The 55,531-nt window shown below is 58.9% G+C and carries 56 protein-coding genes (1 of these 56 cut by a window edge); 25 read left to right on the top strand and 31 right to left on the bottom strand.

The genetic code is table 11. The features are described from left to right. Positions 1 to 1,269 carry the 3' portion of a succinate dehydrogenase flavoprotein subunit gene (sdhA, locus tag ACR0I7_RS14545; RefSeq protein ID WP_480512240.1) on the top strand. Its footprint begins 537 nt before the window's first position, so the window shows 1,269 of its 1,806 coding nt (coding positions 538–1,806); the start codon falls outside the window, past its left edge; it ends in the stop codon at positions 1,267 to 1,269. 68 nt (positions 1,270 to 1,337) lie between these two features. Here sdhA and ACR0I7_RS14540 read toward each other — a convergent pair whose 3' ends face one another. Further along, complete coding sequence (locus ACR0I7_RS14540; RefSeq protein WP_480512238.1) at positions 1,338 to 2,216, bottom strand: hypothetical protein; 879 nt, start codon at positions 2,214 to 2,216, stop codon at positions 1,338 to 1,340. Positions 2,217 to 2,314: 98 nt separating this feature from the next. Between ACR0I7_RS14540 and ACR0I7_RS14535 the strand changes: the two genes are divergently transcribed. From ACR0I7_RS14535 to ACR0I7_RS14515, 5 genes are all read left to right on the top strand, one after another. Next, a complete protein-coding gene (locus ACR0I7_RS14535) occupies positions 2,315 to 3,010 on the top strand; it encodes a class I SAM-dependent methyltransferase (RefSeq protein WP_480512236.1) in 696 nt (231 codons plus the stop codon). 99 nt (positions 3,011 to 3,109) lie between these two features. After that, positions 3,110 to 3,889 (top strand): succinate dehydrogenase iron-sulfur subunit, encoded by a 780-nt coding sequence (locus ACR0I7_RS14530; protein ID WP_480512234.1) that lies wholly within the window; start codon positions 3,110 to 3,112, stop codon positions 3,887 to 3,889. A 128-nt stretch (positions 3,890 to 4,017) separates the two neighbouring features. Beyond that, the gene (locus tag ACR0I7_RS14525; protein WP_480512232.1) at positions 4,018 to 4,164 is read left to right on the top strand and encodes a hypothetical protein; all 147 of its coding nucleotides are present in this window, start codon (positions 4,018 to 4,020) and stop codon (positions 4,162 to 4,164) included. Between the two features lie 81 nt (positions 4,165 to 4,245). Beyond that, complete coding sequence (locus tag ACR0I7_RS14520; protein ID WP_480512230.1) at positions 4,246 to 4,440, top strand: hypothetical protein; 195 nt, start codon at positions 4,246 to 4,248, stop codon at positions 4,438 to 4,440. 76 nt (positions 4,441 to 4,516) lie between these two features. Then, a complete protein-coding gene (locus ACR0I7_RS14515; RefSeq protein ID WP_480512228.1) occupies positions 4,517 to 5,362 on the top strand; it encodes an urea carboxylase-associated family protein in 846 nt (281 codons plus the stop codon). A gap of 46 nt (positions 5,363 to 5,408) precedes the next feature. On the opposite strand, the gene deoD is transcribed toward ACR0I7_RS14515, so the two are convergent. The 3 genes from deoD to ACR0I7_RS14500 all read right to left on the bottom strand — a co-directional run bounded on the left by deoD (position 5,409) and on the right by ACR0I7_RS14500 (position 8,551). Then, entirely contained in the window at positions 5,409 to 6,122 is a 714-nt protein-coding gene (deoD, locus tag ACR0I7_RS14510; RefSeq protein WP_480512226.1) for a purine-nucleoside phosphorylase, read from the bottom strand. 18 nt (positions 6,123 to 6,140) lie between these two features. Next, entirely contained in the window at positions 6,141 to 6,458 is a 318-nt protein-coding gene (locus ACR0I7_RS14505; RefSeq protein ID WP_480512224.1) for an H-NS histone family protein, read from the bottom strand. Between the two features lie 125 nt (positions 6,459 to 6,583). Further along, positions 6,584 to 8,551: a methylmalonyl-CoA mutase family protein gene (locus ACR0I7_RS14500; RefSeq protein ID WP_480512423.1), complete on the bottom strand. Its 1,968-nt coding sequence runs from the start codon at positions 8,549 to 8,551 to the stop codon at positions 6,584 to 6,586. 146 nt (positions 8,552 to 8,697) lie between these two features. Between ACR0I7_RS14500 and ACR0I7_RS14495 the strand changes: the two genes are divergently transcribed. The 7 genes from ACR0I7_RS14495 to ACR0I7_RS14465 all read left to right on the top strand — a co-directional run bounded on the left by ACR0I7_RS14495 (position 8,698) and on the right by ACR0I7_RS14465 (position 15,597). Continuing rightward, entirely contained in the window at positions 8,698 to 10,080 is a 1,383-nt protein-coding gene (locus ACR0I7_RS14495) for a 1-acyl-sn-glycerol-3-phosphate acyltransferase (RefSeq protein WP_480512223.1), read from the top strand. A 110-nt stretch (positions 10,081 to 10,190) separates the two neighbouring features. Then, positions 10,191 to 11,477 carry a crotonyl-CoA carboxylase/reductase gene (gene ccrA / locus ACR0I7_RS14490; protein WP_480512221.1) on the top strand — a complete coding sequence of 429 codons (1,287 nt, stop codon included), beginning with the start codon at positions 10,191 to 10,193 and terminating at the stop codon, positions 11,475 to 11,477. Positions 11,478 to 11,679: 202 nt separating this feature from the next. Further along, positions 11,680 to 11,898, top strand: coding sequence for a hypothetical protein (locus tag ACR0I7_RS14485; RefSeq protein WP_480512435.1), 219 nt, complete (start codon positions 11,680 to 11,682; stop codon positions 11,896 to 11,898). After that, positions 11,837 to 12,556 carry a helix-turn-helix transcriptional regulator gene (locus tag ACR0I7_RS14480; RefSeq protein ID WP_480512219.1) on the top strand — a complete coding sequence of 240 codons (720 nt, stop codon included), beginning with the start codon at positions 11,837 to 11,839 and terminating at the stop codon, positions 12,554 to 12,556. The genes ACR0I7_RS14485 and ACR0I7_RS14480 overlap by 62 nt, the downstream gene beginning before the upstream one ends. Positions 12,557 to 12,639: 83 nt before the next feature. Further along, on the top strand, positions 12,640 to 13,278 hold the full coding sequence (locus tag ACR0I7_RS14475; protein ID WP_480512217.1) for an acyl-homoserine-lactone synthase: 639 nt from the start codon (positions 12,640 to 12,642) through the stop codon (positions 13,276 to 13,278). A gap of 61 nt (positions 13,279 to 13,339) precedes the next feature. Beyond that, positions 13,340 to 14,872, top strand: a complete 1,533-nt coding sequence (locus ACR0I7_RS14470) for an ATP-dependent DNA helicase (RefSeq protein WP_480512215.1) — start codon at positions 13,340 to 13,342, stop codon at positions 14,870 to 14,872. Then, positions 14,869 to 15,597, top strand: coding sequence for an SDR family oxidoreductase (locus ACR0I7_RS14465; RefSeq protein WP_480512213.1), 729 nt, complete (start codon positions 14,869 to 14,871; stop codon positions 15,595 to 15,597). Before ACR0I7_RS14470 ends, ACR0I7_RS14465 begins: the two co-directional genes overlap by 4 nt. Positions 15,598 to 15,600: 3 nt before the next feature. On the opposite strand, the gene ACR0I7_RS14460 is transcribed toward ACR0I7_RS14465, so the two are convergent. The 13 genes from ACR0I7_RS14460 to ACR0I7_RS14400 form a co-directional block, all read right to left on the bottom strand. Continuing rightward, positions 15,601 to 16,365, bottom strand: coding sequence for a TIGR02186 family protein (locus ACR0I7_RS14460; RefSeq protein ID WP_480512211.1), 765 nt, complete (start codon positions 16,363 to 16,365; stop codon positions 15,601 to 15,603). Position 16,366: 1 nt separating this feature from the next. Continuing rightward, entirely contained in the window at positions 16,367 to 17,287 is a 921-nt protein-coding gene (locus ACR0I7_RS14455; protein ID WP_480512209.1) for a sulfite exporter TauE/SafE family protein, read from the bottom strand. 359 nt (positions 17,288 to 17,646) lie between these two features. Then, positions 17,647 to 18,657 (bottom strand): ABC transporter permease, encoded by a 1,011-nt coding sequence (locus ACR0I7_RS14450; RefSeq protein ID WP_480512207.1) that lies wholly within the window; start codon positions 18,655 to 18,657, stop codon positions 17,647 to 17,649. Further along, a complete protein-coding gene (locus ACR0I7_RS14445) occupies positions 18,657 to 19,751 on the bottom strand; it encodes an ABC transporter permease (RefSeq protein ID WP_480512205.1) in 1,095 nt (364 codons plus the stop codon). The genes ACR0I7_RS14450 and ACR0I7_RS14445 overlap by 1 nt, the downstream gene beginning before the upstream one ends. 3 nt (positions 19,752 to 19,754) lie before the next feature. Further along, positions 19,755 to 21,284 (bottom strand): ABC transporter ATP-binding protein, encoded by a 1,530-nt coding sequence (locus ACR0I7_RS14440; protein WP_480512203.1) that lies wholly within the window; start codon positions 21,282 to 21,284, stop codon positions 19,755 to 19,757. 93 nt (positions 21,285 to 21,377) lie between these two features. Next, on the bottom strand, positions 21,378 to 22,376 hold the full coding sequence (locus ACR0I7_RS14435; RefSeq protein WP_480512201.1) for a BMP family lipoprotein: 999 nt from the start codon (positions 22,374 to 22,376) through the stop codon (positions 21,378 to 21,380). A 158-nt stretch (positions 22,377 to 22,534) separates the two neighbouring features. Next, positions 22,535 to 22,948, bottom strand: a complete 414-nt coding sequence (locus tag ACR0I7_RS14430; RefSeq protein WP_480512199.1) for a GNAT family N-acetyltransferase — start codon at positions 22,946 to 22,948, stop codon at positions 22,535 to 22,537. Continuing rightward, positions 22,945 to 23,622, bottom strand: coding sequence for a tRNA (adenosine(37)-N6)-threonylcarbamoyltransferase complex dimerization subunit type 1 TsaB (gene tsaB / locus ACR0I7_RS14425; protein ID WP_480512197.1), 678 nt, complete (start codon positions 23,620 to 23,622; stop codon positions 22,945 to 22,947). The genes ACR0I7_RS14430 and tsaB overlap by 4 nt, the downstream gene beginning before the upstream one ends. Next, positions 23,612 to 24,175, bottom strand: coding sequence for a NifU family protein (locus tag ACR0I7_RS14420; protein ID WP_480512195.1), 564 nt, complete (start codon positions 24,173 to 24,175; stop codon positions 23,612 to 23,614). Before ACR0I7_RS14420 ends, tsaB begins: the two co-directional genes overlap by 11 nt. A 69-nt stretch (positions 24,176 to 24,244) precedes the next feature. Then, positions 24,245 to 24,838, bottom strand: coding sequence for a DsbA family protein (locus ACR0I7_RS14415; RefSeq protein ID WP_480512193.1), 594 nt, complete (start codon positions 24,836 to 24,838; stop codon positions 24,245 to 24,247). 10 nt (positions 24,839 to 24,848) lie between these two features. Next, on the bottom strand, positions 24,849 to 25,304 hold the full coding sequence (locus ACR0I7_RS14410) for a universal stress protein (protein WP_480512191.1): 456 nt from the start codon (positions 25,302 to 25,304) through the stop codon (positions 24,849 to 24,851). 75 nt (positions 25,305 to 25,379) lie between these two features. Further along, the gene (locus tag ACR0I7_RS14405; RefSeq protein ID WP_480512189.1) at positions 25,380 to 26,243 is read right to left on the bottom strand and encodes a branched-chain amino acid aminotransferase; all 864 of its coding nucleotides are present in this window, start codon (positions 26,241 to 26,243) and stop codon (positions 25,380 to 25,382) included. A 58-nt stretch (positions 26,244 to 26,301) separates the two neighbouring features. Next, the gene (locus ACR0I7_RS14400) at positions 26,302 to 26,763 is read right to left on the bottom strand and encodes an Lrp/AsnC family transcriptional regulator (RefSeq protein ID WP_480512187.1); all 462 of its coding nucleotides are present in this window, start codon (positions 26,761 to 26,763) and stop codon (positions 26,302 to 26,304) included. Between the two features lie 129 nt (positions 26,764 to 26,892). Here ACR0I7_RS14400 and ACR0I7_RS14395 point away from each other — a divergent pair, with 129 nt between their 5' ends. Next, positions 26,893 to 27,942, top strand: a complete 1,050-nt coding sequence (locus ACR0I7_RS14395) for a Glu/Leu/Phe/Val family dehydrogenase (RefSeq protein ID WP_480512185.1) — start codon at positions 26,893 to 26,895, stop codon at positions 27,940 to 27,942. A 61-nt stretch (positions 27,943 to 28,003) separates the two neighbouring features. Here the strand turns inward: ACR0I7_RS14395 and trpS are convergent, their stop codons facing one another. Then, positions 28,004 to 29,032, bottom strand: coding sequence for a tryptophan--tRNA ligase (gene trpS, locus ACR0I7_RS14390; RefSeq protein WP_480512183.1), 1,029 nt, complete (start codon positions 29,030 to 29,032; stop codon positions 28,004 to 28,006). Positions 29,033 to 29,117: 85 nt separating this feature from the next. On the opposite strand from trpS, the gene ACR0I7_RS14385 reads away from it, so the two are divergent. Further along, the gene (locus ACR0I7_RS14385; RefSeq protein WP_480512181.1) at positions 29,118 to 29,804 is read left to right on the top strand and encodes a rhomboid family intramembrane serine protease; all 687 of its coding nucleotides are present in this window, start codon (positions 29,118 to 29,120) and stop codon (positions 29,802 to 29,804) included. Positions 29,805 to 29,808: 4 nt separating this feature from the next. On the opposite strand, the gene murJ is transcribed toward ACR0I7_RS14385, so the two are convergent. Genes murJ through ACR0I7_RS14370 form a run of 3 tightly spaced genes read right to left on the bottom strand, consistent with a single transcriptional unit; the run spans position 29,809 to position 35,286 of the window. Further along, entirely contained in the window at positions 29,809 to 31,350 is a 1,542-nt protein-coding gene (gene murJ, locus ACR0I7_RS14380) for a murein biosynthesis integral membrane protein MurJ (protein ID WP_480512179.1), read from the bottom strand. Next, on the bottom strand, positions 31,347 to 34,166 hold the full coding sequence (locus ACR0I7_RS14375) for a [protein-PII] uridylyltransferase (protein ID WP_480512177.1): 2,820 nt from the start codon (positions 34,164 to 34,166) through the stop codon (positions 31,347 to 31,349). Before ACR0I7_RS14375 ends, murJ begins: the two co-directional genes overlap by 4 nt. After that, positions 34,126 to 35,286, bottom strand: a complete 1,161-nt coding sequence (locus tag ACR0I7_RS14370) for a penicillin-binding protein activator (protein ID WP_480512175.1) — start codon at positions 35,284 to 35,286, stop codon at positions 34,126 to 34,128. The genes ACR0I7_RS14375 and ACR0I7_RS14370 overlap by 41 nt, the downstream gene beginning before the upstream one ends. An 88-nt stretch (positions 35,287 to 35,374) precedes the next feature. Between ACR0I7_RS14370 and rsmI the strand changes: the two genes are divergently transcribed. From rsmI to gshB, 3 genes are all read left to right on the top strand, one after another. After that, entirely contained in the window at positions 35,375 to 36,232 is an 858-nt protein-coding gene (gene rsmI, locus ACR0I7_RS14365; protein WP_480512173.1) for a 16S rRNA (cytidine(1402)-2'-O)-methyltransferase, read from the top strand. 1 nt (position 36,233) lies between these two features. Continuing rightward, positions 36,234 to 36,605, top strand: a complete 372-nt coding sequence (locus ACR0I7_RS14360) for a YraN family protein (RefSeq protein WP_480512171.1) — start codon at positions 36,234 to 36,236, stop codon at positions 36,603 to 36,605. A gap of 61 nt (positions 36,606 to 36,666) precedes the next feature. Next, positions 36,667 to 37,599: a glutathione synthase gene (gene gshB, locus ACR0I7_RS14355; RefSeq protein ID WP_480512169.1), complete on the top strand. Its 933-nt coding sequence runs from the start codon at positions 36,667 to 36,669 to the stop codon at positions 37,597 to 37,599. Here gshB and ACR0I7_RS14350 read toward each other — a convergent pair. Genes ACR0I7_RS14350 through cobU form a run of 4 tightly spaced genes read right to left on the bottom strand, consistent with a single transcriptional unit; the run spans position 37,596 to position 41,203 of the window. Beyond that, positions 37,596 to 39,110 carry a YifB family Mg chelatase-like AAA ATPase gene (locus tag ACR0I7_RS14350; RefSeq protein WP_480512167.1) on the bottom strand — a complete coding sequence of 505 codons (1,515 nt, stop codon included), beginning with the start codon at positions 39,108 to 39,110 and terminating at the stop codon, positions 37,596 to 37,598. The genes gshB and ACR0I7_RS14350 overlap by 4 nt on opposite strands. A gap of 47 nt (positions 39,111 to 39,157) precedes the next feature. Beyond that, on the bottom strand, positions 39,158 to 40,042 hold the full coding sequence (locus tag ACR0I7_RS14345; RefSeq protein ID WP_480512165.1) for a glutathione S-transferase: 885 nt from the start codon (positions 40,040 to 40,042) through the stop codon (positions 39,158 to 39,160). Positions 40,043 to 40,100: 58 nt separating this feature from the next. Continuing rightward, complete coding sequence (locus tag ACR0I7_RS14340; protein ID WP_480512164.1) at positions 40,101 to 40,679, bottom strand: histidine phosphatase family protein; 579 nt, start codon at positions 40,677 to 40,679, stop codon at positions 40,101 to 40,103. Then, positions 40,676 to 41,203: a bifunctional adenosylcobinamide kinase/adenosylcobinamide-phosphate guanylyltransferase gene (gene cobU, locus ACR0I7_RS14335; RefSeq protein ID WP_480512162.1), complete on the bottom strand. Its 528-nt coding sequence runs from the start codon at positions 41,201 to 41,203 to the stop codon at positions 40,676 to 40,678. The genes ACR0I7_RS14340 and cobU overlap by 4 nt, the downstream gene beginning before the upstream one ends. 96 nt (positions 41,204 to 41,299) lie before the next feature. On the opposite strand from cobU, the gene ACR0I7_RS14330 reads away from it, so the two are divergent. The 6 genes from ACR0I7_RS14330 to ACR0I7_RS14305 all read left to right on the top strand — a co-directional run bounded on the left by ACR0I7_RS14330 (position 41,300) and on the right by ACR0I7_RS14305 (position 47,909). Next, a complete protein-coding gene (locus tag ACR0I7_RS14330) occupies positions 41,300 to 42,178 on the top strand; it encodes an RNA polymerase factor sigma-32 (protein ID WP_480512160.1) in 879 nt (292 codons plus the stop codon). Beyond that, positions 42,175 to 42,993 carry a ChaN family lipoprotein gene (locus ACR0I7_RS14325; RefSeq protein ID WP_480512158.1) on the top strand — a complete coding sequence of 273 codons (819 nt, stop codon included), beginning with the start codon at positions 42,175 to 42,177 and terminating at the stop codon, positions 42,991 to 42,993. The genes ACR0I7_RS14330 and ACR0I7_RS14325 overlap by 4 nt, the downstream gene beginning before the upstream one ends. 77 nt (positions 42,994 to 43,070) lie before the next feature. Then, the gene (gene coaBC / locus ACR0I7_RS14320) at positions 43,071 to 44,267 is read left to right on the top strand and encodes a bifunctional phosphopantothenoylcysteine decarboxylase/phosphopantothenate--cysteine ligase CoaBC (RefSeq protein WP_480512421.1); all 1,197 of its coding nucleotides are present in this window, start codon (positions 43,071 to 43,073) and stop codon (positions 44,265 to 44,267) included. A 39-nt stretch (positions 44,268 to 44,306) separates the two neighbouring features. Next, positions 44,307 to 44,765, top strand: a complete 459-nt coding sequence (dut, locus tag ACR0I7_RS14315; RefSeq protein ID WP_480512156.1) for a dUTP diphosphatase — start codon at positions 44,307 to 44,309, stop codon at positions 44,763 to 44,765. Further along, positions 44,765 to 45,811, top strand: a complete 1,047-nt coding sequence (locus ACR0I7_RS14310; RefSeq protein WP_480512154.1) for a HesA/MoeB/ThiF family protein — start codon at positions 44,765 to 44,767, stop codon at positions 45,809 to 45,811. The genes dut and ACR0I7_RS14310 overlap by 1 nt, the downstream gene beginning before the upstream one ends. Positions 45,812 to 45,893: 82 nt before the next feature. Beyond that, complete coding sequence (locus ACR0I7_RS14305) at positions 45,894 to 47,909, top strand: M3 family metallopeptidase (protein WP_480512153.1); 2,016 nt, start codon at positions 45,894 to 45,896, stop codon at positions 47,907 to 47,909. Positions 47,910 to 47,922: 13 nt separating this feature from the next. Here the strand turns inward: ACR0I7_RS14305 and ACR0I7_RS14300 are convergent, their stop codons facing one another. The 6 genes from ACR0I7_RS14300 to ACR0I7_RS14275 are packed head-to-tail and all read right to left on the bottom strand — an operon-like array spanning position 47,923 to position 54,487. After that, positions 47,923 to 48,855, bottom strand: a complete 933-nt coding sequence (locus ACR0I7_RS14300; RefSeq protein ID WP_480512151.1) for a 2-hydroxyacid dehydrogenase — start codon at positions 48,853 to 48,855, stop codon at positions 47,923 to 47,925. 15 nt (positions 48,856 to 48,870) lie between these two features. Next, positions 48,871 to 50,010 (bottom strand): rod shape-determining protein RodA, encoded by a 1,140-nt coding sequence (gene rodA, locus ACR0I7_RS14295; protein WP_480512149.1) that lies wholly within the window; start codon positions 50,008 to 50,010, stop codon positions 48,871 to 48,873. Then, positions 50,007 to 51,956, bottom strand: a complete 1,950-nt coding sequence (gene mrdA, locus ACR0I7_RS14290) for a penicillin-binding protein 2 (RefSeq protein WP_480512147.1) — start codon at positions 51,954 to 51,956, stop codon at positions 50,007 to 50,009. The genes rodA and mrdA overlap by 4 nt, the downstream gene beginning before the upstream one ends. Continuing rightward, positions 51,953 to 52,489, bottom strand: a complete 537-nt coding sequence (locus ACR0I7_RS14285; RefSeq protein WP_480512145.1) for a rod shape-determining protein MreD — start codon at positions 52,487 to 52,489, stop codon at positions 51,953 to 51,955. The genes mrdA and ACR0I7_RS14285 overlap by 4 nt, the downstream gene beginning before the upstream one ends. After that, positions 52,482 to 53,384 carry a rod shape-determining protein MreC gene (mreC, locus tag ACR0I7_RS14280; RefSeq protein WP_480512143.1) on the bottom strand — a complete coding sequence of 301 codons (903 nt, stop codon included), beginning with the start codon at positions 53,382 to 53,384 and terminating at the stop codon, positions 52,482 to 52,484. The genes ACR0I7_RS14285 and mreC overlap by 8 nt, the downstream gene beginning before the upstream one ends. 56 nt (positions 53,385 to 53,440) lie before the next feature. Continuing rightward, positions 53,441 to 54,487, bottom strand: coding sequence for a rod shape-determining protein (locus ACR0I7_RS14275; RefSeq protein ID WP_039523195.1), 1,047 nt, complete (start codon positions 54,485 to 54,487; stop codon positions 53,441 to 53,443). 156 nt (positions 54,488 to 54,643) lie between these two features. Here ACR0I7_RS14275 and ACR0I7_RS14270 point away from each other — a divergent pair, with 156 nt between their 5' ends. Further along, entirely contained in the window at positions 54,644 to 55,429 is a 786-nt protein-coding gene (locus ACR0I7_RS14270) for a 23S rRNA (adenine(2030)-N(6))-methyltransferase RlmJ (protein ID WP_480512141.1), read from the top strand. The last annotated feature ends 102 nt before the right edge of the window (positions 55,430 to 55,531 follow it).

Below are 55,531 nucleotides of genomic sequence, written 5' to 3'. Positions count from 1 at the left end.
CAGTGCCAGGGTGTCGTCTGCTGGAAGCTCGACGACGGCACGATGCACGTGTTCAACGCCAAGATGGTGGTTCTGGCCACGGGTGGCTATGGCCGTGCCTATTTCTCTGCCACGTCTGCGCATACTTGTACCGGCGACGGCAGCGGCATGGTTGCCCGTGCCGGGCTGGCGCTGCAGGACATGGAGTTTGTTCAGTTCCATCCAACCGGCATCTATGGATCAGGCTGCCTGATTACCGAAGGGGCACGGGGCGAAGGGGGATACCTCACCAACTCTGAAGGCGAGCGGTTCATGGAACGCTATGCACCGCAGTACAAAGACCTTGCGCCGCGTGACTATGTCTCGCGTTCGATGACCATGGAAATCCGCGAGGGCCGCGGTGTCGGCAAGGATGGGGATCACATTCACCTGAACCTGAGCCACCTGCCTGCCGAAGCCTTGCATGAACGTCTGCCGGGCATCTCGGAATCGGCCAAGATTTTCGCAGGCGTGGATGTCACGAAAGAGCCGATCCCGGTTCTGCCGACCGTGCACTACAACATGGGCGGTATCCCCACGAACTATTGGGGTGAGGTTCTGAACCCGGTCGCCGATGATCCAAACGCGGTTGTGCCGGGCCTGATGGCTGTCGGTGAGGCCGGGTGTGCCTCGGTGCACGGGGCAAACCGGTTGGGCTCGAACTCGCTGATTGACCTTGTGGTGTTTGGGCGGGCGGCGGCGATCCGCGCGGGCAAGGTTGTGGATGCCGAGGCGCCGAACCCGACATTGAATCAGGCCTCGGTGGATCAGGCGTTTGATCGTTTTGACGCGGTGCGCAACGCAAGCGGCGCGATCCCGACAGCGGATCTGCGGCTTGAGATGCAGAAAACCATGCAGGCGGACGCGGCGGTATTCCGCACGGCCAAAACCATGGCGGATGGCGTTGAAAAGATGACTGCAATTGCGGCCAAGATGGATGATCTGCAAGTGTCTGATCGCAGCCTTGTCTGGAACAGCGACCTGATGGAAACGCTTGAACTGACCAACCTTATGCCCAACGCATTGGCCACCATCGTTGGTGCCGAGGCACGCAAAGAGTCCCGCGGCGCGCATGCGCACGAAGATTTCACTGAGCGCGACGATGAGAACTGGCGCGTCCATACCATCAGCCGGGTTGATGGCAACAAGGTCGAGCTGAGCTATCGACCGGTGGTTGTCGATCCTCTGACGGGCGAAGATGAAGGTGGGATTAGCCTCAAGAAAATCGCGCCCAAGGCACGAACGTTCTAAGCGGCCTTTAGCGGTCTGAATCCAAAACCCACGGGGTCAGTCAGGCTGCGTGGGTTTTTTATGCGTATTCAGAACAAGCCTGAAAACCGTTCCGGCAGCTTATACAACTCCTCCGATCCCGGCAGGTTATGTTTGATAAAGCTGCGGTCCCCTTCAATGATCGTCTTCTTGCTGCGCTCGATTTCCGAGACATAGCCGGACCGATCCTCGGGCAGAGTGTCCGCAAGAGGCATGTCGTGAAGCGTTTTGACCATGTCCTCGATCCCGGTGTCCGAGGCGCGCCAGGCCCTCGCTGGGGTTGCGTTCTTCCCGATCGGCGCCTTGGTGGTCTTGCGTCGCCTGACAGCCCGGTCGCGAAACAGGGGCATGTCAAAAAACCGCAGGTGAAAGGCGGTCAGATTTGGGTCGACCTGAAAACCGTCACAATAGGCAAAGTGCCCGCCGCGCCGCCAGCCGATGGGCTCTTTGACGATGCTGGGTTTACCGAAGCTGGCATTCACACGCACCAGATTGCGTTGTTCCAACACCCCTTTATCTGGGTCGAAAGCGTCCGGGTTAACGTCTTCGCGGTGGATGATCTCAAGCCCCATGGGGGCGGTGACCGCTGCGTCGCAGTCCAGCATATACTCGGCCAGATTTGTGCCAACCGCTGGGTCCAGCGTTACGATCTCATCCACATCCGTGTACATAACCGCGTCATACATGCTGGTCAGCGCGCTGACATAGTGGCTCAGCATCTGCCAGCGCACGGTTTCCATTTGTCGATGGGGTGCCGGTCTGCGCATCTCGACCACATTGCAGCCGCGCGCCATGCGGCGCAGCCTGCGATTCTGCCCATGGATGATCACGTACATTGATTTTTTGTCCAGATGGCGCGACCAGTACTCAACCCAGATTGGCAAGAACTCGTAGTCGTCGTAAACCATTGTTACGACTGCTAGTGACATCGAAATTGCTCCGGTTGGGATGGTTTCAGGTTGCCGATCAGGCGGTTAACGATACGATACAAACTTGTCACGAGCGATACAATCAGGAGCCGGCAAAATTGGATACCGCAAAACTGTATAAGGGGCTTCATAAGGGGCACATCCGTCAGAACGCCGGGCGGGAACATTCGGCCCAACGGATTTGCGCCCTGTGCGAAGAGTATCTGGCCCCGGCTTCGGTTGTGGATGTCGGTTGCGGGGTCGGGCATCTGCTGGCCGAATTCCACGACCTGGATCGCGAGATTTGTGGTGTCGAGGGCGATTGGCTTGAGGTGTCCAATCTCAAGTTTCCCGAGGCCCATCTGGTCCGCGCAGATCTGGAGCAAACGCTGGCCCTGGGCCGCAAGTTCGACCTGTGTGTCAGCACCGAGGTGGCAGAGCATCTGGAACCTGAGCGTGCCGAAGGGTTTGTGGCTGATCTGACCAGTCTATCTGATGCGGTTGTGTTTTCGGCTGCCATTGATGGTCAGGGCGGGACCGGTCACAAGAACGAGCAGTGGCAGGATTACTGGGTCCGCCTTTTTGAGGCGCAGGGGTATGAGTTCTATGATGCGCTACGCCCCAGATTGTGGGCCGACCCGCAGATCATGGATTGGTTCAAGCAGAATCTGATGCTGTTCATCAAACCCGGAACCCCCGTGAAGGCGGATCTTTCAGGCTATGCCAGCACTGCCGACGGTGCCCGGATGATCGTTCCGAAATATCACGACAAGATTGTCCGGCGTCTGAGGCGGGAAATACGCAGACAACGTTAAATTTCTAGTGAATACCGTCGTATACGAACGATTGTCGCATTGTATGTCGTTTGGTTTTGGGGCACATTGCCGCGAAAGAAGCCAAGGAAAATCTGTGATATGGTTCAGCTCACGCTTCCCAAGAATTCTCGCATAACGACCGGTAAAACCTGGCCGAAACCCGAAGGTGCGGGTAACGTCCGAAAGTTCCAGATTTATCGCTGGAATCCGGATGACGGACAAAACCCGCGCGTGGACACGTATTTCGTCGATATGGACGATTGCGGCCCGATGGTTCTGGATGCGCTTATCTATATCAAGAACAAGATCGACCCAACGCTGACTTTCCGCCGGTCGTGCCGCGAGGGTATTTGCGGATCCTGCGCGATGAATATCGACGGTATAAACACGCTGGCCTGTATCTACGGGATGGACGAGATCAAGGGGGATGTAAAAATCTACCCACTGCCGCATATGCCGGTGGTCAAGGATTTGATCCCGGACCTGAATCATTTCTACGCGCAGCATGCCTCGATCATGCCCTGGCTGGAAACCAAGACCAATCGTCCGGCCAAGGAATGGAAGCAGTCGATCGAAGATCGCAAAAAGCTGGATGGTCTGTATGAATGCGTGATGTGCGCCAGCTGCTCGACCTCTTGCCCGAGCTATTGGTGGAACGGTGACCGCTATCTTGGGCCTGCTGCACTGTTGCATGCCTATCGCTGGATCATCGACTCGCGGGATGAGGCGACGGGTGAGCGTCTGGACGAATTGGAAGATCCGTTCAAACTTTATCGCTGTCATACCATCATGAACTGCGCCAAGACCTGCCCCAAGGGCCTAAACCCGGCCAAGGCAATTGCAGAGATCAAGAAAATGATGGTCGAACGCACGGTCTAAAACCCGTCTTGGATCAGGCACTTGCGGCAAGTGCAACGCGACATTGCATATTTGTAAGATGCAACCACCCCTGACGCAGCATATGATCGCGTCAGGGAGGAGTGAAAGACCGATACAGGATCACTCCGATGAGCAAAGAAAACACCGATCAAAACAGTAAAGCAGCCCAAGCCTTGGCAGCGTTGGAGCAGGCGTGGGCCTATTACACGCCCGAACCTCTGATCCCGGTAGAAGAGCGTGAGCCCGAGCTTTTTGAATATGCCAGCGCGGCCTGACGAATAAGTATCTGGCTGATCTCAGGGTCTGCGGGCTGCTGTTCGTCTTGAAATCCGGTTTGTGATGCGCGAGACAGAGGAATGCCAATCCTTCTTCTGTTGCTGGCCGCTGGTGTTTTTGCCTATTTTTTCTGGCGCGCGCGGACCTCGTCTTTTACGCGCGATTGCCGGTGGCGTCAGCATAAGAAAGAGCACAAATGGACCTGCGTCTATTGCGGGGCAGTGTCGCGCTCGGATATCGCGCCGACGCAGTGCCTGAAAGGCAATAACGAATAAATCCGGACCGAGGGGATCAGAGGGGTTTTTCGTCGCAGCAATCTGAGACAAGTTGGGGAAAATCAGGAGCCCCGCCATGACCCTCCCTCCCTCAGATGCCTCTGCCCGCCGCGCTGTTGCGCCTGTGATCTGCTACCCGACTGCGGATCTGCCCAAACCCGATCTCACGGTCTACCGAAAGGCTCGCCAGGGGGCCGCGAAGACAGGTGAAGTTCCGATCCCGCCGCGCGAGGCGCGATGCTTTGAGGTGCCCGCGGGGCATTTCTTTCGGATCACGTCGTTCGAAGGTCCGCAGGTGGGCGATCTCAATCTCTGGAACAGTCAGGACTTGTCCGAAAGGTTCTACTCCGGCAAAACACGCGCCTTGCATGGCACCCACCTGACGACCGGTGAACAGATGTGGTCGAGCTTTCCCTATCTGCGTCCTATGGCGACCATCGTCGAGGATACGCTGGATTGGTATGGCATCGACGCATATGGCGGGGCGGTGCATGATGTGATCGGGACCCGCTGCGATCCTTACACAGGCAATTTGCTGTCCGGGTCGCAGTATCACCATTGCTGTCATTCGAACCTGACCCGGGCGCTGGCCGATCATCTGAGTATCCCTCTGACCGAGGCCGAGCCCGCGATTCACGACGTTCTGAACGTGTTCATGTGTACCGGTTTCACCCGCGACACTGGCCAGTACTTCATGAAAGCATCGCCGGTGCGTCCTGGCGACTACCTTGAATTCTTTGCGGAAATTGACCTGCTGGGCAATCTCAGCGCCTGTCCGGGCGGGGATTGTTCGGCTGAGCATTCATCGGATGCCGCGCCCTGTTTCCCGTTGCTGGTCGAGGTTTTTGCGCCAGCCAAAGGGCTGCCCAAGGGCTGGGAGAGCCCAAAGGTCAACGGCTATGACCGCAGCCATGGCGGCTGACCAGAAAAAGGCACGAGGATTCCCCTCATGCCTTCTGCTATGTCAGTTAGGCCGCGTTGGGAAAGGCGGCGGTCAGGGCGATTTCCACCATATCGCCAAAGCTGCGCTCGCGCTCGGACGAGGGCAGGGCGTCCCCGGTCAGCAAGTGATCCGACACTGTCAGAACGGCCAGCGCACGGCATTTATGGCGCGCGGCGAGGATATAAAGCTCCGCCGCTTCCATCTCGACGCCCAGAATGCCATGGCGGACCATTTGTTCGTTCAGATCAGGGCGTTCGTCATAGAACACATCTGATGAGTAGATGCCGCCGACATGGGTGGGCGTTCCTTTGGCTCTGGCGGCCTCGGCCGCCGCCTGCAAAAGACCCCAATCCGCGCATGGGGCAAAATTCAGCTCTTTCATGATGCCGCTGGAGGGTGTGTTCAGCGTTGTCGAGGTCATCGCCAAAATGACATCGCGGACCTGAACACTGTCCTGCATCCCGCCGCATGATCCAATTCGGATCAGCGTCTTGGCGCCATAGTCGCGAATAAGTTCATTCACATAAATGGACAGCGACGGCATTCCCATTCCGCTGCCCTGAATGGTGACGGGATTGCCGTTCCATGTTCCGGTAAAGCCCAGCATTCCGCGCACGTCATTTATTTGCCGAACGTCGCTCAGAAATGTTTCCGCAGCCCATTTCGCGCGATATGGATCACCCGGCAACAGGACGGTTTCAGCAATATCGCCCTTTTCAGCGCCAATATGAATTGTCATTTTGAGATGTCGCCCTGTTTAGATTTCCAGTTCGGAAATATCGGCACCCGCTTTCAGCGCATCATGAACCCATTGCGGTTTGCGTCCGCGGCCTGTCCAGGTCTGCGAGGTATCGGACGGGTTGCGGTATTTTGCCTTTGCTTTAAGCCCTTTACCGGATTTCGGTGCATCCGAAGAAAGATCGGACAGCGAAAATCCAAATTCCGCGGCGGCTTTTTCGGCGGCTTGCAAGGCCTGCTTACGTTCCCGAACCTCAGCACCTTTCAGCGCTTTTTCGACCTGACCGCGCAATTCCAGCAATTCCTTGCGCGTCATTTTTTCTAGATTGATCCCCATTGCTTTTCTCCGTCCTGGCAATGTTACACGTAGACACAGTCGCCCACGCTAGTTCCAATGATTGCCAATATCCATCCCCCTTTTGAAAGGGAATAGATACGGGGAAATTGGCGGCAATAAGACGCTTATTCAGCGGCTAGAGTCTGAGGGTCCACTAGGGTCACAATATCACCCATGATCGCGTTCAATTCAAAGTTTTTGGGCGTATAGATTTTGGCGACACCCATCGATCTCAGTTTTTCGGCATCCTCGTCAGGAATAATGCCGCCGACAATAACGGGCGTATTGCTCAGCCCCGCCTTGCGCAGTCGGTCCATGACGTCCTGCACCAAGGGCAAATGGCTACCCGACAGGATGGATAGGCCGATTACATGCGCGTCGTCTTCCATCGCGGCCTTCACGATTTCCTCCGGTGTCAGCCGGATACCCTCATAGCTGATATCCATACCGCAATCGCGGGCGCGGAAGGCGATTTGTTCGGCACCATTCGAATGGCCATCCAGCCCGGGTTTTCCGACCAGGAATTTCAACCTGCGGCCCAGCTTGTCGCTGACTGCATCCACTGCGGCGCGCAAATCTTCCAGCCCTTCGGTTTTGTTGGAAACCGACCCGGAAACACCTGTCGGGCCGCGATATGTGCCAAAGGCTTTGCGCATTTCCTCGGCCCATTCGCCGGTGGTGACGCCGGCCTTGGCCGCAGCAATCGAAGGTTCCATCACATTTGCACCCGATTGCGCCGCTTCGCGCAACGCAGTCAGGGCTGCGGCAACGGTTGCGTCGTCACGTGCGCTGCGCCAATCGTTCAGCCGCGCAATCTGTTCCTGCTCTACTGCCGGATCGACGACCATAATGCCGCCGTCTTCGGTTTGCAGCGGCGAGGGCTCACCTTCAGTCCATTTGTTGACGCCAACTACTACGGTTTCGTTGCGTTCGATGCGGTTCAGGCGTTCAGCGTTGGAATCCACAAGGCGTGACTTCATGTATTCGATCGAGGCGACGGCACCGCCCATCGAGTCCAGATTGGCCAGTTCGGCCCGCGCGCCCTTTTTCAATTCTTCAACCTTGGCGTCCACCGCTGGGTTGCCGTCAAACAGATCGCCATATTCCAGCAGGTCGGTTTCATAGGCCAGAATCTGCTGCATCCGCATCGACCATTGCTGATCCCACGGGCGCGGCAGACCAAGAGCTTCGTTCCAGGCTGGAAGCTGTACGGCACGCGCGCGCGCGCGCTTGGACAAAGTCACGGCAAGCATCTCAATCAGGATGCGGTATACATTGTTTTCGGGCTGTTGTTCGGTCAGGCCCAGCGAGTTCACCTGAACGCCGTAACGGAATCGGCGGAATTTTGGATTTTCAACTCCATAGCGCTCTTGCAGAATTTCATCCCACAGATCCACAAAGGCGCGCATCTTGCACATTTCGGTTACGAAACGGATGCCCGCGTTCACAAAGAATGAAATACGGCCACACAGCGCTGGGAAGTCTTCGGCCGGAACGCGCGGGCGCAACTCATCAAGAACGGCGATGGCCGTGGCTAGGGCATATGCCAACTCCTGCTCGGGCGTCGCTCCCGCCTCTTGCAGGTGATAGGAACACACGTTCATCGGGTTCCATTTAGGCACGTTGGTGTAGCAATACTCGGCTACATCTGCGATCATTTTTAGGGACGGTTTCGGTGGGCACACATATGTGCCCCGGCTCAGATATTCCTTGATCAGGTCATTCTGCACGGTGCCTTGCAGCGTCGATACGTCCGCGCCCTGTTCTTCGGCCACGGCGATATACAGCGCCAGCAACCAGGGCGCGGTGGCGTTGATCGTCATTGAGGTGTTCATCTGCTCAAGCGGGATTTGGTCAAACAGAACCCGCATGTCGCCCAGATGGCAGACCGGCACGCCCACTTTGCCCACCTCGCCACGTGCCAGCGTGTGATCGCTGTCATAGCCGGTCTGTGTCGGCAGGTCGAACGCGACGGACAGACCGGTCTGACCCTTGGCAAGGTTTGCCCGATAAAGCGCGTTTGAGGCTTTAGCCGTCGAGTGGCCTGCATAGGTACGGATGAGCCAGGGGCGATCTTTCTGCATCTGAGTCATGGTCTGAGCCTCGCGCATGGGTAAGCAACAAAATTACGTCCAAAGGTTCTAAATCGTAATTTTCGGGATATGTCAATTCGCTGCATCGCGGCATGTGCCGGTTTCTTGCGATTGTGAGCGGTCGCATTTGGTGGCACTGTGCGCTCATGACGCAAACCGTGGAACTTCCGCTTTGGCTGTTTGTGCTGATCGTGGTGTTTGCTGCGGTCACCTTTGCCTCGCATTTTCTGTTTCCATCTGTGCGCTGGTTTTTTCGTCGCCGGCTTGAGAAGGCGGTGTCGCGTCTGAACCAGCGCCTGCAGCGCCCTATTCAGCCGTTCAAGCTGGCGCGGCGGCATGACATGATTCAGCGCCTGATCTATGACCCGCAGGTTGCCAAAGCGGCGCAGCAGCATGCCCATGACAATGATATTCCCGAAGGTGTCGCTTATGAGAAGGCGCGCCGCTATGCGCGCGAGATTGTTCCGTCCTTTTCCGCTTTCACCTATTTTAGCTTCGCGATCCGGGTGGCACGGCTGCTGAGCAACGCGTTTTACAACGTCAGGCTCAGTTATGAGGATGAAGAGGCCTATAAGGGGATCGACCCGGACGCCACGGTTGTCTTTGTAATGAATCATCGCAGCAATATGGACTATGTGCTGGTGACCTATCTGGCGGCCCAGCAATCGGCCTTGTCGTATGCTGTAGGCGAATGGGCACGCGTCTGGCCGCTTAGCAGGCTGATCCGCGCGATGGGGGCTTATTTCATTCGCCGCAAGTCGGGCAATGAACTGTATCGCCAGGTGCTTGCCAGCTATGTGCGGCTGGCGACTGAGGCTGGGGTCACGCAGGCGATGTTCCCCGAAGGTGGTCTGAGCCTAACGGGGGCGTTGGGCCGACCGAAACTGGGGCTGCTTAAATACATCATCGACGCGACTTCACCTGGGGGGCGGGACGTGGTGTTTGTTCCCGTGGCGCTTAACTATGACAGGGTGCTGGAAGACACCATTCTGACAACGGCAGCGTTGGGTGCGGAAAGACGGTTTCATGCCAGAATCGGTGTGATCACCCGGTGGACCCTGAAACAGATCTGGCGTCGTGTGCTGGGGCGGTACAAACGATTCGGGATTGCCTCTGTCCGCTACGGCTCACCCATATCGCTGCGCGAGTTTCGCGGCGATCCAGACAAGGATGTGATGACTGATCTGGCGCGAGAGCTTATGCGGCGCATCGGTCGGACGATCCCTGTTGTGCCCGCATCCGCAGCCTGTTGGATCATACGCGAATATGGCCCATTGCCAGAGGCCCAGGTCAAAGCAAGCATTGGACAACTTATGTTAGCAGAGGCGGGTGCGGCGGATACGACAGCCATATCTGAAGCGGTCGATCAGTTGGTCGAGCGGCGCATCCTTTGTCGGCAGAATGATGATCTCCTGCCTTCGGAGAAGCGTATCGCGTTGATGAACTACTACGCGGCCTCGATAACGTTAGATAAGAATGGTGCGATTTCTGCGGTTGCGAAACAGCTTTCTGCACCTGCTGGGTCATAAAGTTACAAAATAAACTCAAAAACTATTGCATTATTACCTTGCGATCAATATTTCATCCTGTGAGGCCGCGATTCTGCGGCGCGGCAAGAATGTGATCAGAGGAGGCCAAAATGGCTTTGGACACCGACAGCGGTATCGCATCGTACGAGGCACCTGAGAAAGACCTCTATGAGATGGGTGAAATCCCCCCGATGGGATATGTGCCCAAACAAATGTACGCTTGGGCCATCCGCAAAGAGCGGCATGGCGAGCCGGACACAGCGATGCAGCTTGAAGTCGTTGATGTTCCGAAACTGGACAGCCACGAGGTACTGGTACTCGTAATGGCCGCAGGCGTGAACTATAATGGTGTCTGGGCCTCGCTCGGCAAACCGATCAGCCCGTTTGACGGCCACGGTCAGCCTTTCCACATTGCCGGCTCGGATGCGTCGGGCATTGTTTGGGCCGTAGGGGACAAGGTCAAGCGCTGGAAAGTCGGCGATGAGGTTGTCATTCACTGCAACCAGGATGATGGCGATGACGAGCACTGCAACGGTGGTGATCCGATGTATTCGCCCAGCCAGCGTATCTGGGGTTACGAGACGCCGGACGGGTCGTTTGCGCAGTTCACCAACGTGCAGGCGCAGCAGCTTATGCCGCGTCCCAAGCACCTGACCTGGGAAGAAAGCGCCTGCTACACGCTGACGCTGGCCACCGCCTATCGGATGTTGTTCGGGCACGAGCCGCATGATCTGAAACCGGGTCAGAACGTACTGGTTTGGGGTGCATCGGGTGGGCTGGGCTCTTACGCCATCCAGCTGATCAACACCGCCGGGGCCAATGCGATCGGCGTGATCTCGGACGAAAGCAAGCGTGACTTTGTTATGGGTCTGGGCGCCAAAGGTGTTCTGAACCGCAAAGACTTCAACTGCTGGGGCCAGTTACCCACGGTGAACACGCCGGAATATGCCGAGTGGTTCAAAGAGGCCCGCAAGTTCGGCAAGGCGATCTGGGACATCACCGGCAAGGGTGTGAATGTCGACATGGTGTTTGAACACCCCGGTGAAAGCACATTCCCGGTCTCGACCTTTGTGGTCAAAAAGGGCGGTATGGTTGTGATCTGCGCAGGGACAACCGGTTATAACCTGACCTTCGATGTGCGCTATATGTGGATGCACCAGAAGCGGCTGCAGGGCTCGCACTTTGCCCATCTGAAACAGGCCGCATCGGCCAACCAGCTGATGGTCGAGCGTCGTCTGGACCCTTGCATGTCAGAGGTGTTCACCTGGGCTGACCTGCCCGAGGCGCATATGAAAATGATGCGCAATGAGCACAAGCCGGGCAACATGTCGGTTCTGGTTCAGGCGCCGCGCACCGGTATGCGCACGCTGGAAGAGGTTTTGGACGCCCGCAGTTAACAATTATTGACCTAACGTTAACGCCTGCGAATCGTGAAAGCGGTTCGCAGGCGTTAACTTTTGTATTGTCTGTATTGTTTCCAATAGGTTGCAAATTCCCCTCTCGCTATTTTTGGGGAGTAGAAACCAGCGAATAGGCAAAAAAAACCTGCACATGCTATGGTTGTGTTAACCCTTCGTTAACTGTTTCGGGGAGACCCTGATGGCGCAAAATGAGTGGATACTGGACGTTCTGTCGGACCTGAACGCCTTCGCCGTTGCCAACGGGTTGAGCGCACTTGCAGAGCAGCTTGATGATACCAGGCTGATCGCAGCGGCCGAGATCGCGTCCCTTAACGATGAGGCAAAAGCGCCCACGAATGGGAACAAAATTCGATTTGAGCCAGATCCCCCGCGATTTGGAAAACACCAGCACGCTTGATGAAATCAGCGAGGTTGCCATCCGGCTCAGGGATGGGCTTGAGATCGAGCATATCGTTTACCACTGGGTAGATGGCGCCGGTGAGCAATACGGATGCACAACATATCCGGATGACTGGGCGGCGCTGTATCAGGAAAAGAACTACCATCGAATAGACCCGGTTATTCTGGGATGTTTCCAACGCTTTCATCCCGTGAACTGGAAAACACTGGATTGGTCCGGCAAGGCCACCAAGGCGTTCCTGCAGGATGCACTGGCGCATGGTGTTGGCAATCAGGGCTATTCGATCCCGTTGCGCGGACCAAATGGTCAGTTCGCGCTGTTTACCGTCAATCACCGCTGCGATGATGCCCAGTGGGAGGCGTTTATCGACAACTATGGGCACGAGCTGATTCTGGTTGCGCATTACTTCAATCGCAAAGCGCTTGAATTTGAACGTGACCGAAAGCCCGAGCCCGGCCGCGGCCTGTCGCCGCGTGAGGTCGATGCCATGACCTTGTTGGCGGTTGGTTATAGCCGCGCTCAGGTGGCGCATGCGCTGTCGATTTCCGAGCATACCCTGCGTGTTTATATCGAAAGTGCCCGATCAAAGCTGGGCGCCTTGAATACGACCCATGCGATTGCGACTGCGCTGAGCAGAGGATTAATAGTCGTTTAAGCAACGCACGGCCTTAAAACAGTAAATTAACCACGTGTTTGTACCCCCTTCGTTCCAGCAATGGACAACGAGGGGAACAAGTCATGCTGCGTTACGTAAATGCCGATGAGCTTCATAAATTTCCAAAACTGGCCGAGGGGATGTTTCAGGATCGTGCAGATCAGTTCAAAACCCGGCTGGGTTGGGACGTTAACGTTAATGAAAAAGGGGAGGAGCGGGATCAATATGACGATCAGAACCCGCTCTATGTGATCTGGGAAGAAGAGGATGGCTCGCATGGCGGGTCAATGCGCGTTCTGCCGACGACCGGGCCTGTGATGGTGAATGATGTCTTCGGGCATCTGACCGGCGGCAGCCCGATCCGCAGCCCGCTGATCTGGGAGGTGACGCGGTTTTGCCTGTCCCGCACCGCCAGCCCGCATACCGCGGGGGCCATCATGCTGAGCGGCGGTGAGATCATGGAGGGCTTTGGCCTGACCCATATCGCAGGTGTTTTCGATGCGCGCATGATCCGAATCTATCGCCTGATCGGGTCATCGCCGATTGTGCTGGGGTCCGAAGGGCGCGGCCGGGATCAGATCTCGGTTGGTCTGTGGCCTTACTCCGCAGAGGATTGCAACCGCGTGGCTGAACGCGCGGGTATCTCGCGCGACTTGTCCCGCCTGTGGTTCAGGACGGCCTTTGGCAACGTCGCGCAGCATCGTTTTGCGCTTTCGGCCTGAGCGGACAGAAAACCAAAATCCATATCTGGTGGAGGCTGGCGCGGCGCTGTAGGGTCGCGCCATGTCCTTGCCCCAAGTCACCTTTTCCGAAGATCAGGCCGCCGCGTTTGATAGCATCGCTGAGATGCTGCGCTCTGCAGGTGTCGACCTTGAAGACGACGCGCTGCTCAAGCTGCCCGGCACCGGAAAATCGGGGGTGATGGCGGTGATCGGCAAGGCCGGGTCCGGCAAAACGCTGTTGCTAGCCGAGCTTTATAAGGCGCTGGCCGAAACGGGCGTCAACCTTGTCTCGGGCGATTTCGAAAGCCGCAAATCGCGGGACAAACGCAGTCTTGCCATTCTGGCGCCCACCAACAAGGCGGCCAGTGTTCTGCGCTTGCGCGGTGTGCCTGCCACAACCATTCACCGCATTCTTTATACGCCGGTCTATGATCCAGAATATGAGCGCATCGCGGAATGGCTGGCGGGCAATGATGAACGGCCCGAGATCGAAGGTCTGACGGACGAGGCGCTGGACCGCGCCGCAGCCTTCTATGCCAACAACAAATCCATACCCGGCGCATTGGCTGCCGCCGGTCTGCGCGGGTCGGATTTCATTACCGGTTGGAAACGCCGTGACGAACCGCTTGATATCGGCTTTGTCGATGAGGCCTCGATGCTGGACGACCGCCAGTTCGAAGATCTGAAGGAGATTTTCCCAACACTTTTGCTGTTTGGTGATCCGGCTCAGCTGGCTCCGGTCAATCAGTCCGGTTCCATGGTGTTTGAAACGCTACCCGAGCCGCGCAAGCTGACCCTGCATCGGGTTCACAGGCAGGACGCGGACAATCCGATTTTGGACCTGGCGCATGCTCTGGCAGACCCGGACATGGGTTTTGAGGATTTTGAGCGTCTGGTCGAACACACGGCCCGCAAGGATGACCGCGTCGTCTGGGGGCAACGGGTCGAGGTCGACCTGATGGCCCGTAGCCCGGTCCTGGTATGGCGCAACGCAACCCGCATACGTTTGATCCAGGCGTTCCGAAGTGTGCATGGCGCACCCGAGACCGAGTTGCTGGAAGGCGAGCCGCTGATCTGCGACGGGATCGAGCTGCCCATAAAGCATCGCAAAAAGCGTCTGGATCTTGAGGCGCGCGGTCTGATCAAAGGGGCACAGGTCGTCTATCTTGGTCCCGGGCGCAAGCCCGGTTTCTCGCGCTTGCACGTAATGGGGGCCGAAGACCCGCAGGTCAGCGCTGCGTCGATTGTTCAGATCGAAAAGCCAGATGAGGAAGAGCCCTTTATTCCCTATGCAGCCCGTATGGGGGCCACGTTTTTGCACGGGGCTGCCGTGACGATCCACAAGGCTCAAGGATCGCAATGGGATACGGTTCAGGTCTTTGCCCCGGATATCTATGCCGCTGCCCGAATGGGGCGGAGTGAGGCTGGCCAACCCTTGTGGAAACGTCTGGCCTATGTCGCCATCACCCGCGCACAAGAACGTTTGATCTGGGTCGTGCGCAACCGCTTGTCCAAGCCGACGCATCCGCTGCGTGTGGATGATCTACGCGCGGTTCCTGCGGTATCGCTGAGACTGGAGGCGGAAGAGACATGAAGACCATCATCGTGACAGGGGCCAGTTCGGGTATTGGCCGCGCAACCGCTGAACTGTTCCTGCGTGAAGGCTGGACCGTTGGCGTGCTGGCGCGCAGCGCCGATGCGCTGGACGAGATGGCCGAGGCGCATAAAAGAGCGATCCCGCTGGTCGCGGATGTTACCGATCCCATTGCCGTTGCCCGCGCCTTTCGAACCTTTGCCAACCGGGCAGACCGATTGGATGTTTTGTTCAACAATGCAGGTGTTTTTGCACCCGGTGGCACCATTGATGAGATTGCGCTTGAGGATTGGTATCAAACCGTCAACGTAAACCTGAACGGCATGTTCCTCTGCGCACGTGAAGCATTTCGGACCATGCGGAACCAGACGCCGCAGGGCGGGAGGATTATCAACAACGGTTCAATTGCGGCCTATGTGCCGCGCCCCAACTCGGTGCATTATACCGCGACCAAGCACGCGATCACCGGGCTTACGCGCAGCCTGTCACTGGATGGGCGCGACCTGGGTATTGCCTGTGGACAGATCGACATCGGCAATGCCCGAACGCCGATGGTGCAGGGTCTTGTTGAGACGGCGATTGCCAACGGGCAGGATCCCGATCCAACAATGGATGTGGCGGATGCCGCTCGGTCCGTTCTTCACATGGCCAATCTGCCGACTGAGGCAAATGTCCAGTTTATGACGGTTATGGCGACAACCATGCCTTACATCGGGCGGGGGTAGCGATTAACGCTCGCGCAGCAGCCGGAATGCGGTTGATGCGGCCCACCCGGCCGAGATCGCGATGACCAGAGACATCAGGCCGTACCAGACGGGCTGTTCGCGTGACATCGCGTACAAAATCCGTTCCAAGCCAACCTTGCGGACATCAATGCTTGTCTCAAAATGTGAGATAACCTTGCCTTCGCGAGTCAGAAAGATGCGCGCCTGATAGTCACCTTCGGTCAGATCGGCGGGCATATCAATCGAGGTGCGGAACAAAGTCTGCTCATCCACTGCCACTGTATTTTCGCGTAGCGAATACAAGCCTTCATCTTCGCGGATGCGGATGACGGCTTCGGTGAATTCCTGCGCGCTCTGGATATGCATCGCAGCTCCGACTGAGCGGATGGCCCGTTCAACCGAGATACGATAGCGCAAGTCTTCGGTTTCCGTGAGGATGTCACCAAATGGCGCGCTGGTGGCAACCGCATAAAAGCTGGGCGCGGAATCCACCTCGACACTGTCGGTATTGACCCAAATGCCAAATTTCTTTTCCTTGCGCCGCACCGTTACGGGCTCTGACGGTCCCACAACAGAAACGATGACTTCAAGCGGTGGGCCCTCGGGAATCGGCGCTTCGCGTTTGACCGCGCCGAAGATCAGAATTTCAGAACCGTCGAAATCCGCGGTAATGGCAACGCGGTCCTGGCTGAGGCCAAGAACGACCTGTTCATCTGCCGCAAAGGCTGGCGTGCACAGCAGGCAGAAGGCGGCAATCAAGCGCAACATCTCAGTGCCCTCCTGCGTCGCCAAGCGAGAACAGCTCGGTCGGTTGCAACAGCAAGTCCAGCGCCAGTTTTCCGCAGACAACCAATACCAGAGCAGCCAGCAAAACGCGCAGCTGCTCGGCAGGCATCCGAGCGCCGATGACGGTACCGATCTGGGCCCCGACAACGCCACCTACAAGCAGCAGCACCGCAAGCACCACGTCGACCGTATAGTTTGTCGTAGCGTGCAGCATGGTGGTGAAAGCGGTTACAAAGATGATCTGAAATAACGAGGTTCCGACCACTACCTTAGTGGGCATGCCCAATAGATAAATCATGGCGGGCACCATGATGAAACCACCGCCAACACCCATGATGGCCGACAAAATGCCAACAAACAGCCCCACCACCAGCGGCGGAATAACCGAGATATAAAGACCCGATGTCCGAAAGCGCATTTTGAATGGCATGGCATGAACCCAGCCACGTTGACGTCTTTTGGGCGGTCCGGCGTCTGCCCGACGAGACTTACGCAGGGCGTTCAGGCTTTCGACAAACATCAGGCTGCCGATCACGCCAAGAAAGACCACGTAGCAGAGTTTAACCAGCAGATCGACCTGGCCCAGACTTTTGAGATAGTTGAACACAACCACCCCGAGCGCCGCGCCGATCAGCCCCCCGATCAACAGAACCGTTCCCATTCGAAGATCCACGGTCTTGCGTCGAAAATGCGCCAGCACACCCGAAAAGGATGAGGCGACAATCTGGTTTGCTTCGGTCGCAACCGCAACCGCGGGTGGAATGCCAATGAAGAACAACAGCGGGGTCATCAAAAAACCGCCGCCTACGCCAAACATTCCGGAAAGGATTCCCACCATTCCGCCCAGGCCAAACAGCAGAAAGGCGTTTACAGAAACTTCGGCTATCGGGAGATATATTTGCATGGCGTTTTCTAGACGAGTCTGGCTGCGCCACGCAATGCGCCATTACGACCCCAACAGTAAAGTCGGGGTGACATGCGGCGAAACGCGGGCTGTTTGCGAGTAAAGTCAGTGATGAAACCGGATGTGCCCCGAATGACACGCATTGTAAAAGGCCTCCCGGCTTAGCTAGTGAATTTTGGCTTGTGAATGTGAGTTGCCCAACATCGGCAGTGACCCGTTCTAACTTTTACGGGTCGATAACACCTCCGCTGAGGGCGGGACACATGGATACCCCTTTAGAGCGGGTGCAGCATGCAAAATCAACTCTGCATGCTGCTTCGCAGCGAACAGGACTGAAACACTCTTCGAAACTGGACCTATCAGCGTTCCTTTACATAGGGTTCGCCACCGGCGCGCGGCGGAATGGCTTTGCCGACGAAACCCGCCAGAATCACCACAGTCAGGATATAGGGCAGTGCGTCCATAACCTGTACAGGGATCACTACACCGCCCAGATCGATGTTCTGGAACCGCAATGCGATGGCCTGAAGCAGACCGAACAGCAAACAGGCCCACATCGCGTGCCAGGGCCGCCATTTGGCGAAAATGAGCGCGGCCAGCGCGATAAAGCCGCGGCCAGCGGTCATTTCTTTAACAAAACCGGCCTGAAGCGCGGTGGCCAGATATGCACCTGCAATCCCGCACAATACGCCGCAGATCGCGACAGCCGCATAGCGCAGCCCGACCACCGAGACGCCAGCGGTATCGACTGCCGCGGGGTTCTCACCCACCGCCCGCAGACGTAGGCCAAATCGGGTGCGGAACAGAATCCACCACGTGAGCGGCACCATCAGGAATGCCGCATATACCAGCACTGAATGCCCCGATAACAGCTCAGAATAGACCAAATTCAAGACACTGGCATCCGACATCAGATCAGAGACCGAGCGCCCGGTTGCTTCGGCATCGCCGGGGCCGATGGCCGCGGGAAACTCCACCGGTTCGAATCGTCCGCCGCCAAACAGGGATGGGGTGCGCCCCCCCTGCTGGAACCAGTCTTGCGCGATCAGGACAGTCATACCGGATGCAAGGAAGTTGATCGCGACCCCCGATATCAATTGGTTGCCACGGAACGTGATCGAAGCCAACCCGTGCAGGCCGGACAGGACGAGCGAGGCCGCAATGCCAGCCAGCAGACCCAGCCAAACAGACCCCGTAACCGCCGCAACGGCGGCTGAGAAGAAGGCCGACATCAGCATCTTGCCTTCGAGGCCGATATCGAAAATCCCAGCGCGTTCTGAGTAGAGCCCGGCAAGGCACGCCAGCAAAAGCGGCGTCGCAAGACGAATGGTCGAGTCGAGAACCTGGATAAGCGTAACGAGGGATTCCATTATTTTGGCTCCTTCCGCAAACCGAGGAAGAGTTTCTCAAGCGGTATCCTGACCATATTGTCGAGCGCGCCGGTAAACAGGATGACCAGCGCCTGAATGACGACGATCAGCTCGCGCGGGATCGAAGTCCACAGCGCCAGCTCGGCCCCTCCCTGATAGAGAAAACCAAACAGGATGGCGGCCAAGAACACCCCAAACGGGTGCGAACGGCCCATAAGCGCCACGGCGATGCCGATAAAGCCCGCGCCTTCGGTTGAGTTCAGCACCAGTCGCTCGGCCTCGCCCATGACGTTGTTGATGGCCATCAATCCCGCCAAAGCGCCCGAGATCAACATCGCGATGATGGTAATACGGACCGGTGAGATGCCCGCATAGACGGCGCCGGTCTCGGAATGTCCGTAGGCGCGGATCTCATACCCCAGACGGGTCCGCCAGATCAGCGCCCAGACCACCACACAGGCCAGCAACGCAACAAAGAACGAGATATTGGCCGGAGCCCCCCGGAACATCACGTTCTCGGCCGTCGAAAACATCGACTGGAACGTGGGCAGATGCACGGTTTCGGCGAAACGTGCGGTGGCCGGATCCTGTGAACCTTGCGGGCGCATCACATTGACCAGCATATAATTCAGCAAGGCGGCAGCGATAAAGTTGAACATGATCGTGGTGATAACGATATGGCTGCCGCGTTTGGCCTGCAGATACGCCGGAATGGCAGCCCATGCTGCGCCAAAGATCATTGATGCGGCACAGGCCGCCAACAGCGCGATACTCCAATGCGGCCAGGGGACGTATAGGCAAACGATAGCAACGCCCAGCCCGCCCAGCATTGCCTGTCCCTCACCGCCGATGTTGAAAAGCCGCGCGTGAAAGGCGACGGCCACCGCCAGGCCGGTAAACATGAAGTTCGTGGCATAATAGAGCGTGTATCCCCAGCCATAGGTCGACCCGAGGGCGCCTGTGACCATCAGGTTGACAGCCTCAATCGGGTCTTCGCCGATCGCGAGGATTACGATTGCCGATAGAATTGTCGCCAATAGCAGGCTGATCACTGGGATAAGCACGACATCGGCCCATTTGGGCATTTTTTCCATTGGTCAGGCGGCCTCTCCTGCAACACCTGCCATCAGCAGGCCCAGTTCTTTTTCGTCAGTTTCATGCGGCAGACGCTCGCCCATGATATGTCCGTCAAACATCACCGCAATCCGGTCGGACAACGAGAAAATTTCTTCCAGTTCAACCGAAACCAGCAGAATTGCTTTGCCCTGATCGCGTAGCGCGACGATCTGTTTGTGAATGAACTCAATCGCGCCGATATCCACACCGCGGGTGGGTTGACCAACCAGCAACAGGTCCGGATTGCGCTCGATTTCGCGTGCGACGACGATTTTCTGCTGGTTACCGCCAGAAAAGCTCTTGGCTGTCAGCCATGCGTTCGGCGGCCTGACGTCGAATTTCTCGATCTTGGCCTCGGTATCGGCGCGCAGCGCGGCATTGTCCATGAAAATCCCGCGTTTGTAGGCCGGATCCCGGTGGTATCCGAAGGCCACATTTTCCCAGGCATGGAAGTCCATGATCAGACCTTCGCGCTGGCGATCCTCGGGCACATGGGCGATGTGTTGCGCGCGCCGGGCCTGCCCGTCTGACCCTGCACCGCTGAGTGCCAAAGGCGTCCCGTTCAGCTTTATCTGACCCTGGCCGGGATGCATTCCGCCCAGCACTTCCAGCAGTTCCGACTGACCATTGCCTGCAACGCCCGCGATGCCGACGATTTCGCCGGCCCGCACGGTCAGGTCGATGCCTTTGACCCGCTCGACCCCAGCAGAATCAAAGACGCGCAGGTTTTCGATTTCCAGAATCGGGTCACCCGGTTTTGCAGGCACTTTATCGACCTGCAGCAGAACCTTGCGGCCGACCATCAGCTCGGCCAGCTCTTCGGGGCTGGTCTCTGCGGTTTTGACGGTCGCCGTCATTTCTCCGCGCCGCATCACCGATACCGTATCGGTGTTTTCCATGATCTCACGCAGCTTGTGGGTGATGACGATGATTGTCTTACCCTCAGACCGCAGCCGGTCGAGGATGCGGAACAACTGATCGGCCTCAGCCGGGGTCAACACGCCGGTGGGTTCGTCCAGAATCAGAATTTCAGCTTTGCGATACAGCGCCTTGAGGATTTCGACCCGTTGTTGCATCCCGACGCCGATCTCGTCGATGCGTTTGTCCGGGTCGACGAACAGCTCGTATTCTTCCTCAAGCTCTTTCAGCTCTTTGCGCGCCTTGGTCAGGGAAGGGGCCAGTAGCCCGCCATCTTCGGCGCCCAGAACGATGTTTTCAAGTACGGTAAAGTTCTCGACCAGCTTGAAATGCTGAAAGACCATGCCGATACCAGCGGCAATCGCAGCCTGGCTGTCGGGAATGTCGGTTCTGGTTCCGTTGATCCAGATTTCACCTTTGTCGGCTTTGTAAAAACCGTAAAGAATGCTCATCAGCGTGGATTTGCCTGCGCCGTTTTCACCGATGATCCCGTGAATGGTGCCGGGGGCGACGCTGATCGAGATATCCTTGTTGGCCTGAACCGGCCCAAAGGCTTTGGATATCCCTTTAAGCTCAATGGCGGGGACGGTCATGTCTTGTCCTCAATTGCCGAAGGGGCCGTTGGCCGGGGGCCAGAACGGCAGAGTGGGTACGAGGCGGAAGACAAGCTCCCGCCCCGTGAGATATCAGAACTGCAGTGCCGGGCAGCTGTCGTTCTCGTAGTAGCTGACAACGGTTACGTTGCCGTCGATGATTTCCTGACGTGCCTTGTCGACTGCGCCTTTCATGTCATCCGAGATCAGCGAAGCGTTGTTGTCATCCATTGCAACACCAACGCCTTCTTCGGCCAGCCCCATGGCGAAGACGCCAGTTTCAAGGTTCTCACCGGCGCTCATCGCGTCATAGACGGCGACGTCAACACGCTTGAGCATCGAGGTCAGTACCTTGCCCGGGTGCAGGTGGTTTTGGTTGCTGTCCACACCGATCGACAGGATGCCTTCGTCGGCTGCGGTCTGCAGAACACCAACGCCGGTGCCGCCTGCCGCTGCATAGATCACGTCAGCGCCCTGGCTGATCTGCGCCTTGGTCAGCTCGGACCCTTTAACCGGGTCGTTCCACGCGGCCGGGGTGGTGCCGGTCATGTTGGCGACGATGTTGATGTCGGGGTTCACGGCCTTCGCACCTTGTGCGTAGCCACAGCCAAAGTGGCGGATCAGCGGGATGTCCATACCGCCGATGAAACCAACGGTACCGGATTCAGATGCCATCGCGGCCATCATGCCAACCAGATACGAGCCTTCATGTTCAGCAAAGCTGACCTGACGGATATTCGGAGCATCCAGCCAGTTTACGTCCACAGCAACGAATTTGGTTTCCGGATAATCGCCGGCAACGGCGGCCAGCGGATCAGCCATGGCAAAACCCATTGTGATGATCGGGTTTGCACCGGCTTCGGCAAAACGGCGGAGCGCCTGTTCGCGCTGCGCTTCGGATTGCAGCTCGATTTCGCGATAGGTGCCACCAGTCTCTTCTGCCCAACGCGACGCGCCGTTGTGGGCGGCTTCGTTGAACGACTTGTCGAACTTGCCGCCAAGGTCAAAGATCAGCGCGGGTTCGGCAATGGCTGCGCCAGCCGTTAATGCGACCGCGGCTGCGGCGCCCATCAAAGATTTCATCAGGGTCATTTGTTACTCCCGTTGGTTATTGTCGGTCTACGAGCCAAGATAGCCCCGTTTGCCCACTCAGAGCGAGCATAACCGTTGTGATGGCGGGAATTAAGGACGTTTGCAACAGGAAGGGTCAACAGATTTTTTGACCAGATGGTAGAAAAAATGCAATTCCCTCAGGGCAGGGCGCGCTCCATGACGATTGCATCAGCATTTGCGACGGATTCGCGTGAATAATAGCCTTTGCGCCGCCCGCAAGGGCGATATCCACAGCTCTGATACAGAGCAAATGCCGCAGGATTATCCTCGGCAACGTCTAGAAAAGCACGCTCGGCCCCCAGCGCAATCGCGCGGCTGTGCCAGCTCCGCATGCATTTGCGGGCCAATCCCTGGCGCTGAAAGGTGGGGTGAGTCGCGATTGTCAGCAGCTCGGCCTCTCCTGCGATCACCTGAAACAAGGCAAAGGACCAGACGTCTCCGACAATATGGATAAAGTTGCTTTGCAGCAGCTCTGCAAACTCAGCTTCGGACCATGGGCGCGACTGCGTGAACGCTGCTGCATGGGTATCTGCGAGGTCCGAAGGCTTCATTCGTCCAGCAGAACGGGGGGGGAGTCTTTTGACGGCGCAGCGTCAGCCGGACGGACATAAAGCGGTGCCGGCGGCATTGATGGCGGGCCATCGGCCAGTGCGGTCGCCGCGATCCAGGCGATTCGAGATGGCACATCGGTGAGCTTATCAGGAAGGGCTGTGGCGTCGAAAAACCGGACAATTTCGTTTGCCCGATGGCCGATGACAACCATTCCCGGCGACATTTGCAAGTTACGCGGAGGGGCGGTTGGATCGATTTGCGACGGTTTCCCGATTGGTTGACCTCGCCGCATGGGGTGAACGTAAGCCTGTTCACGAGGGGCCGGGAGGCTGACCAACAGTCGGTCCTGCATGTGTTGGTAGGACATGACCTGAAAGCTGGAGACGCCGATGGCAGGGATGTCCAGACCCAGCGCCAGCCCCCGTGCAGCGGATACGGAAATGCGCGTGCCGGTGAAATTTCCGGGGCCGATGCCAACCCCGATCGCATCCAAATCGGACCAGCCCAGTTTGTTCGCGGTCAGGAGGCTTTCGAGTAGTGGCATCAAGGCTTCGGCCTGACCCCGAGCCATCGGAACGATTGTTTCTTGGGCGATCGCGTCATTGCGTAACAAAGCGGCCGCGCAATGCGCGGCCGATGTGTCGAATGCCAGAATCGTTGGGTCAGACCGCAACAGGACGAACCTCGGTCACTTCGGGTATGTAGTGGCGCAGCAGGTTCTCGATCCCCATTTTCAGTGTCAGCGTCGAGGACGGGCAGCCGGCACAGGCCCCCTGCATGTGCAGATAAACGACGCCGCGATCAAAGCCATGAAACGTAATGTCTCCGCCATCTTGTGCAACGGCAGGGCGTACGCGGCTATCCAGCAAATCTTTGATCTGATTGACAACTTCTGCATCTTCTCCGGTGTGTTCCGCATGACCAGAGACGGCGACCGCTTCTGCGCCCATAACAGGTTGGCCGGATTGGAAATGCTCCATCACCGCGCCCAGAATTGCTGGTTTGATGTGATCCCACTGGACGTCGTCCGATTTGGTCACGGTCACGAAGTCATTGCCAAAGAAAACACCGGCTACGCCGCCGACCGTAAAGATGCGTTTGGCCAGCGGAGATTTCTCTGCCGCCTCAGCCGACGGGAAATCCGCTGTACCTGCGTCCAGAACCACCTGACCGGGCAGGAATTTCAGGGTGGCAGGGTTCGGGGTCGATTCGGTCTGAATGAACATGGCGGCGCTCCGTTTCTGTTGATCCAGATATGCGGGCAGGGGGCGGGGAAGTCAAGATTTGGAACGGTTCTAAATTTGGGTGGCCTGTGAAATTGCCAAATCCAGTCGATCATCCCCCCAAAAAAGCGTGTCATTGGCGATAAAGCTGGGCGCGCCGAAAAGGTCCAGTGTTTTTGCCGTCTCAACCTGATTGAACAGCGCGCGCTTGATATCAGCGTTTTGGGCCTGCTCGGAAAAGGCCTTGGGGAGCCCGGCCGCTTTCAGGCAGTCGGCAAGCACCATCATATCCGAAATATCCCGTCCCGCACCAAATTCTGCGTTGTACACCGCGCGGGTGAAACTCGCGCGCTGTTCGGGCGCGTCGATGGCAAGCGCTAGCCGTGCAGCGTTCAGGCTGTTCTGAGGAAAGACTTCGGGGCGCACAAAGGGCAATCCGCGCGCATCGCACAGGCGTTGCATATCGCGCCACATATAGCGCCCCTTTGCCGGATACATATTGAACGGAGAGGTGGTCCACCCCTGTTCCTGAAAGATCGGGCCCAGCAAAAAGGGCTGCCACGCGACGGTGACACCCTGGGCCCGGGCCGCTTCTGTGATGCGCATGGCGCTGAGGTAGGAATAGGTCGAGGCAAAATCGAACCAGAATTGAATTTGCCCGCCCATGCCGCCTGCCTCAGGTGATCTCTTCCAGCTTCTCTTTGCTCAGATCACCGGGAACGATCGTGATCGGGATCGGCAGGCTGCCCGAGCTGCGCGACAATTGCCCGACCAGAGGGCCGGGGCCCTTCTTGTCCGTACCGGCGCCCAGCACAAGCACGCCGATTTCCGGGTCCGCGCGAACATGTTCGATGATCTGAGGAACAGGCTCACCCTCTCGGATGGCAAGTTCGGGCTCGATACCCTGTTTGTCGCGCATCCATTTCGCAAATACTTCGAAATGGGCGTGGATACGTTCGCGCGCCTCTTCGCGCATAACCTCGGCCACTCCGATCCAGTGGTTGAACTCGTCGGGTGGGATAACCGACAATACGGTCACGCCGCCACCTGTATGAGACGCGCGCATCGCAGCAAAACGCATCGCGTTAAGGCATTCGCGGCTGTCATCCAGAACGACTAGGAACTTGCGCATGATTATCCTCGTTGTTTTTCGGGATCATGCCCGAGCATTCGCCTGCTGGCAACTCGGACAAACAGAAGCAATGCTTTAGCGGTTGCTTGCGGCCCAGTCCCAATACAGCGAACGGGCGCGCTGCGCTATGGGGCCAATCTGGTATTGTGTATCGTCCAGCGCCGTGATGGGCGTGACCTTGTTCATGTTGCCGGTCATGAACACCTCATCGGCGGCGTAGAAGTCATCGAAACTCAGGATCGTTTCATGCACGGTCACACCATCCTGACGCAGGTTTTCAATGTGGCGGGCACGGGTGATCCCAGCCAGAAAGGTTCCGTTGGGGGTTGGGGTGAACACTTCTCCGTCGCGCACCATAAAGATGTTGGCGGTGGCGGTTTCGGCCACATGGCCCATCGCATCTGTGACCAGCGCGTTCGAGAACCCCTTCGCCCGCGCCTCTTTCAGCATCCGTGCGTTGTTGGGGTACAGGCATCCGGCCTTGGCGTTCACGACAGCTGATTCCAGGATCGGGCGGCGGAACCGGGTCGAGGTCAGCGTGGCTGAGGTGGTCGCGGCAGCCATCGGAATCTCTTCCAGACAGATGGCAAAGCCGGTGCTGTCTTCCATCGGTACAATTGCGGTCATGTCGCCGTCGATTCCCCAATACATCGGGCGAATGTAAACCGCGGCCTCCGGCGCATAACTTTTCAGCCCGTCTTTGACGATCTCAACCATCTCTTCGACCGCGACAAAGGGCGTCAGCATCAGCGCCTCGGCCGAGCGGTTGACGCGCGCGCAATGCGCGGCCAGATCAGGGGCCATTCCATCAAAATACCGGGCCCCGTCAAAGACAGAGGACCCCAGCCAAGCCCCATGGTCCGCAGCCCGCATAATCGGCGCATCACCGTCATGCCACTGACCTTCGAAATAGGTTCGGATGTTCTTGCCGACTGCCATGGTCTTCTCCTTCACGTCCGGCAAAACCTAGGAGGGTGCGGTGCCGAGGTCCAGCGGATTATGCCCGTGGCAAAGGCAACGCATCGCGTTTCACCATGGTCCGCAGTGCAAAGTTCGAGCGCAGATTTCGTATGCCCGGAATTTTCATCAACCGGTTCTCAAGAAACGCGTCAAAGGCCATCAGATCCTGCGCAATCACGCGCAGCAGGATGTCGCGCGATCCGGTCATCAGATAGCATTCCATCACCTCTTCGCAGCGCCCTATGGCCTTTTCAAAGGCGTCAATGGCAGCGCGATCCTGTTTCTCAAGCTCGACCGAGATGAAAATGATGACGCCAAGCCCCAGCTGTTCCGGGTCGACCTGCGCTGCATAGCCCGTGATCACCCCGTCGTGCTGCAGCCTGTCCAGCCTGCGGGCGCAGGGGGTGGCCGAAAGCCCGACGTGATCCGCCAGATCAATGACAGTCATGCGGCCATCTTTCTGCAGCGCGCGGATAATTTTGCGATCGATCTGATCCATGGTGAATAACTCCAAGCATATGGCCTATCTTAGAGGAAACCGGTGGTGATCCACAGAGGAAAAGCGAGTATTGGCGAAAACCACTCGGAAAGGCATGTCAGAATTGCTCGGAGATTTTGGAGGTAGGTAATGGAAATCAACCCGGTTGAAGCACCAGAGCATGAGCATGTAGTGGAATTCAGAGATGCGGCACACGGGCTGCGGGGGTATATCGCTGTTCATTCAACCCAGTTGGGGCCAGCCGCCGGAGGCGTGCGGATGCGCCCCTATGGCCACGCGGCCGAAGCGCTTGACGACGCGCTGCGCCTGTCGCGGGGGATGACCTATAAGAACGCCGCCGCCGACCTTCCTCTGGGGGGCGGGAAGGCGGTGATCATTGGCGATCCGTCGGCGGATAAATCGCCTGCGTTGATGAAGGCCTTTGGCCGTGCCGTGCAACATATGAATGGCCGTTACTGGACCGCCGAAGACATGGGGATGACACCTGAAGACATGGCCCATATCGGGTCCGAGACCACATTTGTCGCGGGTCTGGCCAAAGGGGATTTTGCCAGTGGCGATCCATCGCCGATTACTGCGGGTGGCATATTCAACGCGATCCGCGTGGTTGCGATGCACCGGTTTGGCACCGCTGAGCTGGCAGGCAAGACCGTTTCTGTGCAGGGCCTGGGCAATGTCGGGTGGCATGTGTGCCAGCTGTTGCACGCCGAAGGGGCAAACCTGATTGTCACCGATATCGACTCGCAACAATCTGCCCGCGCCGCCGCGCAATTCGCGGCAAAACCAGTTGCGCCGGATGCGATCTATGCGGCGGATGCCGATATCTTTGCGCCCTGTGCCATCGGGGGTATTTTGAACGAGACCAGTATTCCGCTGCTCAAAGTTGCGGCTGTTGCGGGCGGGGCAAATAACCAGTTGGCGACCGATGCGGATGCGCAGCGCTTACATGATCGCGGAATTCTCTATGCGCCGGATTTTGTGGCCAATGGCGGCGGCATCGTGAATGTTGCCACCGAAATTCTGCGGGTGGTTGACCGCAAGGCCTGGGTTGATCTTCGCCTGCAAGCGCTGGAGCGGACCATGGATCGTATTCTGACCCGCGCGCAGGTCGAGGCGGTCAGCCCGCATGAGGTTGCCGAGGCCATCGTGCAAGAAGTACTGCGTCCGCAGGCCGCCTAGGCGCGCGCGATAAAAAAACGCCGCCCGGATCAGGGCGGCGTTTGTTGTTTCTGATCGGGTCTCAGGATTTGCCCGGCGCAACCATCCCGACGATCTCATAGGTATCGCGCAGGATCGGCGCTGCGATTGCGCGGGCGCGCTCTGCACCCTTAGCCAGAATGCGATCAATCTCGGCCGGTTCTGCCATCAGACGCACCATTTCCGTCGAGATCGGAGACAGTTTTTCAACCGCCAGTTCAGCCAACATGGGCTTGAACTCGCCAAACTGCTTGCCGCCTACATCGGCCAGAACCTGTTCTGCCGACTGATCGCTCAGCGCGGCGTAGATATTCACCAGATTGCGGGCCTCGGGGCGCTCTGCCAGCCCGTCGACTTCGGACGGTAGGGAATCCGGGTCGGTTTTGGCTTTGCGGACCTTTTTGGCGATGGTGTCTGCGTCATCGGTCATGTTGATGCGGGTCATATCGGATGCGTCCGAAGACGACATTTTCCGGGATCCGTCCCGCAGGTTCATCACGCGCGGCGCAGGGCCACCGATCACAGGTTCTGTCACCGGAAAAAAATCAACACCGTAGTCGTGGTTGAACTTGATCGCAATGTCGCGGGTCAGTTCCAGGTGCTGTTTCTGATCCTCACCCACCGGCACATGCGTGGCATGATAGGTCAGGATATCCGCCGCCATCAGCGCCGGATACGCAAACAACCCCAACGACGCGTTCTGCGCATTCTTGCCCGCCTTGTCCTTGAACTGAGTCATCCGCTGCATCCAGCCCATGCGCGCGATGCAGTTGAAAATCCACGCCAGTTGCGTGTGCTCGGCCACCTGGCTCTGGTTGAACAGGATGGACTTTTCAGGGTCGAGGCCCGCGGCGATAAAGCCCGCGCAGACCTCACGCGTTTTTCCCCGCAACCGGTCAGGGTCTTGCCAGACGGTGATCGCGTGCAGATCGACCATGCAATAGATGGTCTCGAACTCAGGCCCTTGCATATCCACAAAACGCTTGAGCGCACCCAGGTAATTCCCAAGGTGCAGGTTTCCCGAAGGTTGGATGCCGGAAAACACCCGCGGTGTGAACTGGGTTTCGGTCATCGAAGGGAACTCCCGTCTGGAAAAATCAGCCCCCGTCGCTTACCCATGAGGTCAGGGGACGTCAACAGCCGCAAAGGGCCCACAGATGAGCAGTGAGCATTATACGCCACCCGTAAACCCGCTGCCGCCGGTTGTGGTTGCCCTGGTGGTGTTCATCATGGGGATCGAACTGGCGCTGATGTTGGGCAGTCGGGGGATGATCGGCGGACCTCAGGCCGTGGGATGGCGGCTGGACGCGTTGAATCGCTATACGTTTTCCCCGGACGTCTTGTCGTGGATGATACAGACCGGGCGCTGGCCGTTTGAACATGTCATAAGGTTCGTGACCTACCCGTTTGTTTCGGGCAGTTTCACGCAGGCGATCTTTGTCTGTGTCTTTGTGCTGGCCATGGGCAAGATGGTGGCCGAGGTTTTTGGCGGCTTTGCCATGCTGGTGATCTTTGTTGTGTCCGGGATCGGAGGGGCATTGGCCTATGCGCTGCTTCTTGATCCCAGCTACCCTCTGGTTGGCGGGTTTCCACCTGTCTATGGCTTGATTGGCGCGTTTACCTGGCTTTTGTGGCGCAAGCTGTCGCTGGTCGGTGAAAATCAGGCGCGGGCCTTTCAACTGATTGCAGTTTTGATGGGCGTCCAGCTGCTCTTTGGTCTGATTTTTGGCGGCACATCTGACTGGGTTGCTGATCTGGGCGGCTTTGCCACAGGCTTTGGCCTGTCTTTCCTTGTGGCCCCGGGCGGGTGGGCGCGGATTATCGGGCGTATTCGCCGCGACTGAGCCCTTATTTGCGGCGCAGCGCGTGTTTGAACTCAGCGATATCAAAGGCCCCGAACAGATGGCCAAGAAAGAAATAGGTCGCGGCTGCCAGCTTGATCAGCAGCAACAGCGCGAGATAGCGCCAGCCTGACATCTCCAGCGTCCAGCCGAAGAAATGCACGGCCGCCCAAAGCGCAACCCCCATTCCGGTTGAGGCTGCGACGGTGCGCCACGAGCGGTGTTTGAAACGGTCGTCAAAGCGTGCCTCATTCCCCAAGCGCCGCGCGCCGATTGCCAGCAGCGCGACCATCGCCCACCCGGCAACCGAGGCCGCAATTGCCGGCGCGATCCAGCCCACCACCGGATAGAGCCCAAAGGCAAGCACTGCGTTCACCACCATGGCCACCACCGCATAGTGAAATGGGGATCTGGTGTCCTCGCGGGCAAAAAACAGAGGCTGCAGCAGTTTCTGCATCATAAAGGCCGGCAGGCCGATCCCATAGACGGCTACCGCCAGTGCGGTGGCAGCGGTGTCTTGGGCCGTGAACTGACCGCGTTCGAACAGGACGGACACCAACGGGTTGGGAATGATCAGAAAGGCCACTGTCGAGGGCAGGGTCAGCAGCAGCGTGAATTCTCCGGCGCGTGAGAACGCATTGCGCGCGCCGTCCCGATCATCTGCGCGCAACCGGCGCGACAGATCGGGCAGCAGGACGATGCCCACGGCAATGCCTACGACGCCCAAAGGTAGTTGATACAGGCGATCCGCTGCAAACAGCCAGCTAACGGCCTTTTCGGTCTTTGAAGCCACCAGTTGCCCGACCACTAGATTTACCTGTGTGACCCCCATAGCCAGCGCAGCCGGAACCGCCACGCGCACCATGCGGCGCATCTGAGGGGTGATGCGCGGCAGACCAGGGCGAATGCGAATGCCTGCGCGTTCGGTTGCGACCCAGACCAGCGCCAGTTGGGCAACGCCCGCGATGGGAATGACCGTGATCAGCCAGCGAATGACCTCGCCACCCGATGCGGCGGCTGCGATCAGGGCGGTGCAGGCAAAGATGTTCAGCAGAACCGGGGCGGCAGCAGCAGCCGCAAACCGTCCCGTTGCATTCAGAACGCCCGAGAACAGCGCCGCCAGAGACATGAACAGGATATAAGGAAACACGACATAGCCGTAATCGACAGCCATATCGAACCGCTCATCGCCATAGAACCCCTCGGCCGTCAGCCAGACCAGCCCGGGCATGAAAACCATGGCCAGCCCGACCAGCGCCAGCACGGCCGCCGCCAGCAGGTTAAAGGCATCCTGCGCAAAACCTTGCGCGTCATCGCCCCCTTCCAGCCGTTTGGAGAACATCGGCACAAAGGCCGCATTAAACGCGCCTTCGGCAAAGAAGCGGCGGAACATGTTGGGCAGGCGAAAGGCGGCGACAAAGGCGTCCATCACCGGGCCCGGCCCGATATAAGCGGTCAGCAGGATTTCCCTGAGAAACCCCAGAATGCGACTGGTCAGAGTCCAGAAGCCAACCGTAAAAAGGCCGGAAAACAACCGGATCTGTTTCATGAGGCCGCGCGCTCCGCGCCCTCTTTGATGGCTTTGCACAGCTTGGCCTCAAGGCCGCGCTGTTTGCTTTCCGAGTGGTATTTCAGGCCAAACATGTCTTTGACATAGAAGGTATCGACCACCTGTTCGCCATAGGTCGCGATCACCGCGTTTGCGATATAGACATTGGCCGCCGCAAGAGTGCGGGTCAGGTCATACAGCAGGCCGGGACGGTCGCGGGTATCAACCTCGATAATGGTGTAAATCTCGGACCCTTCATTGTCGAAGGTGATATGGGTCGGAACATTGAAGGCGCGCTCGCGCTTTTTGATCTTGTCCCGCGACTTCAGCGCCTCGCGGGCGACCACTTCACCTTTGAGAGTCTTGTGGATCATCTGTGTCAGGCGTGGCAGACGTGAGGCCTCGAACGGGTGGCCCTCGGCATCCTGAATCCAGAACGCATCTGTGACATAGCCATCCTTGGTCGTATAGCTGCGCGCATCCACGACATTTGCGCCGACAAGCGCCAAAGCGCCCGAAATCCGCGCAAAGATGCCCGGATGGTCGGCCATCGCAAAACAGGCGCGGGTTGCGTCGCGATCCTCATCCGGGTGCAGGCGGATTTCCATGCTGCCCGGATCGCCGCCGGTTTCAAGCGTGCGCAGCATCTCGGCGAATTCCACATGGGTCGCAAGGTTCAGACCCTGCCAATAGGGATCATAGTGGCGCGACGTCTCGGCCTTGAGGTCGGTCTTGGACCATGCGGCCAGCTCGGCTCGCAGGGCCTTTTTGGCTTCGGCCCCACGGTTGGCGCGGTTCAGATCCTCCATCCCGGTCTCAAGCGCGCGCTTGGTTTCGGCATGCAGGGCACGCAGCAAAGTGGCTTTCCAGTTGTTCCAGGTTGTCGGACCCACGCCGCGAATGTCGCAGACGGTCAGGACGGTCAGCAAATCCAGCCGCTTGACGGTTTTCACCGCCTTGGCAAAGTCGCGCACCGTTCGGGGGTCAGAGATATCGCGTTTTTGCGCCATATCCGACATCAACAGGTGATAGCGCACCAGCCATTCAACCGTCTCGGATTCGCTTTTGTTCAGCCCAAGCCGCGGCGCAACCTTCCGGGCGATCTTGGCCCCCAGGATCGAGTGATCTTCGGGTCGTCCCTTGGCGATGTCATGCATCAGCAGCGCGACATACAGCACCCTGCGGCTGACCCCGCGTTCCAGAATAGAAGACGCCAGCGGCAACGCCTCTATCAGTTCACCGCGCTCGATCTGGGCCAGATTGATGATGCATTGAATCGTATGCTCGTCGACGGTGTAGCTGTGATACATATTGAACTGCATCATCGCCACGATCGGTTCGAATTCGGGCAGAAAGGCCGAGAGCACGCCCAGCTCATTCATCCGGCGCAGCGCGCGTTCCGGGTTGCCGTGTTTCAACATCAGATCCAGAAAGATGCGCTGCGCCTCTTTGTTGTTGCGCATGTCATCATCGATCAGATGCAGATTGGCGGTGACCAGACGCATCGCGTCAGGGTGGATCAGCATACCCGTGCGCAGCCCCTCTTCGAACAGGCGCAACAGGTTCATTTTATCTGACAAAAAACTATCAGGGTCGGCCACGTCCAGGCGGCCATGCACCACCTTGTATCCGGGCTTTGCGCGGGGACGCCTGCGAAAGATGCGTTCCAGAAGCGGTGCGCCCTTCATATGCAGTGCTTCGAGCTTGGTCAGAAATATCCGCGTCAGTTCGCCCACGCGCGTGGCCTCGCGGAAATAGTCCTGCATAAAGACCTCGACCGCGCGGCGGCCTGCGCTGTCCTGATACCCCATGCGCTCGGCCACTTCGACCTGCAGGTCGAAGGTCAGCTGCTCGGTCGCGCGTCCCGTTGCCAAATGCAGATGCGAGCGGACGGCCCAGAGGAATTCCTCGGCCTGCACGAACGTGTCGAATTCCTCGGCGGTGAACAGGCCCAGAGGCACCAGTTCAGCCACATCTTGCACGCCGTATACATATTTCGCGATCCAGTACAAAGACTGCAGGTCGCGCAGGCCGCCCTTGCCCTCTTTGACATTGGGTTCGACCATATAGCGCTCACCCTGCTTTTGGTGACGCTCGTCGCGTTCCTGTAGCTTGGCCTCGATGAACTCGCGTTCGGTGCCTTTGAACAGATCGGTCTTGAGCTGCTCTTCCAGTTCTTGAGCCAATTCCAGGTCACCGGCCAGATACCGTTGTTCCAGCATTGCGGTGCGGATGGTGAAATCATCGGCCCCCAAACGCAGACAATCTTTGATGGTGCGCGAGGAATGACCAACCTTCAGCCGTAGATCCCAGAGCATATAGAGCATCGATTCGATGACACTCTCGGCCCAGGCGGTGATTTTGTAAGGGGTCAGAAACAGCAGATCGACATCCGACGACGGCGCCATTTCACCGCGCCCATAGCCACCTACCGCTAGAACCGCGATCTTTTCGCCTCGGGTCGGGTTCGCCAGCGGGTGAAGATAGGTGCTGGCCACCTGCATCGCGGTACAGACCAGACCGTCGGTCAGATAGGTATAAGACCGGGTCAGCGCGCGCGCCTCAAAAGGTTTCTGCGCAAAGGCTGCGGCAATGGCCGCGCGCCCCGCCTTTTGCGCGTCCCGCAGAATGCGCACGGTTTCGGCGCGCAATGTGGCTGCATCCGGGCCGGTTTCAAAGACCTCGGACACCAAGGCATGCACCTTGGTGCCGTCGAAAATCTCTTCTGCCGGACAGATCAGTGCTCCGCCGGGTAATGCTATCTGCGCTTGCGGATCAGAATCCGGCGCCTGAGAAACTTTGTGGGGCAGGGTCAATCACAACCACCTGTTTGTTCTGGATCGTAGCCACTGCCAGACCGCGTTCGTTCGTGCCATTTGGGCGCAGGCGGAAGATGCCGCCGACGCCCTGAAACCCGGCGTTTTGCGTCAGAGCAGCTGCCGTCAGCGCATCTGATTTGCCTTGGCTAACCAAGGCACCGATTGCGGCGATACCGTCATAGGCCAGACCGCTGATCGGGTGCGGTGCCAGCCCATAGGTGGCGTTGTATCGGGTGCGATAAGCCTGCGCCTTTGCCGGGTCTGGTAGGGCGAACCAACCGCCCTGAACACCAGGCAGTTCCAGCGTTTGCGGCGGAATATCCCAACGGGTCAGGCCAATATATTGCGTTTGCGAGGGTGAGACACCAGCTTCGGGCAGCAACTGACTGAACAGCGGCAGCGCTCCGGCGGTTGTGGCCGTCAGAAAGATCGAATCCGCACCTGAGGAATCAACCGTGGATTTGATGGTCGGGACCGCGTTGATGACCCCCTGCTGAGATCGGTCGAAGCCGACGGTGCCCGCGTTGCTGACACGGCTGCTGCCGAGGGCATTGGCAATCGCTGACTGCCCCAATTGGCCCGCAGCATCGTTACTGTGAACAATGACCATGCCATTTTTGCCCTGGCTGCCCGCATAATTCACCAGCCGGTTGGCGGTATTGTTGAAGGTCGGGCCCAGAACAAAGACGTTGCCGCCGGCGATGCTGGTGTTGTTCGAAAAGGACAGAACAGTGACCTTGTTGTTCAGAACAGCAAGACCTGCTGCATTGGCCGCCTGAGCGTAGACAGGTCCTATGATGATTTTCGCTCCGTCCGAGACCGCCTGTTGCGCAACAGCTGCAGCAGTACTCGCATTGCCTGCCGTGTCATAGACCCGCAGATCGATTTTTACATTGTTGAGATCGGTCATCGCCAGCCGGGCCGCGTTTTCAAGGCTCTGCGCCAGGGCAGCATCACCAGATCGCGGCACTAGCAACGCAACCGGAACAGGTTTGGATGTGTTGATCGACGGGCCTCCGCCAATCGCGCCCGGCTCACATGCCGCCAGAAAGGCGGCAGTGGCCAGGGCAGCAGCGGCCTTTGCCAGCTTGCTTACGGGCTTGCAAACGGTAAACATCTAAATGAAAACTCCCTGATCCGGCGGCGCAATTGGCTGCTGTTCTGTCGAGCCGCGATAATAAACGTCACGCTGTGAGGGTCCAGCTTTGAATTTCCAAAAGATCAGATTGGTTGCAGGCCTGTACTTTGTTGCCACTCCAATCGGAACAGCGCGCGACATTACGCTCAGGGCGCTGGATGTTCTGGCCTCTGCGGACGTTATCGCGGCTGAGGATACCCGCAGCCTGCGCCGGTTGATGGAAATCCACGGCGTCCCGCTTGATGGACGTCGGATACAGGCCTATCACGATCACAGCGGGGCGGGTGCGCGTGGCAAAATCCTTGAGGCGTTGGAACAGGGCAAATCCGTGGCCTACGCGTCCGAGGCCGGAATGCCCCTGATTGCTGACCCCGGATATGATCTGGGGCGACAGGCCGCCGAGGCGGGCCATACTGTAACTTGTGCGCCCGGGCCTTCGGCGGCTCTGGCCGCGCTGACGTTGGCCGGGCTGCCAACGGATGCCTTTTTCTTTGCCGGTTTTCTGCCCAACGCCACGGGTGCCCGGCGATCACGGATCGAGGTGTTGCGGGACATTCCCGGCACGCTCGTGTTCTACGAATCCCCGAAACGCGTTGCCAACAGCCTGTCAGATCTGGCCGAGGTTTTGGGCGCGGATCGCCAGGCCGCGCTGTGTCGCGAGCTGACCAAAAAGTTCGAAGAGGTTCGGCGCGGTACGCTGGCCGAGCTTGCCGCACAGTGCGAGGGGGCGAACATCAAGGGTGAAATCGTTCTGCTCGTCGACCGCAGCCATTCGCAAAGCGTTAAGGAATCGGACGTAGAAGAGGCATTAGTTAAGGCTCTGAAAACCCATTCCGTTCGCGATGCGGCGGATTTGATTTCCGAGATGTATGGCTTGCCGCGCCGTCCGATCTATCAAATGGCGCTGAAGCTGGGAAAGGATTGATATGACACAACGCGCGGTCCGTGGATCTGTTGCCTATCATTCCGGGCAATCAGCAGAGCTGAGCGTTGCCGCAGAGTATGAATGTCGGGGATATTCCATCGCCGAACGCCGTTGGCGCGGCTCTGGTGGAGAGATCGATCTGATTGCCCATAGTGCTGACGGGTTGGTTTTTGTCGAAGTCAAGAAAAGCACCAGTTTCGATGCGGCGGCCGCGCGGATCAGTCGTCGGCAAATGGATCGAATCTGCCTGTCTGCCCAGCACTATATTGGTCAGCAGCCTGATGGGCAGCTCACGAATATGCGGTTTGATGCTGCCCTTGTGAACGCTGCCGGAGAGGTTCACATTATCGAAAACGCCTTTGGACTGGCCTGATCCCCATTGAACCCTCGGGGCTGCTACGCCATGTATCTGGCGTGAAATTGAGGGACACGCCATGAAAATCGCCTTTCAGATGGACCCTATCGGGGCCGTAGACATCAACGCCGACAGCTCATTCCGTCTGGCAGAAGAGGCGCAGGCGCGCGGGCATCAGCTGTTTTTCTACAGCCCCGACCAGCTGGCGTATCAGGAAGGACGCATCACCGCGCGTGGCCATGATATGACGGTGCAGCGGGTACCCGGCAACCCGGCCGTGTTAGGCGATGAGCGCGAAGTGGACCTGGGCGAGCTTGACGTTGTCTGGTTGCGTCAGGACCCGCCTTTTGACATGCATTACATCACGTCGACCCATCTGCTGGACAGGCTGAAGGGGCAGGTGCTCGTGGTGAATGACCCATTTTGGGTCCGCAATTACCCCGAAAAACTGCTGGTGCTGGAATTCCCCGATCTGACGCCCCCGACCACGATTGCCCGCGATCTGCAGACCATCAAGGCGTTCAAGGAAAAGCATGGCGACGTCATTCTCAAGCCGCTTTATGGCAATGGCGGCGCGGGCGTGTTCCGTCTGGACGCGAACGACCGCAACCTGACCTCGCTGCACGAATTGTTCACCGGCTTCTCGCGTGAACCGCTGATCGTGCAGAAATTCCTGCCCGATGTCAGCAATGGCGACAAACGCGTGATCCTGGTGGACGGAGAAGCGGTTGGCGCGATCAACCGCATCCCCGCAGCAGGTGAGACCCGTTCGAACATGCATGTCGGCGGGCGGCCCGAGAAAGTCGGGTTGACCGAACGTGATCAGGAGATCTGTGCGGCCATCGGTCCGCTGCTGAAGGAAAAGGGTCAGGTCTTCGTCGGGATCGACGTGATCGGCGACTATCTGACCGAGATCAACGTGACCTCACCCACCGGCATTCAGGAACTTGAGCGGTTTGACGGCATCAATATCGCCCAAAAAATCTGGGAAGCCATCGAAGCCAAGCTTTAGGCCGCAACCTTAGCGCTGATGCGAAAGCTCAGCGCCTCGGCTACATGGGGTCGGCGGATATCCGGCGCGCCCTCTAGATCGGCGATTGTGCGCGCGACCCGAAGGATTCGGTGAAACGCCCGGGCCGACAGGCCAAATCGCTCAGCCGCCTTCAGCAGCAGGTCCTTGCCCTCGGCATCCGGCGCCGCGATCTCTTCCAGCAGGGTGCCTTCGACATCTGCGTTCTGGCGTGTATGCGGCGTGTTCTGATAGCGTTCGGCCTGTATGGCGCGGGCCTGTTCAACCCGTGCCGCCACTGTTGCCGAACTATCGCCAGAGGGTGGCAGATCGAGATCAGTAAAGCCGACGGGGGGCACCTCAAGCCTCAGGTCAAAGCGATCCATCAACGGTCCGGAGATGCGGCCCAGATAGTCCTCGCCACAACCCGGTGCGCGCGAGCAGGCGCGCGCGGGATCGGTGAGATAGCCGCATTTGCACGGATTGGCCGCGGCCACCAGCATGAAGCGGCAGGGATATTTCACATGCGCGTTTGCGCGGGCCACCATGACCTCGCCAGTTTCGATGGGCTGGCGCAGGGTCTCCAGCACGGTGCGCGGGAATTCCGGGAATTCATCCATGAACAAAACGCCGTTATGCGCCAAAGATATCTCGCCCGGTTTTGCGCCTTTGCCGCCGCCCACGATGGCGGCCATGGACGCGGTATGGTGGGGTTCACGAAACGGGCGTGACCGGCTGATGCCGCCTTCGTCCAAAATACCGCAGAGCGACTGGATCATCGAGGTCTCAAGCGCCTCAGCCGGTGTGAGCGGGGGCAGGATGCCCGGCAGTCGCGCGGCAAGCATCGATTTGCCAGACCCTGGCGTGCCGATCATGATCAGGTGGTGACGGCCCGCTGCTGCGATCTCCATCGCGCGTTTGGCGCGTTCCTGTCCTTTGACATCCCGAAAGTCACGGCTGCTGGGTGACAGGTTTACCTCACCCGGTTGGGCCGTTGGCAAGGGAGACTGGCCGGAGAAATGGCGGACTACGTCGCCCAAAGATGTTGCTCCAATGACCTGCGTGGCATCGACCCAAGCGGCCTCCGCGCTGGAGGCGCGGGGGCACAGCAGGATGCGATCTTCGGCGGCGGCCGTCATCGCGGCCGGCAGCGCACCGACCACCGGGACGAGCGATCCGTCCAGCGACAATTCCCCCAGAGAAACCGCGCCTTCTGCCGCATCGACGGGGATGATGTCCAACGCGCTCAGCAGAGCAACCGCGATGGGCAGGTCAAAATGGCTGCCCTCTTTCGGCAGATCGGCTGGTGACAGGTTGATGGTTATGCGTTTTGAAGGCAGGGCAATCGCCATCGAACTCAGCGCGCTGCGCACCCGGTCCCGCGCCTCGGACACCGCCTTATCCGGAAGCCCGACGATCGAGAACGCAGGTAGTCCCGGTGAGACGGCGCACTGAACCTCGACCGGGCGGGCATCGACCCCTTGAAAAGCTACGGTGTGGGCGCGCGTGACCATGGCAATCCTGTTCTTGGTTAACAGGACGTTGCTGCCATGGCTGCGGTTTAAGAAGTCTTAACAGCATCCACCATAGCGGTGAATTTTGGCCACGCACCCGGATCGGCGACGGTTTTGTCACGGCAAAATGTGTTGCAGAACCCCCAGACCTTGCCGTCGAGTTCCAGAAAATCGGTGACCGGCCCGCCGGAGTAGGGGCAATTGGTGTTGACCGATGGCCCGTTCGCAACTGGGGTTGCTTCAGACGTTCCCCCAACCAGCCATGGCGTCGTCGCCAGATTTTGCGCATAGGGAAAAGGTTCATAGTTAACGGTAAGCCCCATCGCCCGCCACTGCCTGACCGCAACGTCAGACAAAAGCTCCAGACAATACGCGCGGTTTATGTCGGACACCGGCAGCCCATAGCCAATGATCCGGGCCGCGACCGGCGTATAGAACACATCGGCTAGCGAATAGGGTCCGAACAGCGGGCCGGATGCGGCACCTGATATCTGGCGCGCATGGTCCCACAGCGTCTCGATACGGTCCAGATCAGCACACGTTTCGGCCGATGGCTGATATCCTTGCCAGCAATGCGACAGCTGCATCGCGCAGGCACCGCGCAGGGCTGTGAACCCGGCGACCATTTCAGCGCACAGCCAGCGCGCAGTTGCCCGGGCTGCAGGATCCTTGGGCCACAGGCCAGCCTCGGGGTGACGCTCGGCCAAGGTTTCGGCCATCGCAAGGCTTTCGCCAACAACGGTTCCGTCCGGCAGGCGCAGGGCCGGCACAAGACGCGCGGGGGCCAGAGGCTTCATATCCTCCGCCATTGTGCCGGAATAGAGCCCGATGAGATGGGTGCGATAGGTCAGCCCGAACTTTTCCAGCATCAGCCAGCCGCGCATGGACCAGCTGGAAAAAAGCCGGTCACCAATAAAGAGATCATATGTCATGTGGCGACGATCTGAAATTAGGGCGCATTCGTAAATCGGTTATTTGTGCGCCCACTCATCACGGACAGTGATTGATCTTGCCGACGGTCCACACATCGTTGTGGCGGGCGATTTCGGTCACGGACAGATTGTCGATGCGATGGGAAAACGCTTGCTGGGCATTTAGGTTCAGTGCGCGCTGCAACTGGGTCAGGATGACCCCAAAATGGGCCACAACAATCAGGTCTGCGCCGGAATGCGTGCTGATCATCGTGTCGACGACGGCATTGACGCGCTTGCAGACCTGGTTCCAGCTTTCGCCTTGCGGTGGCCGAACATCGCCGGGATTGTCCCAATAGGCAAAGGCAAGCTCGGGGTCTTCGGCCTCAATCTCGGCATGGGGCCTCAGTTCCCATGTGCCGAAATTGATCTCGCGCAGGTCGGGGTGATGCGGCAGGCGTTGTCGGCTTGCCTGAATGGCCGTTGCGGTGTCTGCGGCGCGGGACAGGTCAGAGGAGACGACGATCCCTTGTCCTGGCAGATGCGCCTGCAGTCTTGCGATGGCGGCTTCGTCGCTCAGGTCGGCAGGCAGATCAGACCAGCCGACCATGGTCTTTGCATGTGTCGGGCCATGACGCACAAGATGCAGCCGGGTCATGGCAGTTGACCTTTCAGAACCAAAGGCAGTCCGGCCGTGACCTGCACGACCAGATCGGCCTGCGCGGCCAAAGCGATGTTCAGCCGTCCCTGCGCCTCACGAAATCTACGGGCCAGCGCGTTTTCGGGTACGATGCCATGCCCAACCTCGTTTGACACAACGACGATCGGCGCGGTGCAGGTGCGCAGAGCGCTGAGAAGTCCCGATTGCGCGCGCTCGACATCATGCTCTGCCAGCAGATGATTGCTCAGCCACATTGTCGCGCAGTCGATCAGGCATATATCATCGCGACTCAGGTTGCTCAGAACCGGGCCCAGATCGAAAGGGGCCTCAACCGTGCGCCAATCGGGGCCGCGCTGCGCGATATGGAGCTTAACCTTTTCCCGCATCTCGTCATCAAACACTTGTGATGTGGCGGCGTAAACTCGCTTTTTCCCTGATGAAACAACAAGTTGTTCGGAAAATGCCGACTTTCCCGAGGCCGCCCCGCCCAAAACAAAGGTTAAATCGGGATGCAAGTTCATTACCTTTCTAGTGATCCAACCGGTTCTGCCCTGCGTATCGACCTGAGAATGGCAAGGCAAGCTTGGCCCGCGCCAGCGACAAAAAGGGAGATCTGCATGGCACTGGACAGCCCAAGTGACTTTTCAATGTCCCGGACGGCAATGAAGGCAGAATTGCTGGATGCCGAAACAGAATTGAAACTTGCATATGCATGGCGGGACGACCGGGATGAACAGGCGCTGCATCGTCTGATTACCGCCTATATGCGACTGGCGATTTCGATGGCGGCCAAGTTCAAACGCTATGGCGCGCCGATGAACGATCTGATTCAGGAGGCCGGATTGGGCCTTATGAAAGCCGCCGACAAGTTCGACCCGGATCGCGGTGTGCGGTTCTCGACCTATGCGGTGTGGTGGATCAAGGCCAGCATTCAGGACTATGTCATGCGCAACTGGTCGATGGTGCGTACGGGCTCGACCTCTTCCCAAAAATCGTTGTTTTTCAACATGCGCCGGGTTCAGGCGCGGCTGGAACGAGAGGCCGCGACCGATGGTCTTGCACTGGATCGCCACCAGCTGCACCAGATGATTGCGGCTGAAATCGGTGTGCCCCTGCGCGATGTCGAAATGATGGAGGGGCGGCTGTCCGGCTCGGACTTTTCACTCAATGCCGTACAATCTGCCGATGAAGATGGCCGCGAGTGGATCGATGCGCTGGAAGATGAGCGAGAGCAGGCAGCTGAGACAGTCGAGAACAGCCATGACACGCAACAGCTGCGCGATTGGCTGGTGGCTGCCATGCAGGCTTTGAACGATCGTGAACGTTTTATCGTACGCGAACGCAAGTTGCGCGAACCGGGGCGGACGTTAGAGAGCCTTGGCCAGGAACTTGGACTGTCCAAAGAACGCGTACGCCAGCTTGAGGCCGCAGCCTTTGGCAAAATGCGTAAGAAGCTTGAAGCGCAATCCGGTGAGGTGCAACACTTCTTCGCATGAGACTTTCTGCGATTCTTGCGGCTTCTTTTTTGTGTGTCTTTGCCTCTCAGGGGGGTGCTCAGGGACGGGTGCCTGATGATGTGCGCGACCAAATTTTGGGCGCGGATGTCGTGATCCTCGGCGAAATCCATGACAACCCACAGCACCATATTGTGCAGAAAGAGGCGATCGAGGTCATGGAACCTGCGGCGGTTGTCTGGGAAATGGTTACCGAGGAGGGCGCGCAGCGCCTTGCCCAAAAGGCAGCTACCAATCCTGCCGAGCTGTCCAGAATCCTGCGCTGGGCTGAATCCGGCTGGCCACCGCTCAGTATGTATTATCCGGTCTTTCAGGCCAGCAACGCCCCGGTCTATGGCGCGATGGTTCCGCGCAAGGCGGCCCGCGCCGCGATGGAGCGTGGGGCAGCGACGGCCCTGGGGGCCGATGCCGCCCGCTATGGTCTGACGGTTCCGCTGGCGCCCGAGGACCAGGCCGCGCGCGAAGCAGACCAGCTGGCGGCGCATTGCAACGCCATTCCATCCGAGTCGCTGCCGCAGATGGTGGCCATTCAACGCCTCAGAGATGCGGTCTTGGCGCGCGCGATCCTGCGCGCCACGGATGAGACCGGCGGCCCGGTGGCCGTCATCACCGGCAATGGCCACGCGCGCAAGGATCGTGGCATCCCGACTTATCTGTCCCGCCTGCGTCCGGGTCTGAAGGTCTTTGTTCTGGGCCAGTCCGAAGAGGGTATGATCGAGGGTGAGTTTGACGCGGTCATCGACAGCCCCGCCGTCGAGCGCGAAGACCCCTGTAAGGCGTTTCAGGTTCAGAACTGACTGGTTGCAATATCCTCTGGAACTCAGCAGTGGCGTTGCCTAAGGTCAGGATCGACCGAGACGCGGAAAGGCTGAACATGCTGGCATCCAAACGTATTCTTCTGATCATCGGCGGAGGAATAGCAGCCTATAAGTCGCTAGACCTGATCCGGCGGCTGGCTGAACGGGGCGCGCAGGTCACCCCCGTCCTGACCCGCGCAGCCGAAGAATTTGTGACCCCCCTGTCGGTGTCCGCATTGGCCGGCGAGAAGGTCTATCGCGATCTGTTCGATCTGACGGATGAGGCTGAGATGGGGCATATTCAATTGTCCAGATCAGCCGATCTGATCGTGGTTGCCCCCGCAACGGCGGATCTGATGGCCAAGATGGCGGCGGGGTTGGCCAATGATCTGGCCTCGACCCTGTTGATGGCCACGGATACGCCGGTTCTGATCGCGCCCGCGATGAATGTGCGGATGTGGGAACACCCTGCGACCCGGCGCAATCACCAACGGCTTTTGGCAGACGGCGTCCGTTTCGTAGGACCGAACGAAGGCGATATGGCCTGCGGTGAATACGGGCCGGGGCGCATGTCGGAACCGCTTGAGATTGTCGCCGCTGTAGAGGCTGCGCTGGGCACCGGGCCGCTGGCAGGCAAGCGTATTCTGGTGACCTCTGGCCCCACGCATGAGCCGATTGATCCGGTGCGTTATATCGCAAACCGATCATCCGGTGCGCAAGGAACCGCTGTCGCGCGGGCGCTGGCTGCTTTGGGGGCCGAGGTGGTCTTTGTGACCGGCCCTGCAGATGTGCCGCCGCCGCAAGGCGTGCAGGTTGTGCCTGTTCAGACGGCACAGCAGATGTCGGACGCGGTGGATGCCGCTCTGCCCGTCGACGCAGGCGTGTTTGCCGCTGCGGTTGCGGATTGGCGTGTGGCCAGCGCGTCGGACCGAAAGCTCAAGAAATGCCGCGATGGGTTGCCGACGTTGGAATTTTCCGAAAATCCCGACATCCTGAAGCGGGTGTCTCAAATGAAAACCGGACGTCCGGCGCTGGTGGTTGGCTTTGCTGCGGAAACCGATGATGTGATCGCTCATGCCACGGCCAAACGTGCCCGCAAGGGCTGTGACTGGATCGTGGCAAATGATGTCAGCCCGGCCACCGGGATCATGGGCGGATCGGAAAATGCAGTCATCCTGATTTCAGAGACCGACACCGAAGAATGGCCCCGTATGGGTAAGGACGCCGTTGCCGCCATACTGGCAGAGAAAATAGCCGGGGCATTGGTCGACTAACGCCCGGTCCCGGTTCAGAGAACAGAACACAGAGGTAGATTGATGGTTGCAATTCGTGTGATCCGCGAAGACGACGCCGACCCTGAGGTGGCGCTGCCGTCTTATGAGACTGCGGGTGCAGCCGGTGCGGATGTCCGCGCCAACCTGCCGGGCGGGGCATCCATCATTCTGGAACCCGGTCAGCGCGCGCTGGTCCCCACCGGGCTGCGGATCGAAATTCCCGAAGGGTACGAGGTGCAGGTGCGTCCGCGCTCGGGGCTGGCGCTGAAACACGGAATCACATTGCCCAACACGCCGGGCACCATCGACAGCGATTATCGCGGCCCATTGGGTGTGATCGTGCTGAACGCCGGGCAAGAGCGGTTCGAGATCGTACATGGTGAGCGCATTGCGCAGTTGGTGGTGGCCCCGGTGGTGCAGGCCCGTTTTGAGGTGGCGGAAACGCTGGGCGCCTCCGCGCGCGGGGCGGGTGGTTTTGGGTCCACCGGTCGCGGCTGATGCTGCTTGTTCTGGTTCTCGCCGCCGCCCTGTGGGGGATTGGTTATCTGGCCGGGGTGTCGCGCACGGCGCGTGCTGTCTCGGTCTCGGTATTGCTGGTTGGCGTTGTGCTTGCACAGTTGATCCTGCCCAATGGTCATCCGTTGCGCGCCGCGACCGGAGGATCAGCGGCAATCTGGCTCATCCTCGGCGGCACTGTTGCGCTGGTCCTGCTCTACGCACGGGTGCTAAAGCTGCTGCGCACCCGGGCTGCGCCCGAGCAGGAAAAGGAGCAGGCAGTGGCATCCGGTCAATTCAGCGAAACAGAACTGGAGCGATATGCGCGCCATATCGTGCTGCGCGAACTTGGCGGTCCGGGCCAGAAGCGGCTCAAAACGTCGCGTGTGCTGGTCATCGGCGCAGGTGGGCTGGGCGCGCCGGCACTGCAGTATCTTGCGGCGGCTGGTGTCGGCACAATTGGTGTGATCGATGACGATCTGGTCGAAAACGCCAATCTGCAACGTCAGGTGATCCATCGCGACGCGGATATCGGCATGCCTAAAGTCTTTTCAGCGCAACAAGCGATGGAGGCGCAAAACCCCGCCGTCGTCGTGCGCCCCTATCATCGCCGCCTGACGGATGAGATCGCTTCGGATCTGTTTGGTGACTATGATCTGATCCTGGACGGAACGGACAACTTTGAGACGCGCTATCTGGCAAACAGGGTTGCGGTGAAGCTGGGCAAGCCTCTGATTTCGGGGGCCTTGTCCCAGTGGGAAGGGCAGCTCAGCGTGTTCCATCCGGCCAGCTCGGGGCCCTGCTATCAGTGTATCTTCCCCGAGGCTCCGGCAGCGGGTCTTGCGCCATCCTGCGCCGAGGCTGGTGTTGTCGGTCCTTTGCCCGGTGTCGTTGGGTCGATGATGGCGGTTGAGGCGATCAAGGTTATCACAGGCGCCGGTCAGCCGCTTGTGGGCGAGATGCTGATTTATGACGCGCTCTATGGCGAGAGTCGCAAGATCACGCTGTCGCAGCGCCCAGACTGTCCGGTCTGCGCAGCGGCGTCATAGCATCTTAAATCAAAAGATCATCGGTTCGCCCTCTGGACCATCTTGGCCTGCCTGCATAGCTTGTCGGACAAAGGAGACCGCAATGCCCAACCCCATCCTGTCCGACTGGACGACGCCGTTCGAAATTGCCCCTTTCGCCGACATTTCGGATGATGATTTTGCACCCGCTCTGGATCAGGCGATGCAGACCCATAACGCGCAGATCAATGCGATTGCGTCCAATCCCGAAGCCCCCAGTTTCGCCAACACGATCGAAGCGCTCGAGGCCGCAGGAGAGCAGCTGGACAAGGTTCTGTCGGTCTTTTTCACCATCGCCGGGGCAGACAGCAATCCCAAACGCGAGGAACTGCAACGCGATTTCTCGCCCAAGCTTTCGGCGCATTTCTCGGGCATTTCGTCCAACAAGGCTCTGTTCCAGCGAGTGGCTGACCTGTGGCAGCGCCGCGATGATCTGGGCCTGACCGACGAACAGGCGCGTGTGCTGATGCTGACCCACCGGGGGTTCGTACGCGCGGGCGCTGCGCTGCAGGGTGACGAGGATGCCCGTATGCAGGACATCAAGTCTCGGCTGGCTTCGCTGGGAACATCCTTTACCCAGAACCTGCTTGCGGATGAGCGGGATTGGTTCATGGAACTGACCGAGGGTGACCTTCAGGGCCTGCCCGCCTTTGTCGTTGATGCCGCACGCGCGGCGGGTCAGGAAAAAGACGCTGGCGGTCCCGTGGTTACGCTGTCGCGGTCGCTGATCGTGCCGTTCCTGCAATTTTCGCCACGCCGCGATCTGCGTAAGAAGGCGTACCGCGCTTGGGCCGCGCGTGGCGCAAATGGGGGTGAGACCGACAACCGTGAAATTGCCGCCGAAATCCTGCAACTGCGCAGTGAACGGGCCAGACTGCTTGGGTACGATACCTTCGCCGATTACAAACTTGAGACTGAAATGGCGCGTACGCCGGACCGGGTGCGCGATCTGTTGATGCAAGTCTGGGAACCGGCGAAACAGCGCGCCGATGCAGATGCGCAGGTTCTGACCGAGATGATGCGCGTTGATGGGATAAACGGCCCGCTTGAGGCTTGGGATTGGCGCTACTACGCAGAAAAGCGGCGCAAGGCCGAGCATGATCTGGATGAGGCCGCGCTGAAACCCTATCTGCAGCTGGATCGCATGATCGAGGCGGCGTTTTCCTGTGCCACACGTCTGTTTAGCCTGGAATTCACGCCGCTTGATGCGTCGCTCTATCACCCCGATTGCCGCGCGTGGGAGGTGACGCGCGATGGTCAGCACATTGCCGTATTCATCGGCGACTATTTCGCGCGCGGATCGAAACGGTCGGGTGCGTGGTGCAGCGCCATGCGCGCGCAGGCAAAGTTCCCCGAACCGCAGGCGCCGGTGGTTATCAATGTCTGCAACTTTGCCAAAGGTGACCCGGCGCTGTTGTCCTATGACGATGCACGAACGCTATTCCACGAATTTGGCCATGCGTTGCATCAGATGCTGTCGGACGTGACCTATGAGAGTATTTCGGGCACCAGCGTAGCGCGTGATTTTGTCGAACTGCCCAGCCAGCTTTATGAACACTGGTTGGAAGTGCCTGAGGTCTTGGCCGAGTTTGCCACCCATGCAGAAACTGCCGAGCCGATGCCGCAGGACATGCTGGATAAGGTGCTGCAGGCCGCCAATTTCGATCAGGGGTTTCAGACCGTTGAATATGTGGCGTCTGCGCTGGTCGATCTGGCGTTTCATGACGCGGAGGCTCCGACCGACCCGATGGAAAAACAGGCTGAAGTTCTGGCCGCGATCGGAATGCCCGCTGCCATCGGGATGCGCCACGCGACCCCGCATTTTGCCCATGTCTTTTCGGGCGACGGGTACAGCTCGGGCTACTACAGCTATATGTGGTCCGAGGTGATGGATGTAGACGCTTTTGCTGCTTTTGAGGAGGGAGGTGGGGCTTTTGACGCCGAACGGGCCAAAGCGTTGGAAGAGCATATCCTGTCGACCGGCGGCTCCAAAGACGCCGAAGACCTGTATCTGGCATTCCGTGGGCGTTTGCCCGGTGTCGAAGCTTTGCTGAAAGGGCGCGGTCTGATCGCGGCCTGATCGAACAGGACCGTCAGTATCCCAACTGGCGGTCCACCAGATGCAGAAACGGCTCACCCGCCTCACCGCGCCGAATGTTCTCACAAATCACCTGCGCGGCGGTTGCGGGGCGGGTTTCCGAGGCGATATGCGGTGTCACCGTTACATTCGGATGCTGCCAATAGGGATGCGCCTTCGGCAGAGGCTCGGTTCGGAAAACATCCAGTGTGGCATGGTCGACCTGTCCTGAGTTCAATGCCTCCAGCAGCGCATCGTCGTCGATCAGGGGCCCGCGCCCCGGATTGATAACCCGCGCGCCCCTGGGCAGAAGCGAGAGTGTTTCGGCGTTCAGGGTGTTTGTTGTTGCGTCGGTGTCCGGCAACAGCAGAACGATGATTTCAGCGCTGCCAAGGGCAGTTTTCAACCCGTCATCCCCATGCAGGCAGGTGACCCCGTCGATCTGTTTAGGCGTCCGGCTCCAACCCGTGACCTGGAAATTCAGCGCCGCCAATGCCTGAGCACAGGCCTGCCCAAGCATCCCAAGCCCCAAAACACAAACCCGGCGCCCGGACGCAAGCGGTGGGACAGTCGGAGACCAATCGCCGTTTTGCTGGGTGATGTGCGTGTCCATGCCAAGGTGATAGCGCAACACATGCCCGACGACCCATTCGGTCATACCCTGGGTCAGCCCATGATCCACCATCCGCGCCAGAGGGACGGTCAGGGTGTCATTATCTGCGATGCTTTCGACACCGGCCCAAAGGCTCAGCACCGCTTTCAGCCGTGTGTAGGGGGAAAAGTCCAACAACCCGCCGTTTGGGGCATAGACCACATAGTCGACCTCGGCCGGTTCAATCTCGTTCGCCAGCCGCACTAGCAGACCGGCTTGGTCAAGCCCTGCAGCGATCAGCGGTTCATAGACCGGCCACAGCCCCGGGCGAGCGGAAAACAGAACGTTGACGGGCATAGAGGGCCTTTCGGATTATCGGGGGCGGTGGATATGGGCACTTTGCACGATACCAAAGGCGGCCATCAGAACCAGCATGGCAGAGCCGCCATAGCTGACCATGGGCAACGGCACACCCACAACCGGGGCCAGCCCCATGACCATCGACATGTTGACAGCAAAGAACAGGAAGAAGTTCAGCGAAATCCCCAGCGTGACCAGTGAGGAGAACCGATCCTTGGTCGACAGGGCCGTCACCATGCAAAAGATCAGGATCAGCCCATAGAGGATCAGCAATGTGATCCCGCCGACAAATCCGAACTCTTCTGCCAGCGTGGTAAAGATAAAGTCGGTGTGCTTTTCGGGCAGAAAGTTCAGCCGCGATTGTGTGCCCTGCATGAACCCGCGCCCATTCCAGCCGCCCGAGCCAAGGGCGATCTTGGACTGGGTGATGTGATAGCCCGCGCCTAGCGGATCGGTTGAGGGATCGAGGAAGGTATCGATGCGCCGAAACTGATAGTCCTTGAGCAGCTGCCAATCGGTGCCGCGGCTATTGAACACTGTCGCAACCAGACCGACACCCGCGGCGATGACGGCGGCGAAATAGGCCCAATGCACGCCGGCTAGAAACATCAGCCCGCCTCCGGCTGCCAGCAACAGGATCGAGGTGCCCAGATCGGGTTGCTTCAAGACCATGAAAGTTGGGATCAGGATCAGGATCACCGGGACCAGCACCCAAAGCGGGCGCGAGGTTTTCTGGGATGGCAGCCAGTCGTAATAGGCGGCCAGAACCATGACCAGCGCAACTTTCATCACCTCGGAGGGCTGCAGCCGCATGAACCCCAGATCGATCCAGCGCTGCGCACCCATACCGACCGTTCCGAAAAGCTCAACAAAAATAAGCAACACGATTGAGCCGATATAGGCGAGCACCGACATGTTGCGCCAGAACCATATGGGCACTAGTGCTATGATGAACATAACCGTCAGGCCAAGCCCAAACCGTTCGATCTGCGGCTCGGCCCATGGCATCCACGACCCGCCCGCCACTGAATACAGCATCAGGAACCCGGCGCTGGCCGTGCTGATCAGCAACAGGGTTAGCGGCCAGTTCATATACAGAAATTTGCGGAACCCAGACGGTGTCGATTTGACGGCGTATTCAAGATAGCTCATGCGCGGTCCTTTTCGTCAGGCCGCGCTTTGGGGCGCCGGTCGCCCTCCAGCCGTTTTTGTTGTTCCCTGATACGTTCCCGATCGCCAACAGGATAGGCCTCAAGCGGTGGCGTGCCATCATAAAGGGCCTGCAGCAAGATATCCCGTGCAACTGGCGCAGCCGCTTTCGAACCACCCCCGCCATGTTCGACCACAACGGCAATTGCGTATTTCGGGTTGTCATAAGGTGCAAAGCTGACAAACAGCGCGTGGTCGCGGCGCTCCCAGGGCAGATCCTCGTTGCGGATCACACCGGCAGCACGTTCAGCCTTGGTGATGTTGCGCACCTGACTGGTGCCGGTCTTGCCGGCCATGCGGAACTCATCTGCAATAATGCGGCTGCGATAGGCCGTGCCGCGCCGGTCGTTTGACACGGTGAACATCGCCCGACGAACCTGTTCCAGATTGTTGCGGTTGACCGCCAGCGGCTCGCCCGCGCCCGAAGGTTGCTCGACACCGTCGACGGAACGCAACAGGCGTGGCGTTACCGAACGTCCTGTGGCAAGGCGGGCTGTCATGACCGCAAGTTGCAGCGGCGAGGCGAGCATGAACCCTTGACCAATAGAGGCGTTAGCCGTGTCCCCAACCAACCAGTCCTCGCCGTGCACGCGCTGTTTCCATAGCTGATTTGGGGCAAGCCCCTCAGCCACCGCAGACATCGGGATGTCGTGCCTGATCCCCAGACCGAATGTACGCGCCATGTCCGAGATCTTGTCGATCCCAACCCGCAACGCCACGTCATAATAGTACACGTCGCAACTGCGTTTCAGCGATGTTTCCAGATCGACCATGCCATGGCCGCCTCGCTTCCAGCAGTGGAACCGGCGGCTACCGACCTTGAGGTGCCCCGGACAATACACCGTGTTGCCCGGCCCGATGACCCCGGCCTCAAGCGCGGCCATCGCTGTGATCATCTTGAAGGTCGAGCCGGGCGGGTATGTCCCCTGCACCGTCTTGTTGGCCAGCGGCCTGTACTTGTCTTCGGTCAGCGCGCGGTAGTCGCCCACCGAAATCCCGCGTACGAACAGGTTGGGGTCAAAACTGGGGGCAGAGCTGATTGCGCGGATATCCCCGGTCTCACAGTCGATGACAACGGCGGCGGCGCTTTCACCGGCCAGGCGGGCCTGGGCATATTGTTGCAGGTCTGCGTCGACCGACAGTTGCAGGTCAGACCCCGGCAGGCCCTCGCGCCGGTCCAGCTCGCGCATCACCCGGCCAGTGGCGTTGACCTCAACACGTTTAGCCCCGGCCTTTCCACGCAACGAGGTTTCTTGCTTGGCCTCGAGACCAACCTTGCCAATCTGAAAGCGCGGGATGCGCAACACAGGCTCAGGGTCTTGTATCTGGCTCAGGTCATAGTCGCTGACCGGGCCGACATAGCCCACGACATGGGCGAAATCCTCGTACCGGGGATATTGCCGCGTCAGCCCGACCTCCGGCGTCACGCCGGGCAGGGCAGGGGCGTTGACGGCAACTTTTGAGATGTCCTCCCACGTGACCTGATCGGCCAGGGTGACGGGCAGGAACGGCGCAGACCGGCGCATCTCGGCGCGGGCGCGTTCGATTTCGTCCTCATTCAGGGGGATCAGTCCTGAAAGCTTGGCGATGACCTTGTCGATATCGCCCGCATCCTCGCGTACGATCACGATCCGGTAAGATGGAGAGTTTTGTCCGATGACCTGACCATTGCGGTCATAAATCCGCCCGCGCGACGGAGGGATCAGGCGGATGTTGACCCGATTCTCTTCAGCCAGAAGGCGATACTGATCGGCCTGATCGACCTGCATGAAACGCATCCGCGCCGCCAGCCCGCCCACAAACGCAGCTTGCAGCCCGCCCAGCACCAGCGCACGCCGGGGCAGACGTTTATAGGCGAGCCCTTGCGATTTAGGCTTTGGTCGCTTCATGCGCGCCCTCCAATCGTGCCCGTATCTGCAACCGAGGCGCGCCTGACGCAAAAGACGCTCTGGCTGAGTACCACCACGGCCGGATAGGCGATGACCGTCAGGATCAACTGTATCATGGCCGGTGCCAACGCCACCTGCTGTACCGATAGCACCGCAAGGATAACACGGTTTGCCAGAAAGACCGCAGCCATCACGGCACCGACGGTGCTCCACTCGCCGGCAAAGCCCATGTCACGCATACCCGGCGTTGCCGACCGCAGATAAGCCGCCCCCATGACAATAAGCGCCGCCAGCAGGCCTGGCGGGCGTTGGAACAGTAGGTCGGTCATCAGCATGACAATGGCAATGCTGAGGGTCGGGACATAGTCAGGCCGACGGAGCACCCAGGCAAAGGTCAGCGCCAAAAGGACGTCGGGAAAGGGCCAGCGATCCGGTTGCGTATCCAGCGGCAGAAGATGCAAAAACACCACCAGCGTAGCCAGGCCAAAATACAGCCCGCGCATGATCCACAGGTGAGAGGTGACCTTATCCATCGCCAACCTCACTCGGGTTCAAGGCCGCCTCCGGCAACGGAGGTCCGATGACCGCACCCGGATTGCGGATGGGCTCAGCCGCGTGAAACCGCAGCACACGCAGGAATTCGAGGCGTTCAAAATCAGCCGAGGGCCGCACGCGCAGCCTGCCCCCCGGATCAACTGAAATCTGGCCGATTAGCAGCCCGGCGGGGAACACGCCGCCATCGCCTGATGTGATCACACGATCTCCGGGGCGAACCAGTTCGCGGTTTTCCAGAAACTCAACCACGGGCGCGGCGGTATTATCCCCGGCAATAAGCGCGGTTTGCCCCGATGGCTGGATGGTTGCAGGAATTGCGCTGGACGCGTCGGTCATCAGAATGACCCGCGCGGTGTCGGAGCCAACACCTGAGATGCGCCCGACCAGACCGATGCCGTCCATCGTCGCCCAGCCATCAACGATTCCGTCGCGCTCTCCGACATTCAGCAGCACGGACTGGCGAAAGGGCGACCCGCTGTCCGCCATCACAACGCCAGTGATGTAGGTCAGGCGCGGATCAAGGCGGACATTGTTTAGGTCCAGCAGTCGCGCGTTTTCCTGTTCCAGCTGCAGGGCGGCCTCTTTCCAGGCGCGCATCAGGCGCAGTTCGCTGCGCAGTTCCTGATTCTGTTCGCTGAGACGCTGGTAGCTTTGGAAGTCACGCGCCAGATTGACCACGGCGGTCACCGGGATCATCGCCCATTCCATCGAGGGCACAACCTTGTCGACCACCTGCGCGCGGAACCGTTCGACCCGGGGGCTGTCGATGCGCCAGACGATGAAGATGCCCATCAGGCACAGGACAACAATCCCCAGAAACAGACGGCGCAGGGGGGTCGTATAGTCATCGCGCTGTGATCGCTCCTTTGCCACAGGTTACCTTCCCGTGCTGCTCTTGCCCGAGTGTTCACCCCAAAAGGGTGCGCGCCTTAGCTTTCATAGTCAATCGCGTGGCGCAGCTGTTTTTCATATTCTAAGGCTTTGCCGGTGCCCAAAGCCACACAATTCAGGCTTTCGTCGGCAATCGATACCGCCAGACCAGTCTGCTCACGCAGAGCCAGATCCAAATCCCCCAGCAACGCGCCACCGCCGGTCAGCATGACGCCGCGATCCACGATATCTGCGGCCAGATCGGGGGGGGTGGTTTCCAGCGCGGTCATCACCGCTTCGCAGATTTGCTGGACGGGTTCCGAGAGTGCCTCGGCGACCTGCGCCTGGCTGATCTCGATTTCCTTTGGCACACCGTTCAACAGATCGCGCCCGCGGATATGCATCGATTGGCCCCGTCCGTCATCGGGCATCCGTGCCGTGCCGATGGTGGTCTTGATGCGCTCGGCTGTGGATTCACCGACCAGCAGGTTCTGTTGACGTCGCAGGTACGAGATGATGGCCTCGTCCATCCGGTCTCCACCAACGCGGACCGAACGGGCGTAAACGATGTCGCCCAGCGACAGAACCGCGACCTCGGTGGTCCCGCCGCCGATATCGACAACCATGTTGCCGGTCGGGTCGGTGATCGGCATCCCGGCACCAATGGCGGCGGCGATGGGCTCGGCGATCAGGCCGGCGCGACGCGCGCCTGCAGACAGAACCGACTGACGGATCGCGCGTTTTTCAACTGGGGTTGCGCCATGCGGCACACAGACGATGATTTTTGGCTTCGAAAAGGTCGAACGCTTGTGAACCTTACGGATGAAGTGCTTAATCATTTCCTCAGCGGTGTCAAAATCGGCAATGACACCTTCGCGCATCGGGCGGATGGCCTCAATCGAGCCAGGCGTACGGCCCAGCATCAGCTTGGCGTCTTCGCCCACGGCCAGAACCTTTTTCACGCCATCCTTGACGTGATAGGCAACCACTGATGGTTCAGATAGGATAACGCCGCGCCCCTTGACATAAACCAGCGTGTTCGCCGTCCCAAGGTCGATAGCCATGTCCGCAGTGAACAGGCCGCCCAGATTGCCAAAGATCCCCATGTTTCCCCTGATCCTGTATGTCAGTTTTTTCTACTGCCCGCGACTCGACGGTTCCGGGACGGATGACTTATAGGGTGCCAACTCGCCCGGTAAAAGGGCTGATTCCATGACAATCAGCACCTTTTCGCCTCATTGGTTAGGACTTTAGAAGGCAAAATGCTCTCATATCAACATATTTACCACGCGGGGAATCTGGCGGATGTCCAAAAGCACGCTCTTTTGGCGGTTATGCTTGCCTATCTGACCCGCAAGGATAAGCCGCTGAGCTATATTGAGACCCATTCGGGCAGGGGGTTGTACCAGCTGGATGGTGCTGAGGCGATGCAGACGGGTGAGGCCGCGGCAGGGATTCAGCGCGTAGAGCGAGAGGGCTGGTTTGGGCCGGATCATCCCATGTCGGATGTGTTGCAGTCGGTGCAGGCGCAGCATGGCAAGGCGGCCTATCCCGGATCACCGCTTGTGGCCGCGACCTTGCTTAGGGATCAGGATCGCCTGCATTTTGCCGAGCTGCATCCAAAGGAATATGCGGCGTTGTCCCAGGCGCTGCGGCCTCATGGCGCAAAGGTTTACCGGCAGGATGGCTTCGAGCTGGCGCAGTCTTTGTTGCCTCCGACGCCAAGACGGGGGGTGGTGCTGATTGATCCCAGCTATGAGGTGAAGGCGGATTATGACCGTCTGCCGGGGCTGATCGCCAAATGTCACCGTAAATGGAACGTCGGGGTTATCGCGTTGTGGTATCCGATTTTGACGGATGAACGCCATGCTCCTATGGTCAGGGCGCTCAAGGCTCAGGGCTATCCCAAGGCCATATGCCATGAGGTGCGGTTTCCTCCTGCGCGCGAAGGCCATCGGATGATCGGGTCGGGGATGTTCGTGCTGAACGCGCCGTTTGGCATAGCTGAGGAAATGGATCGCCTTTCGGGCCTGTTTGATCGGCTCTGAGGCACCGTCCTATCCGAAAACAAAAAAACCTCCCGCTCCGTTTGCCTGCATAAGAGATGCCGTCAAACGAGTTGGGCCCGGCAGCGCGCCTGCGGCGCGCTG

This window comes from Ruegeria sp. AM1 (assembly GCF_056540745.1).
Note: the sequence above shows the minus strand (reverse complement) of the source record. Positions and strands in the feature narration are given on the sequence as shown.

What these genes read in the sequence shown, in the direction of transcription:
- ACR0I7_RS14540 (WP_480512238.1), bottom strand. Translation starts at nt 2,216, where the DNA reads ATGTCACTAGCAGTCGTAACAATGGTTTACGACGACTACGAGTTCTTG.
- ACR0I7_RS14530 (WP_480512234.1), top strand. Translation starts at nt 3,110, where the DNA reads ATGGTTCAGCTCACGCTTCCCAAGAATTCTCGCATAACGACCGGTAAA.
- ACR0I7_RS14525 (WP_480512232.1), top strand. Translation starts at nt 4,018, where the DNA reads ATGAGCAAAGAAAACACCGATCAAAACAGTAAAGCAGCCCAAGCCTTG.
- ACR0I7_RS14520 (WP_480512230.1), top strand. Translation starts at nt 4,246, where the DNA reads ATGCCAATCCTTCTTCTGTTGCTGGCCGCTGGTGTTTTTGCCTATTTT.
- ACR0I7_RS14515 (WP_480512228.1), top strand. Translation starts at nt 4,517, where the DNA reads ATGACCCTCCCTCCCTCAGATGCCTCTGCCCGCCGCGCTGTTGCGCCT.
- deoD (WP_480512226.1), bottom strand. Translation starts at nt 6,122, where the DNA reads ATGACAATTCATATTGGCGCTGAAAAGGGCGATATTGCTGAAACCGTC.
- ACR0I7_RS14505 (WP_480512224.1), bottom strand. Translation starts at nt 6,458, where the DNA reads ATGGGGATCAATCTAGAAAAAATGACGCGCAAGGAATTGCTGGAATTG.
- ACR0I7_RS14500 (WP_480512423.1), bottom strand. Translation starts at nt 8,551, where the DNA reads ATGACTCAGATGCAGAAAGATCGCCCCTGGCTCATCCGTACCTATGCA.
- ACR0I7_RS14495 (WP_480512223.1), top strand. Translation starts at nt 8,698, where the DNA reads ATGACGCAAACCGTGGAACTTCCGCTTTGGCTGTTTGTGCTGATCGTG.
- ccrA (WP_480512221.1), top strand. Translation starts at nt 10,191, where the DNA reads ATGGCTTTGGACACCGACAGCGGTATCGCATCGTACGAGGCACCTGAG.
- ACR0I7_RS14485 (WP_480512435.1), top strand. Translation starts at nt 11,680, where the DNA reads ATGGCGCAAAATGAGTGGATACTGGACGTTCTGTCGGACCTGAACGCC.
- ACR0I7_RS14480 (WP_480512219.1), top strand. Translation starts at nt 11,837, where the DNA reads ATGGGAACAAAATTCGATTTGAGCCAGATCCCCCGCGATTTGGAAAAC.
- ACR0I7_RS14475 (WP_480512217.1), top strand. Translation starts at nt 12,640, where the DNA reads ATGCTGCGTTACGTAAATGCCGATGAGCTTCATAAATTTCCAAAACTG.
- ACR0I7_RS14470 (WP_480512215.1), top strand. Translation starts at nt 13,340, where the DNA reads ATGTCCTTGCCCCAAGTCACCTTTTCCGAAGATCAGGCCGCCGCGTTT.
- ACR0I7_RS14465 (WP_480512213.1), top strand. Translation starts at nt 14,869, where the DNA reads ATGAAGACCATCATCGTGACAGGGGCCAGTTCGGGTATTGGCCGCGCA.
- ACR0I7_RS14460 (WP_480512211.1), bottom strand. Translation starts at nt 16,365, where the DNA reads ATGTTGCGCTTGATTGCCGCCTTCTGCCTGCTGTGCACGCCAGCCTTT.
- ACR0I7_RS14455 (WP_480512209.1), bottom strand. Translation starts at nt 17,287, where the DNA reads ATGCAAATATATCTCCCGATAGCCGAAGTTTCTGTAAACGCCTTTCTG.
- ACR0I7_RS14450 (WP_480512207.1), bottom strand. Translation starts at nt 18,657, where the DNA reads ATGGAATCCCTCGTTACGCTTATCCAGGTTCTCGACTCGACCATTCGT.
- ACR0I7_RS14445 (WP_480512205.1), bottom strand. Translation starts at nt 19,751, where the DNA reads ATGGAAAAAATGCCCAAATGGGCCGATGTCGTGCTTATCCCAGTGATC.
- ACR0I7_RS14440 (WP_480512203.1), bottom strand. Translation starts at nt 21,284, where the DNA reads ATGACCGTCCCCGCCATTGAGCTTAAAGGGATATCCAAAGCCTTTGGG.
- ACR0I7_RS14435 (WP_480512201.1), bottom strand. Translation starts at nt 22,376, where the DNA reads ATGACCCTGATGAAATCTTTGATGGGCGCCGCAGCCGCGGTCGCATTA.
- ACR0I7_RS14430 (WP_480512199.1), bottom strand. Translation starts at nt 22,948, where the DNA reads ATGAAGCCTTCGGACCTCGCAGATACCCATGCAGCAGCGTTCACGCAG.
- ACR0I7_RS14420 (WP_480512195.1), bottom strand. Translation starts at nt 24,175, where the DNA reads ATGTTCATTCAGACCGAATCGACCCCGAACCCTGCCACCCTGAAATTC.
- ACR0I7_RS14415 (WP_480512193.1), bottom strand. Translation starts at nt 24,838, where the DNA reads ATGGGCGGGCAAATTCAATTCTGGTTCGATTTTGCCTCGACCTATTCC.
- ACR0I7_RS14410 (WP_480512191.1), bottom strand. Translation starts at nt 25,304, where the DNA reads ATGCGCAAGTTCCTAGTCGTTCTGGATGACAGCCGCGAATGCCTTAAC.
- ACR0I7_RS14405 (WP_480512189.1), bottom strand. Translation starts at nt 26,243, where the DNA reads ATGGCAGTCGGCAAGAACATCCGAACCTATTTCGAAGGTCAGTGGCAT.
- ACR0I7_RS14400 (WP_480512187.1), bottom strand. Translation starts at nt 26,763, where the DNA reads ATGGATCAGATCGATCGCAAAATTATCCGCGCGCTGCAGAAAGATGGC.
- ACR0I7_RS14395 (WP_480512185.1), top strand. Translation starts at nt 26,893, where the DNA reads ATGGAAATCAACCCGGTTGAAGCACCAGAGCATGAGCATGTAGTGGAA.
- trpS (WP_480512183.1), bottom strand. Translation starts at nt 29,032, where the DNA reads ATGACCGAAACCCAGTTCACACCGCGGGTGTTTTCCGGCATCCAACCT.
- ACR0I7_RS14385 (WP_480512181.1), top strand. Translation starts at nt 29,118, where the DNA reads ATGAGCAGTGAGCATTATACGCCACCCGTAAACCCGCTGCCGCCGGTT.
- murJ (WP_480512179.1), bottom strand. Translation starts at nt 31,350, where the DNA reads ATGAAACAGATCCGGTTGTTTTCCGGCCTTTTTACGGTTGGCTTCTGG.
- ACR0I7_RS14370 (WP_480512175.1), bottom strand. Translation starts at nt 35,286, where the DNA reads ATGTTTACCGTTTGCAAGCCCGTAAGCAAGCTGGCAAAGGCCGCTGCT.
- ACR0I7_RS14360 (WP_480512171.1), top strand. Translation starts at nt 36,234, where the DNA reads ATGACACAACGCGCGGTCCGTGGATCTGTTGCCTATCATTCCGGGCAA.
- gshB (WP_480512169.1), top strand. Translation starts at nt 36,667, where the DNA reads ATGAAAATCGCCTTTCAGATGGACCCTATCGGGGCCGTAGACATCAAC.
- ACR0I7_RS14350 (WP_480512167.1), bottom strand. Translation starts at nt 39,110, where the DNA reads ATGGTCACGCGCGCCCACACCGTAGCTTTTCAAGGGGTCGATGCCCGC.
- ACR0I7_RS14345 (WP_480512165.1), bottom strand. Translation starts at nt 40,042, where the DNA reads ATGACATATGATCTCTTTATTGGTGACCGGCTTTTTTCCAGCTGGTCC.
- ACR0I7_RS14340 (WP_480512164.1), bottom strand. Translation starts at nt 40,679, where the DNA reads ATGACCCGGCTGCATCTTGTGCGTCATGGCCCGACACATGCAAAGACC.
- cobU (WP_480512162.1), bottom strand. Translation starts at nt 41,203, where the DNA reads ATGAACTTGCATCCCGATTTAACCTTTGTTTTGGGCGGGGCGGCCTCG.
- ACR0I7_RS14330 (WP_480512160.1), top strand. Translation starts at nt 41,300, where the DNA reads ATGGCACTGGACAGCCCAAGTGACTTTTCAATGTCCCGGACGGCAATG.
- ACR0I7_RS14325 (WP_480512158.1), top strand. Translation starts at nt 42,175, where the DNA reads ATGAGACTTTCTGCGATTCTTGCGGCTTCTTTTTTGTGTGTCTTTGCC.
- coaBC (WP_480512421.1), top strand. Translation starts at nt 43,071, where the DNA reads ATGCTGGCATCCAAACGTATTCTTCTGATCATCGGCGGAGGAATAGCA.
- ACR0I7_RS14310 (WP_480512154.1), top strand. Translation starts at nt 44,765, where the DNA reads ATGCTGCTTGTTCTGGTTCTCGCCGCCGCCCTGTGGGGGATTGGTTAT.
- ACR0I7_RS14305 (WP_480512153.1), top strand. Translation starts at nt 45,894, where the DNA reads ATGCCCAACCCCATCCTGTCCGACTGGACGACGCCGTTCGAAATTGCC.
- ACR0I7_RS14300 (WP_480512151.1), bottom strand. Translation starts at nt 48,855, where the DNA reads ATGCCCGTCAACGTTCTGTTTTCCGCTCGCCCGGGGCTGTGGCCGGTC.
- rodA (WP_480512149.1), bottom strand. Translation starts at nt 50,010, where the DNA reads ATGAGCTATCTTGAATACGCCGTCAAATCGACACCGTCTGGGTTCCGC.
- mrdA (WP_480512147.1), bottom strand. Translation starts at nt 51,956, where the DNA reads ATGAAGCGACCAAAGCCTAAATCGCAAGGGCTCGCCTATAAACGTCTG.
- ACR0I7_RS14285 (WP_480512145.1), bottom strand. Translation starts at nt 52,489, where the DNA reads ATGGATAAGGTCACCTCTCACCTGTGGATCATGCGCGGGCTGTATTTT.
- ACR0I7_RS14275 (WP_039523195.1), bottom strand. Translation starts at nt 54,487, where the DNA reads ATGGGGATCTTTGGCAATCTGGGCGGCCTGTTCACTGCGGACATGGCT.
- ACR0I7_RS14270 (WP_480512141.1), top strand. Translation starts at nt 54,644, where the DNA reads ATGCTCTCATATCAACATATTTACCACGCGGGGAATCTGGCGGATGTC.